The sequence below is a fragment of the Nonomuraea sp. NPDC050022 genome (assembly GCF_044460705.1).
Classification (GTDB): Bacteria; Actinomycetota; Actinomycetes; order Streptosporangiales; family Streptosporangiaceae; genus Nonomuraea.
In genome coordinates this window covers 114,771-170,275 of record NZ_JBITKE010000021.1, presented here as the reverse complement: position 1 = coordinate 170,275, position 55,505 = coordinate 114,771, and the positions used below count along the sequence as shown (strand labels likewise).

The window sequence follows — 55,505 nt, the reverse complement described above, 5'->3', positions numbered from 1 at the left end:
GCGAGGCCAGCAGCACGGCGTCGAAGCGGCGCTCGAGCGCGCCCAGCTCGAGGATCGACCCGCCTGCGGGCACACCCCGCTGAATGATCTCCGGTTCGCCCGCGGCGTCGATCGCGGCATAGAACTCCACCGGTGAGCCGTCGGAGGTGAACACCCCCGGTCCAGTGCCCGTGTTCATATGCGCACTGTAGATCGGAAAGGCGGCCCGCTGGGGTAATTCCCATTTCCGCTTCATCCTGTGGAATTCCTGTGAACTCCGTGACGCCGGATGCAATTGACGAAAAACATCGGTTGGTTCATGCTGGGCGGTGTTGGCGGCCAACGGCCCCGGGATTCCGCGGCCGACCTGCTATTCAGTGACGAAGCTGCCACGTCCTGTGCTGTTCTCTTTACCATGCGCTTTGTCCGGAGGTGTAATGGAAATCGAGGGCACCATAAAGAAGATTCTGGCGACCGAATTGTTCGTCGAGACGCCGGCCGAGGAAATCAGCGACCACGAGAGCCTGCGCGACATCTACGGGCTCGATTCTCTGGGATTCACCGAACTCCGCGTGCAATGTGAGGACATCTTCGATGTCCGCGTCTCCGACGAGGACTTCGTACCCGAGAACTTCCGTACCATCGCCGCCCTCGCCGCGCTCATCCGGCGGCTGCAGGGCGGCGGGACGTGAGCCACGCGGGCCTGACCGCCGCGTCGCCGTCCCACAGCCTGCACCTGGATCACTACGGTGGCGGCCAGCTTCCGTTCGTCTCGGTCGGTGGCCGGGGCGTGCGGCTGCGGCTGGCCGAGCGCGGCGGCACCGGGGAACCGTTCGAGGTCATCGACGCCTCCGGCGGGTACGCCAGCGCCTGCCTCGGGGCCGGGCACCCGGCCGTGCTGCGCGCGTTGACGCGCGGGGCCATGGATCTCGGGTACGCGACGGACGAGATCGAGGTCGCCGAACGCACCCGCCTCCTCACCGCGACGCTCGGCCCCGGCGGGCTGTGGTGCGACCACTTCCCACCGGGCGAATACCACGCATCCGGCCGCAACTCCGGCTCCGAGGGCATGGAACTGGCCCTGCGGCTGGTCCTGGAGTCGAGATACGACCACCGGCGGACGCGGCCCGACCCGGAGCGGGGCGGCCGCGATCTCGTGCTCGCCTTCCAGGGCGCGTGGCACGGATGGACGGGCGCGCTCACGCCGCTGCTCAACCGGCGCCACTTCCGCGTCGGGCTCCCGGGGATGGCCGCCGACGGCCCGTACGGGCTGACGGTGGAGCACCTTCCGTTCGGTGTCCCGGAGCCGTTGCGCGAGTTCTTCGCCCGCCACGGAGAGCGGCTGCTGGCCGTCGTCGTCGAGCCGGTCCAGGGTGACGCGGGCCTGCTGGTTCCCCCGCCCGGCTACCTGCGGACCCTGGCCGCGCTCGCCGTCGAGCACGGGGCGTTGCTGGTGGCCGACGAGGTGCTCACCTTCGCCAAGACCGGCCGGTTCTTCGCCATGGCGGACGAGGACGGCCCGATCCCCACCGATATCACCGTCATCGGCAAGAGCCTCGGCATGGGCGTGCTGTCCACCTCGATGGTGATCGCCAGGCGGTCGCTGTCCGTACGGCCGTCCGGCGCCGTGGCCACCTCAGACCTGCGCCCGCTGACCTGCGCGGTGATCCACGACGGCCTGCGGCTGATCGAGGAGGACAAGCTGCTCGAACGCTCGGCCGAGCTCGGCGCGCGGCTGACCGCGCTCCTCGGCCGGGAGGTGCTCGACCGCTTCCCCGAGACCTATCGCGGGCTGCGGGGTACGGGGCTGCTGCAAGGGCTGGAGCTCACGGAGGACGCCGCGGACCGGCTGCGCGAGCTGCGGGCGCACATCATCAGGGCGGGCTGCTACATCGAGTTCATGGCCGGGGCGGGGCGCCGCTCCCACGGCCTGCCGTACGTCTTCCCCACCATGCGCGTGGCGCCGCCCCTGGTCACCAGCCCAGCCGAGGTGGAGGAGCTGGTCGCCGCGATTCGGCGGGGAACGGCGACGTTCCTCGGTACGGCGGCTCAGTGAGCGGGCCGACGAGTCGGCCGCTTCGCCGTCGGGTCGAGCACGTGGACACCGACGCCGCGGGGGTGGTCCACTTCACCCGCTACGCCTCGCTCATCGAGACCGCGCTGCTGGAGGACCTGGAGGCGATGGGCGTCGGCACCCGCCTGATGAGCGAGCACCAGCTGCAGCCGGCCGTGACCGAACTACGCATGCGCTACGGAGCCGCCGCCCGTTTCCCCGACCGGATCGAGGTACGCGCCGACGTCGACCATGTGGGCGGGGCCTCCTGGCGGGTCTCCGGCACGGTACGCCGCCTGCCCGATCTCCATGACCATGTCGTCGTCGGCCTGGTCCAGCAGGTGGACCTCCAGGTCGAAGCGGGTGGCGGGCTGCGAGACGTCCCGGCCCCAGAGCCGGGAGCCGAGGTCGCCCCAGCGCGTCTCGGTGCCGTAGGCCGGAGTGACCAGCATCTGGAAGATCACCTGGACCAGCGGGATGTACGAGGGGTCGCGCCGCAGGGATAGCCGGTCGACCAGGACGTCGAAGGGCAGCAGGTCGTTGTCGTAGGCGTCGAACAGCGCCTCGCGGGCCGCGGCGAGTACCGCGAGGAAGCTCGGATCCCCGGACAGATCCATCCGTACCGGCAGCGTGCCCACGAAGAAGCCCACCGTCCCGGCGAACTCCGGCCGCGAACGCCCGGCCACGACCACGCCGATCACCAGGTCGCGAGCGCGGGCGTAGCGGGCGAGCAGGACGGCGAAGGCGGCGTAGGCGACGGTGTACGGCGTGACCCGGTGCGCCGCGGCGAAAGATCGCAGCGTGGCGGTCACGTCCACCGGCACGGGCGTGACGAGCAGGCCGCCGCGGAAGTCCTGGATCCTCGGCCGCGGCCGGTCGGCGGGCAGTGTGACGAGTTCGGGCGCGCCCGCCAGCCGCCGCCGCCAGTACGCGAGCACCCGCTCGGCCGCGGGGGAACCGGCCAGTTCCTGCTGCCGGCGGGCGTACTCGAGGTAGCCGGCCGGCGGCGGGCCGAGGGGCCGGTTCGCGTACAGCAGCCCGAGCTCCTCGTCGATGATCGGCACCGACCAGCCGTCGATCACGATGTGATGGACGCACAGCAGGAGCACGTGGAGATCGGGCGTGACGCGCAGGAGATGGGCCCGGATCAGGTCGTCCCGCGCGAGGTCGAACGGCCGCGCCGTCCACAGCCGGGCGAACTCCGTTGCCGCCGCGTCCCAACCAGGCTCTCCCGCGAGATCAGTGGCCGTCGGCTCCGAGCCGAGATCGGTGCTGGGCAGCTCGACGTCGAAGGGGGTGCCGCTCACCACCGCGCGGGCCACCCCGCCGTCGGCGGGGAACCTCATGCGTAACGCGACGTGCCGGTCGGCCAGCGCGCCGAGGGCCCGGCGCAACGCCGCCACGTTCAGTGGCCCGCGCAGCTCGTAGCCCCGGAAGACGTTGTACTGCGGCGAATCGGGCGCGAGCTGCTGGAGAAACCACAGCCGTTGCTGTGCGGGCGACGGCATCGGCTCGTGTTCTTCCGGCATCGTCTCCTCACCTGTGAGAGAGGCGAAGTGGCTGGTGTACCGGAGATCTCTGCAAGGAGGCTCTATCAGCGCTCCGGGCTTGTCAAGCGGCCGGTCGGCGCAGCCCCTCCAGGCAGATCTGGATGATCGGCTCGGCCAGCTCCGCCGCCGGCAGCCGGGGATCCACCAGGCACTGCAGCAGGCAGCCCTCGATGGTCCCCACGATGACGGTCGCGTGGCGCTCGTCCAGGCCCTCACGCAGCACGCCTTCCTTCGCGGCCTGGCGCAGGAGCTCGGTGATCACGGCCCGCGCGTCGCCGTAGACGGCCGCCATGTCCACCAGCGAGCCCTCCGAGTCACGGGAGGCCGCCCACAGGTCGACCATGATCCGGGCGGGCTCGCGCCGCGCGGTCAGCACGCCGAGCACCTCGCGTACCATCTCGGCCAGCCGCTCCAGCGCGGGCCCGCGCCCGTTGATCGCCCGGTCGAAGATGGCGGCCGACATGGTCCGGTAGCCTTCGAAGGCGGCTTCCAGCAGCGCGTCCCTGCTGTCGTAGTAGAGATAGACGCTGCCCTTGGCGATGCCCGCCTCGGCGGCGATGTCGTCGATGCGGGTGGCGGCGAAGCCCTTGCGGGCGAACACCCGCACCGCCGCGGTGAGGATCTCTTTGCGTCGCGCGGCCTTGTCGACCGTCCTGGGGGACATATGATCATTATGACTGACCGGTCAGTCAATATCCAAATCGAGATGCGGTCTGTCCGTTTCCCTGGCTAGGGTGCTGACAGTGAGAGATGTACGGCTGCTGCCCAAAGCCCACCTGCACGTTCACCTGGAGAGCACGGTACGCCCCGAGACCTCGCGCGAGTTCGGCGGGCCGTCCGGGCGGGGCGGGCCGTTCGCCACGTTCCGGGAGTTCGCCGACCATCGGGCGCTGGTGCGCGGGCGGCTGCTCACAGCCGAGCACTTCCGGCGGGTGGCGCTGGAGTTCTGCGAGGACGAGGCGGCCCAGGGCACCCGCTACGCGGAGGTGTCCTTCACCGCGGCCTCGCACGGCGAGCGGCTAGGCGCGCCGGAGATGCCGCTGGAGGCGGTGCTGGACGGGCTGGCCGAGGGGTCGCGCCGCTACGGGATCGAGTGCCGGGTGCTGCTCGACCACTCCCGGCGGCGCTCCGTCGAACGGCTCTGGGAGACATTGCGGCTGGCCACCCGTTACGAGGCGGTCGTCGGCATCGGGCTGGCGGGCGACGAGAGCCACCCGGTGGCGCCGTTCGCGGAGGTGCTCGACGCGGCCCGCGACGCCGGAGTGCGCCTGGTGCACCACGCGGGGGAGTTCGGCGGGCCGGACAGCATCCGCGAGGCGCTCGCCATCGGGCACGCCGAGCGGATCGGGCACGGCGTACGCGTCCTGGAGGACGAGGCGGTGGTCGCCGAGGTGCGGGAGCGGGGGGTGCCGCTGGAGGTCTGTCCCACGTCGAACGTCCTGCTCGGCGTCGTGCCCAGCCTGGCCGAGCACCCGCTGCGGCGGCTGAGCGCGGCGGGGCTGGCGGTCACGCTCAACACCGACGGCGAAACCGACCTGGCCGGCGAGTACGCGCTGGCGCGGGAGGTCTTCGGGTACGACGACGCGGAGCTGGCCGGGTTCGCCCGGGCCTCGATCGACGCCTCGTTCGCCGAGGAGGAGCTCAAGGCGGGGTTGCGGGCGGGGGTGGACGCCTGGCTGGCGGACTCGGGCTCGGCTTCGGCGTCGGCCTCGGGCTCTGGATCGGCCTCGGACTCGGGTCGATGACCCGCCGCGCTCGCTGACGCTGAGGAGGGGCGCGCTGACCGTCGGGGGCGCGGTCAGCGCTCGGCGTCCCCGATCAGTCCGAGTGGCTGTCCTTGGTCACCGCGCCGTCGGTCGCGTCCACCGTCATGTCCTGCTTGGACCCGTTCGGCGGAACCACGTCCACCTCCCAGACGATCTTGTCCCGGTGGCTGTCCAGGTTGATCTCGGTGATGCGGCCCCCCGGCACGGCCGCCAGGACCTTGGCCGCCGCCTGCGCGTAGTCGAGCTTGGCGGCCTTGACGCGGTCGAGGTATCGGGCCTTGTCGCCGGCGTTCTCGTCGTCCTCCGCCCGTGGGCCGCTGACGACCTTGGTGGTGCCGGATTCGACGTCCATCTGGTGTTCGACGCCCTTGTCGTCGACGACCTGTACCTCCCAGAGGCCGCCGTTCTCCTCGGTCTCCATCGAGACGAGCGTCGAGCCGGGCACGGCCTTCATCGCGGCCTGCCCCACCTCCTCCAGCTTCTTCATTGAGCGCTTCTGCGAATCGGCTTGTGCGCCGTACTTGGGCGTCTCGGTGGCGGCGATGTACGGCGTGGGAGGAGCGCCGAACGGCTCGGTCATTTGACGGGCGTCGCCCCCGCAGGCGGTCGCCGTAAGCAGCGCCGCGCCGGCCAGAGCGCCCCCGATGATCGTTTTAGTCATATGGCGACACTTATCATTTCCGCAGGTCGAACGGTGTGAACGACATGACCGACGCCGCGCCGCGGACTTGGCTGTTTGGTCCGCAGTATCCGATAGTGGACGCCATGGCTCCTTCCTTGATCGTCGCCGTCGTGGGCGACTTCGACCCGACATTCCCTACGCACGCGGCCACGAACGACGCGCTACGTCACGCCGCGGCCGAGCTGGGGATCGAGATCGAGATCCAGTGGCAGGCGACCGAGCCGCTGGAACGGGATCTGTCGGCCGTACGCGCCGCCGACGCCTTGCTGTGCGCGCCCGGCAGCCCGTACCGCAGCCTGACCGGGGCCGTGGCCGCCCTGCGTCACGGCCGCGAGCGGGGCGTCTCGACGCTGGGCACCTGCGGCGGCTTCCAGCACATGGTGATCGAGTACGCCCGCCACGTGCTCGGGTTCGAGGACGCCCAGCACGGCGAGTACGACCCGTACGCCTCGGAGCTGTTCGTCTCCGCGCTGACCTGCTCGCTCGCCGGCAAGACCATGCCCGTCAGCCTCGTGGCGGGCTCACAAGCGGCCGAGTTGTACGGCCTCACGGAGGTCGAGGAGCAGTACTACTGCAACTTCGGCCTGGAGCCCGGCCATCGGCGAACCCTGCACGACGGAGGGTTCCGGGTGACGGGCGTCGATGGGGAGCAGGAGGCGCGGGTGCTGGAGCTCCCGGGACATCCCTTCTACGTGGCGACCCTGTTCGTGCCCCAGGCCCGATCGACGCCGGAGCAGCCGCATCCGCTGCTCAGCGGGCTGCTGCGGGCGGCTCTTCGGAACAGGGGCTGAGGCAGGACCTACCCGACCGTGTGATGTGCGAGCGCGTGCGGTCCGACCAGCATGGAGGAGATCGCGGGCCCGTACCCGGAGGGAAGGAACCGTCAGATGACCGAGGAGCGACCCGAGCTGCCGCGCGAGGAATGGCGCCAGTTCTTCGACAACCTGTCAAGGCAGTACGAGGGCTCGGACGTGACCGTCGAGGTGCTGAGCCGGACGTTCGGCGATCTCATGCAGGCCGAGAAGCTCCCGCTCGCCTATCTCGAGTACGACGACAAGGACGACATCTTCACCGTGGCGATAGGCGGGCGGGACGGGCGGTATCCGGTGGTGCTCGCTCACCTCATCCAGCGGCCGCAGACGATATTCGCCGATACCGTATTCGCCGATACCGGCGCGCCCGACATGCCCCGGGCCTTCGACATCGTGGACGCGGAAGGCACGCAGACGATCATCATGCTCCACGATCCCGCGGTGTGGAGCGGCGCGCCGACCCTGTGACCTCAGACCCGTCGCCCCGCCGACCCTGTGACCTCAGACCCGGCGCGCCCGGCGGGTCCACCCTGACCGCCCTGGTCAGCGGCCTGATGCCGACGTCCGGCGGGTCGCTTCGGCGGCGACGCGCCGCATGATTGCGGCGATGGCGGCGGGGTGCGTGAGGTGCGGGTGGTGGCCGGCGCCGGGGATGGTCGTGACGGTGGCCGGTCCTGGGTCGGCGATCAGCGGATCCAGCTGCCCGGCAGCGAGGCGGACCGGGACCGAGACCGTCTCGCTGAGCAGGGCTTGGAGAGCGGCGCGTTCGGCGGGCTGGTTCGCGTCCCTGAGCAGGCGGGCCGTACGGCGGGCGACGCCGGGCCGGTGCAACTGGGCGGCGGCGCTCGCCACGGCCCGGCGGGCTTCGTCCGAGGAAGTGCCGTCGCCGAGGAGCGAGGTCGCGAGACGGTCGGCGGGGATTCTCTTGAGGAGCTGCGTGGCGAGCGCCGGTGTGCGGAGCGGTCTCGGGGCCGCCTCCTGGAGGAAATAGGGGGAGACGAGGACCAGGGCGCTGAGGCGATCGGGATGGGCGGCGGCGTAGCGGAGCGCCGGGGCGGCCGCCGCGGAGTGGGCGACGATCACGGGCCGGGTTCGTACGGGCGCCAGCAGATCGGTGAGCCAGGCCGGCGGGGTGGCCGAGGTGGGGGCCGAGCGGCCGAGTCCCGGCAGGTCGGCGACGAGGGCGGCTGCTCCGTCGAGTTCACCGAGCACGCCCTGCCAGGACTCGCCGTCGAGGGGGAGTCCGTGCAGGAGTACGAAGCCGGGCGAGGTCCTGTCCCCGGCGACATAGGTACGGGATCCGCCGACGTCATGGAAGCCGCCGGGAAGCACGGCCGGAGCCGTCCCGAACCGGTCCGCCACCAGCCGATCGGCCCAGCGGCGCAGCGCGGTCTCGACGGGCGGCTGCCGGAGCCCGGCGGCCGCGGCGACCCGCTCGGCTGAGGCGGTGTCGTAACGGTCCTCGGTGAGGAAGGCCAGGGTCTCGGGGTTGGCTCCGGTCAGCGCGGCCGGGAGGCGGCGGATCAGGGACACGGGCACGAGTGTTCTCGGCGCGCGTACGCCCAGGTGGGCCGCGAGCAGGCGCACCAGTTCGGGCAGGCTCGGGGTGTTCTCGTCGAGCACCCAGTGCAGGCCGCCGGGCTTCGGGTCGTGCTCGGGGATCGCGGCCATGAACGACGTGAAATGATCCACGGTCTCCACGGGTACGAACGTACGGGCGGTTCCCGGCAGCGCCGGAAGGCGGCCGTTCCACAGGTCGCGGACGACTTCGGCCAGGCCGATGTACTGCCCGGCCTCGCCCGTGGTCGAGTGGCCGATCACGGTGCTCGGGTTCACCACGGTCAGCGGGACCCCCAACTGCTCCGCGACGACCCGTACGGCGGCGTCCGCCTCGGTCTTGGAGCCCTCATAGGCCCCTTGGCCTCGGTACAGCTCCGTCAGCTCGGCCTCCGAGAGGGGATACCGCTCTCGCGGGCCCAGCCCGACCCGGTAGCCCGACACGTGGATCAGCCTGCGCAGGCCGGGCCGCGTCGCCGCCCAGCGCAGCACGTTGAGGGCGCCCTCGACGTTGACCGTCCTGGCCTCCTCGCGCCCCAGCCCGAACCGGTAGATGGCGGCGGCGTTGACGACATCCCGTACTCCGGCCAGCCGCTCGTCGTCCGCCGCACTCAGCCCCAGACCCGGACCGCCCGTGAGATCACCGGCCACGACCGTGAACCGCTCAGCGTCCGCGCCATGACCCTGCAGCCAGGCCCGCAGCTCGCCCCCGCCACCCGCGCCCGTGCGGTCCCGAGCCGCTGGAGCGTCCGCGTTCGTGCGACCCTGAGCCGCTGGGGCGTCCGCACCCGTACGGCCCTGAGTCGGGTTGCGGATGACGGCCGCGACCGTGCGGCCCTGTTCCAGCAGCCGCAGCACCATCCACCTGCCGATGAAGCCGGTCGCCCCGAACACCACGACGTCCGGCGCGCTCCGCGAAGTCTCGTCCATCTGATTCGCCTCTCTAGACCGATCTACATATTCCGGGGACAACAAAAACGCCCGACCCCCAGCGAAAAGGATCAGGCGGTGCCGAGCAGCTTGGCGATGCGTCGGCTGGTCTGCTCGATGGGAGTCCGGCTACGACCGGCACGGGCCAGCACGAGCGCGCCCTCGATCAGGGCGAGCACCGTCGCCGCGAGCTCATCCGCCTCGGCCGCGTCATGACCGTCGGCCCGGAGGGCATCGGCCAGCGCCCGCTGCCAGCCCGCGTAGATGTCCCCGCAGATCGGCTGCAGGACGTCGTTGGTCGCGGCGACCTCCAGGGCCACGGTCGCCACCGGGCATCCCTTGGCGTAGTCGGCGGCCACCATCCTGTCGGCCAGCGCCGCCATCAGCGCCCTGACAAGATCGCGGGAAGTGGGCGCCGTCGAGGCCAGCTCGACCACGATGCCGTCGACCTCGCGCCCGGCGGCGACGAGGGCCTCGCTGACCAGCTGGTCCTTGCCGCCGGGGAAGTGGTGATAGAGCGACCCCCGAGGTGCTCCCGCCACCGCGAGCACCTCGTTGAGCCCGGTGCCGTGGTAGCCCTTCGCCTCCACCAGCGTCCGAGCCGCCTCGATCAGCCGCGCCCGCGTCTCATCACCCTTGACCGCCACGCCCCCGAGAATAGACCGATCTGCATAATTCGCAAATCATCCCATGCCGACAATGGTCTTCACGATGTCGCGCGGCGGGTCGGCCAGCCCACGTGCCACGGCCTGGGACAGCGGTACGGTCTGCGTGGGCAGCCGATCGACCCGGATCTGCCCGCCGTGCAGCAGGGCGACCGCGGCCAGTAGATCGGTGTCCCACCGGTGGGAGGCCGACCCCACGATCCGCTTCTCGCCCAGCACCACGTCCAGGGTGGGAAAGGCGGCCGGCTCCGGCGACACGCCGAGCAGGACCACGCTCCCGCCGCGCCGGCACAGCGACAGCGCGCTCTCCACCGCGGCCGCCGGCCCCGCGCTCTCCACCACCGCGTCGGCGCCGCGCCCATCGGTCAGCTCGCGTACGGCTTCGAGGGCGGCGTCCGGCGCCACGCCGACCAGTCCGAACGACCGGGCCAGCGCGCGGCGGCCCGGATCCGGGTCGACCGCGACGACCGTCGCCGCGCCCCGGCACCTGGCCACCTCGGCGACCAGCAGGCCGACGGCCCCGGCGCCGACGATCGCGACCACGGCCCCGGACACGTCGCCGGCCTTGTCCAGTGCGCGGACGGCGACCGCCGCCGGCTCGGCGAAGACGGCGACGGCGGCGGGCAGGCCATCGGGCAGCGGGACACAGCGCGCGGCCGGTGCCACCAGGTATTCGGCCAGGCCGCCGTCGTCCTGCAACCCGAGCGCCGCGCCACGCTCGCACAGCGGGTAGTCGCCGCGGGCGCACCACCAGCAGTGGCCGCAGCCCAGCACGACGTCCGGCACGACCGCGGTGCCGGGGGCGAGGCGCACGCCGGGGCCGGCCTCCGCCACCACGCCGACGACCTCGTGCCCCAGGGTGAGCGGCGCGGTCCGGCCGGTCAGCGGGTGCGGTTCGACCGGCACCACGACCGGCCCGAACCGGTACTCCTCGATGTCGCTGCCGCACAGGCCGCACAGCGTGACCGCGATCAGGACCTGGCCGGGACCCGGCGCGGGTACCTCGGTCTCGACCAGCCGCACGTCGCCGCGCCCGTACCAGCGCAGCGCCGCCATCCGGCCCCTGCTCACGGCCGGATCCCCGACCACGCTCACGGCCGGGTCCCGGACAGGCGGGTGGTGACGTCGGCGCGTTCGGTGAGGCCGGGGACGAGCTCCACCCCCAGCCCCGGTCGTCCCTCCAGGCTCACCCAGCCATCCTCCACCAGCGGCAGGCCGGTCGCCAGCTCCTGGTACCAGGTGTGCTGGAAGGCCCGCACGCTCTCCTGGATCAGCGTGTTGGGCTGGCTCAGGGCGAGGTGGACGCACGCCGCGAAGGAGATCGGGCCGGTGCAGTCGTGCGGCGCGAAGGGGATGTCGTACGAGTCGGCCAGCGCGGCGATCTTGCGAGCCTCCGTGAGCCCGCCCGACCAGCCCATGTCGATGATCGCGACCCGGATCGCCGACCGCTCCAGCAGCGCGCGGAAGGACCGCTGCCCGGTCAGCGTCTCGCCGGTGGCCAGCGGCGCGGACGTCGACGCCTGCAGCGTCGCGTAGGAGCCGTGGCTGTCGGACCGCAACGGATCCTCCACCCACAACGGGGCGAACCGCTCCAGCTCGCGCACCAGCCCGACGGCCGCGTACAGGCTCCACAGCCCGTGCAACTCGACCATGACCTCCATCTCGGGCACGGCGTTCTTGATCTCGTCGAGCACCCGCAGGCCGGCGCGCAGGTCCGCCCGGTCCAGCCGCATGCCGCCGGTACGCTCGGCCGCCTGGTCGAAGGGCCACACCTTCATGGCGCGGAAACCCTCCTCCCACAGGGACTTGGCCAGCTCAGCCGGCCGCTCCAGGAAGCCCCGCAGATCGTCGTACGCCGACGCCGCCGCCAGCCCCCAGTTGGACACGGCTTGGCGTGGCTCGTTCTTGATGTAAGAGGAGCCGGCGCAGGTGTTGTAGACCGGGAGGCGGTCGTGGAAAGGCCCGCCGAGCAGGGTGGACACCGGCTGCCCCGTGGTCTTGCCCAGCAGGTCCCACACGGCGAGGTCGACCGCGCCGTTGCCGCGCGTCTCCACGCCGCTGCCCTGGAAGCCGACATGGCCGGTGAGCAGCCGGCGCAGCCGCTCCGGGCCGGGCACCGGCGCGCCGACGAGGAGCGGTGCGACGGTCTCGTGCAGGTAGGCCTCGACCGACTCGGCCCCGAAGAACGACTCGCCGAGGCCGGCGTGCCCGTCGTCGGTGTGCAGCCGCACCAGCAGCACGTTGGGCTGAATCGAACAGCGGATGGTCTCCAGTCCGCTCACGACGGCTCGGGTACTCATGATTCCAGGACCGTATCTGGTAAGACCAGTAATTCGCAAGAAACACATCACCCTTGACAGTGGCGCCACTGCCAGCAAAGCTCTAGCAATCTGGTAAGACCACAGTCCGGACGGATGTTGAGAACTATGACGTTGACCGGCAGACCTCTGGCGATCACCATGTGGGACTTCTCCTGGCTCGAACGGCGCTGGGACGGCGCCGGGTATGAAGACTGGGACCGCGCGCTGGACGAGCTCGTCGAGCGCGGCTACGACGCGGTGCGCATCGACGCCTTCCCTCACCTGGTGGCGGCCGATCCGGGGCGGACCTGGCGCCTGCTGCCCGTCTGGCACTTCGAGCAGTGGGGCGCGAGCGAGCCGGTGTCCGTACGAGTGCTGCCCGAGCTGCTGGAGTTCATCCAGGCGTGCGCGAGCAGGGGCCTGCGGGTGGCGCTGTCCTCCTGGTTCCGCCGGGACGAGCTCGACACCCGATCCCGGATCCGGACCGCCGCCGACCTGGCCGCCGTCTGGGACGTCACGCTGACGGCCATCGAGGAAGCCGGTCTCGCGGACGCGATCTACTTCGTCGACCTGGTGAACGAGTGGCCGCTGGCGATGTGGGCGCCGTTCCTGTACGGCAACGACGCGGACGCCGCCGCGCTGTCCCGAGCGGACGAGCGAGTACGAAGCTGGACGCGCGAGGCGATCGGCACCCTGCGCGCCAAGCATCCGCGCCACCGCTACACGCTGTCCTTCGCCACCGAGACCACCGGCGCCGACGGTGAGGACCTCACCGAGCTGGACCTGCTCGAACCACACGTGTGGATGACGCCGCAGGCCACCGGCTTCTACGACGAGATCGGCTACGACCTGGAGCACTCTCAGTTCGACCCGCGCGCCTACGAGCCGCTGTCCGGCCCGGCCGAACGCCTGTACCGGGCCGAGCCGGAGCGGTGGGCCGGCGGCCTCACCGATCACATCCAGCGCGTCGCCGAGTGGTCGCGGTCGGCCGGCAAGCCGCTGGTGACGACCGAGTGCTGGGCCATCGTCAATTACAAGGACGGGCCGGGCCGGGACTGGGGCTGGATCAAGGAGCTGTGCGAGGTCGGGGTACGCGCCGCGCTGGCCACCGGCCGCTGGGAAGCACTGTCGACCAGCAACTTCTGCGGGCCGCAGTTCGCCGGTATGTGGCGTGACGTGGCCTGGCACCGCGGCATGACCGACGCCATACACGCGGGGGCAACCGAATTCACCGCCGTTCCCTGAGCGGCCTTCTCCCTGAGCGGCCTTCTCCCTGAGCGGCCTTCTCCCTGAGTGGCCTTCTCCCTGAGCGGCCCCTTCCCTGAGCGGCCTCACCCCCCAACGGCTCGTGTCCTGAGAGGAACGAACACATGAGTGCCATCCCCCGTCGAGACCTCCTGCGCGGCGCCGCCCTGCTCACGCTCGGTGGCGCGGCCAGCCAGCTCACCCTGACCGGGTGCGGGTCGTCCGAGCCGCAGGCCGGCTCCAGCAAGACCGGGCCACAGGGCCAGGTCGTCGTCTGGATGCACGAGGAGCCCGCCAACACCAAGTACTTCAACGCCAAGATCGCCGAGTACCAGAAGCAGTTCCCGAAGGTGTCGATCAAGCCGCTGTACGTCCCGATCGCCAACCTCGACACCAAGCTCTCCACGGCGTTCACCACGGGCGCGCCGCCCGACCTGATCAAGGTCGGCGCCTGGACTCTCGCCGAGCGGGCCTCGAAGCAGCAGCTCGCGCCGTTGCCGTCGGCGGAGTTCGGCGCCGCGTCCATCGACGCGCTCAAGGGCAGGTTCGAGACCAACGCCTTCGCCGCGCTGACCTACGAGCAGCAGGTCTACGGCACGCCGATCGACTTCAACTCGGTCCACCTGTGGTACCGGCGCGACCGCTTCGAGAAGGCCGGGCTCGACCCCGACAAGCCCCCCACCACCTGGGAGGAGGTCGCCGAGTTCAGTAAGAAGCTCACCAACGCCGACGCCTCCCAGGTCGGGCTCCAGTGGCAGCTCGCCGACAACATCTGGGCGATGCTGAACTTCATCCCGCTGATCCGCGGACTGGGCGGGCAGATCATCGACGAGAGTTCCCGGCGCGGCATGCTGAGCACGCCGGAGGGCATCAAGGCGCTCGAATACTACGGCAGCCTCGGCAACCCGAAGCTGAGCGACCCGGTCGGCGCGTTCGGTCTGTTCGCCAAGGGCACCTCGGCCATGCTGATGTCCGGCCGGTTCACCTCGAGCCTCATCCCGGCCATCAACCCCAACGCCAAGCTCGGCCAGACCTTCGACAGCGCCCTCGTGCCCAGCTGGGAGGGGAAGGAGAAGGTGGCCGCCGGCTACTCGTGGGGATGGTTTGTCGCCAAAAAGGCGAAAAATCCGTACACAGCGTGGCATTTCATTAACTGGTTGCTCAACGGGGACAACGTCAACCAGCAGCTGGCCGCCACCGGCCTGGTCACGCCGACGGCCGGCTGGCAGAAGCTGCCCGCCGCGAGTGACAAGGCCAGCCAGCAGCTGGAGCAGCAGATCCCGTACACCGACTTCGGCCCGGTGCTCCCGCAGTGGACCGAGACGATCAAGGCGCTGCTCGACGCGCTCGAATCGGTGATCCACAAGCAGGCGCCCGCCCAGCAGGCCGCGACCGCCTTCGACACCGCGGTGGGACGGATTCTCAAGTGATCGGCAGTAAGGCCCGCACCATGAGCGCGGTCGAGGCCCGCGCCGGCGCGGGCCTCGCCGCCCCGGCGATCGTGTACTTCGTGCTGTTCTGGGCGCTGCCCGCGCTCGCCGCCCTGTACCTGAGCTTCACCTCGTACGACCTCTCCGGCACCCCGCAGTGGGTCGGGCTCGACAACTACCGCGAGATGGTGACGAGCGACGAGTTCTGGAGCAGCGTGTGGGTGACGCTGCTGTACACGGTCTTCGCGGTCGGCCCGACGATCGTGATCGCGCTGGTCGTGGCCGTGCCGCTGGCCAAACCCGGCAGGTTCCGAGCCTGGCTGCGCGGGCTGGTCTTCATCCCGGCGGTGATGCCGCTGGTCGGCGCCACCGTACTGTGGCAGGTGATCTACTCGACCGGCGGCCTGGCCGACGCGCTCGCCGGCGCGGCCGGGGTCGGCCCCCGTCCCTGGCTCACCGACTCCGACTACGCCATCTGGGCGCTGCTCGTGATGGTCATCTGGAAGTACGTGGGCCTGTACGTGATCATCTTCGTGGCCGGGCTGCAGGCCCTGCCGGTCAACGTCTTCGAGGCAGCGGCCATCGACGGCGCCCGCACGCTGCGTACCTTCTTCCTGGTCACCGTGCCGCTGCTGCGCCGGACCTTCACCTTCGTGATCGTCGTGGCGGTCACCGGGGCCATGCAGTCCTTCGTGCCCGCCTACCTGCTCACCAAGGGCGGCCCGGTCAACGCCACCCAGGTGCTGCCCCTGTACCTCTACAACAACGCGTTCTCCTTCTCCCGCTTCGGCTACGCCTCCGCGATCGCGATCGTCCTGCTGGTCGTGCTGCTGGTGTTCGCGTTCACCCAGTTCACGTTGGTCAGGAGTGACGAGGAATGAGCGGACGAATGAGAATCGGCCGGTCGCTCACCGTGGTGGCCCTGATCGGCTTCGTGGCGCTGATGCTGCTCCCGCTCTACTCCATGATCGTGCTCGCGTCAGCGCCGGACGACACCGACCTGTCCGGGCTGCGGTTCACCGGTTTCGCGCTGTTCGACAACATCGGCGAGATCATGTCCGACGGCCGGTTCCCGCGCTACCTGATGAACAGCGTCCTGATCGCGTCGGCCGTCTCCGTGCTCGACGTGGCGATCTCGGCCGCCGCCGGGTACGCGCTGGCCCGGCTGCGCTTCCCCGGCCGGGCCGCCCTGCTCAACCTGGTGGTCGTCGCGCTGTCCCTGACCCCGGCGGTCGTCATGATCCCGGTGTTCGTCATGCTCAGCGAGATCGGCTGGCTCAACAGCTACCAGGGGCTGATCGCGCCGTTCGCCGCCAGCGCGCTGGGCGTCTTCCTGGTGCGGCAGTTCGCGCTGGGCATCCCCGTGCAGATGCTGCACGCCGCGCGGGTGGACGGCGCCAGTGAGCTGCGCATCTTCCTCCGCATCGCGGTACCGCTGCTGCGGCCGGCGCTGCTCACCGTGCTGCTGCTGCAGTTCCTCGCCCAGTGGGACAACCTGATCTGGCCCTTGATCGCGGCCAGCGAGCAGGACCTGTGGACGCTGCCGCTGGCGTTGTCGTCCTTCGAGGGGGAACACGGGATCGTCTACCACCTCCAGACCGCGGCGGCACTCATCTCGATCCTGCCCCCGCTCGTCCTGTTCTCCTTCCTGCAGCGTTACTACGTCTCAGGTCTCACCCTCGGAGGGGTCAAACGATGACCGACGGCATCCGCGTCGAGCGGGTCACCAAGCGCTACGGCAACCAGGTGCTGTTCGCCGACATCGACCTGCACGTACGGGACGGGGAGTTCCTGGTGATCGTCGGCCCGTCCGGCTGCGGGAAGTCCACGCTCATGCGCATCGTCGCCGGCATCGAGCCGGTCAGCGCCGGCCGGGTCACGGTGGGCGGGCGGGATGTCACCCACGCCCACCCCGGCGACCGCGGGATCGGCATGGTCTTCCAGGACTACGCCCTCTACCCGCATCTGAGCGTCGAAGGCAACCTGGCGTTCGGGCTGCGCGCCCACCACGTGCCGAAGGAGGTCATCCGCCAGCGGGTGGCCGACACCGGCCAGGCCCTCGGGCTCACCGACCAGCTCAAGAAGAAGCCCGGACAGCTCTCCGGCGGCCAGCGGCAGCGGGTCGCGCTCGGCCGCGCCATGATCAGGGAACCGGCCGCCTACCTGATGGACGAGCCGCTGTCCAACCTGGACGCCGCGTTGCGGGTGCAGATGCGGGCCGAGCTGATCGAGTTCCACCGCCGCACCCGGGGCACTGTCCTGTACGTGACGCACGACCAGGTCGAGGCCATGACCATGGGAGATCGGGTCGCGGTACTCAACGAGGGCGAGTTCGCGCAGATCGGCACCCCGGCCGAGATCTACGAGAAGCCGGCCAGCGTGTTCGTCGCCACGTTCCTCGGCAGCCCCCGGATGAACCTGCTCGACGCCACCGTACGGGCGGCCGACACGCACGTGGAGCTGACCAGCGGTGAGCTGAGCTGGCGGCTGCCGCGCGAGGCGTTGCCCGCGGACCTGCCCGAGTCGGTGCAGATCGGTTTCCGGCCGGAGTCGGTCCGGTTGCCCGTCGACACCGGTACTCCCGCCTATGAGCTGGCGGCGACCGTGTCGTACCGGGAGAACCTCGGCAACGAGAGCATCTTCCACCTGCGCGACAGCACCGGACGGACCATCATCGCCCGGCTGCCGCCCCGCAGCGGGCCGCGCGACGGCGAACACGCGACCTTCCAGGTGCCGCTCGCCGATCTTCATCTCTTCGGCCCTGATGGGCGGGCGTGCTGGCACGGCACCGAACTCGCCGACGACGGCCAGCCGCTACCGTGGTCGGCATGACCGCTGGGCGGGGGAAAAAACCGTCGACGACGAACCTCGGCACACTCATCGCCGTACTCGAGAACCGGATCCTGACCGGACAATGGGCACCCGGTGCCCGGCTGCCGTCCGAACGCGATCTGGCGACCGAGTTCACCGTCAGCCGCCCCGTCATCCGGGAGACGCTGAAGGCCCTGCAGGAGCGCGGGCTGGTGGAGGTCTCGCCGCAGCGCGGCAGCTTCGTCCGCCAGTACACGGCCGAGAACCTGATGCGGCCGATGAACCTCGCGGCCCGCGCGGCGGGCGTCACAGCCCGGCAGCTCATGCGGGCCCGCGTCATGCTGGAGACCGAGGCCGCCGGCCTGGCCGCGACCAACGCCACCAAGCAGGACCGGACCGACCTGCTGCGCATCCACCAGCTGTTCGCCCAGCCGGGCAACGTACACGCCAGGGCACGCGTCGACCTCACCTTCCACGAGACCATCGCGCGGGCCTCCGGCAACCCGGTGATCCACATGATGTTCACCGCGATCCAGGACCTCACCTACGGCCTGATGCTGCGCAGCCTCAGCGACCGCGAGGTACGCGCCGCCGGCGAGCCGCTGCACACCGTGATCCTGGAGCACATCCTCGACCGCGATCCGGACGGGGCGCGCGAGGCAATGCGACGGCACCTCGACATCGCCGGGGACCTCTATGGGCCGGACATGGACACCAGCCTGGCCGAGGTCATCGAACACCAACTCGCGACACCCTCGGCCGAGCTTCTGGCCGACGACAACGTGCCGGCGGACTCCACACCTGCCTAGCGCGTCACCGTGGCATCCCACGGGCCAAGACGTGGAGGATCAAGACGTGGAGGATGCGGTCAGGCGTGGCCGCCCACGGTGATCGGGCCGAGCGTCAGCTGCGGTTCGCCCTCCAGGATCTGTCCGGTGAGCGCCACCTGCTCGTCGAGTTCGCGCAGCTGGGCGGGGGTGAGTTCACGCAGCGACTCCACCGTGACGGCCAACCGGCGGCCGGAGCGCCGCTGGTGCCACACCCCCGCCACCTGCCCGTCCACGAGCAGCACCGGGAAGTTGCCCGCCTGGCCGCCGTTCAGCGCCCGCCCGGCGGCCGGGCCCGGGTACAACACCTCGCGCGGCCTCCCGGCCACGACATAGGCATCGAAGTACGGCAGCAGCCGTACACCCCTCGGCGGCTCGTCCGGCACCGCGGTGTCACCGGCCGCCACCCAGGCCGGGACGCCCTCGAACAGCACCTGCTCCGGCTCGGCCGCCGCGAAGCCCCCGGCCGCCCACTTCACCGGCGCCCCGATCCACTTGGCGAACTGCTCGGGCGTGGCGGGACCGTACGCCCTCAGATAAGCGTTGACCAGCTCAACCAGACAGTCGTCGACCGGCTTGGCCGGGTGGCGATCCGCGGGCGGGGCGCTATAGGTGACCTTGCGCCCCCTCGCCGGGCCGAACACGAACGCCCCCCGGTGCGCCGCCGTCGCCATGGCCTGCCGCCAGCGCGGCCACATGGTCTGGAAGGCCGGCATGACGAGGTCTCCGGCCCACGGCCCCGTGGTGGCCACGACCGCGTCGCTCAACTCGTCGATCGTCAGGGCCGCTCCGGTCCCCAGCACATCGCGGATCGCCTCCACGACCTGATCGGTCTGCGCGGACGTCATGCGTACGTCCTGGGCGAAAACCGAGTGCGCGACCGGCAGCATCGACAGGGCTCCCACCCACATCGGCAGGTCGCGGGCGGGCAGCAGGTGTACGGTGCCGCGCGGGCCGTGCGTCTTGACCAGGGTGCGCTCGCCCCACAGCGCCTCGCGCACCCCGGTGCGGGTGACGCCGTCGAGACGGAGGCCGATCGACAACTCGGCCGCCGACATCACCTGGGCATGGGCGCCGCACATGGCGGCGACCACGTCTGCCGGAGTGGCGTCCTTCGCGGGGGCGGCCAGGTCGTGCCGCGCCAAACGCCTGGCGCTGACCTGGGACCACGACATCTTCATCATGAAACTGACCCTAGGGAGCAATGCGGCAAAATTCGTTCCGCGTTTCGGGCGGTGTCGCAGGGGGGAGCCGAACCAATTGCACACCGCTTCACCCTCACCACCAAGATGACGCTGCGTGCCCGGCGAACAAGATCGCCCAGCCCGGAGCTGGCTACAATTCGCCGGATCGTCGGGAGTACGACATGAGCTGCTCGGCCGTGATGCGTTCGAGTTGCTTGTGCCGAGTCTCCGGGCCGAAGGCGATGAGGGCGATCATGGCCAGGGCCATCGGGATGACGCCGACAGCGGCGGTCACTCGTACGGAAGGGATCGCGACGGCGGTGACCACCAGGGCCAGGATCAGCACGCCACCGGCCTTGGTCGCTCCAGCGGACAGACCGCTGGTGCGGGCGCGGATCACGGTCGGATAGATCTCCGCGGTGTAGGCGGCGAGCACGGCGTTAAGGATGCTGATTCCCCATACCGGCACAACGAGCAGGACGTACAGCAGAGTGCGGTTGGCGGCCACCTGATCGCCCAGCAACGCGAAGGTGGCGAGGGAGCCGCCCATCACCGCGGTCACGAGGATGATGGTCTTCTTGCTGCTCCAGAATCCGTACAGCAGCGCGATCGGCAGGCTGAACGGGAACCCGATGATCGCGGCGTTACGGAGGATCTCGCTCGCGTTCACCTCGGAGAAGCCGAGCCGCTGGAGGTTGGACGGCATTCACTGCTGGAACCGTACTGGGTGGTGCCGATGCTCAGGGCCAGCAGGACGACGACGACGGTCAGGCCGAGGAACGGCTTGCTGAACGCCAGCCGGGAGCCGCGTCCCAGGTTCTGTTCGACGGCGAGCTCGGACGGCGTCTCGACGATGGTGGCGCCGTATTTGCGCATGACGGTCTGGGCCTCCTCATCGCGGCCCTGCTTGATCAGGAAGCGCGGCGACTCCGGGATCCAGCGGTTCAGCAGCAGGATGAGACCGGTGGGAAGGCCGATCAGCCACAGCAGGCGCCAGCCGAGCTGGTCCGGCGCGGCCCAGGTGGAGGCCAGCCAGCTCACGATGAACTATTCGGGTGGGTGGACGAGGAGTCTCCGGAGCAAGGCGTGCGTTGAAGGGTGCGGGGCTCGAGGGGCTCCTGGGGGGCGGTCCTCTGATGGGGCGCAGGTGTTCGGGCGGGTCTGCTGGGTGGGCGTTTGCGAGGAGTCGTCGCCAGAAGGGGTGGGCGAGGAGTTTCCAGGTCAACCCGGACGATCCCCAACCCCTGGCATCGCGGACGAATTGAGGTAGTGCTGAGGCAGTCTTGAGGATTGCTGAATGTTTTAGTGCGAATTGTCGTTTTATGTGCTCTTCAACGAGGCTCGTGGGCACCTGGCGTGCGGGGTCGGGCGTACGTCGCGTCATGGTGGTGTACGGCACGCGGCCCGAGGCGATCAAGTTGGCTCCCCTGGTCATTGGCCTGACCGAGGCGGCGCTCTTCGAGCCGGTGGTGGTCGTGACAGGGCAGCATCGGGAAATGCTCGACCAGGTCCATGAGACGTTCGGCATCGAACCGGACGTCGATCTCGGGATCATGCGGCCGGGACAGACCCTCGCCGAGCTGACGAGCCGGGCGGTCTGCGGGCTGGATGGTCTCGTGGCCGCGTACCGTCCCGACGCGGTGGTCGTGCAGGGGGACACGACGACCACGCTGGCCGGAGCGCTAGCGGCCTTCTACCACCGGGTGCCGGTCGTGCATCTGGAGGCCGGGTTGCGCAGCGGCGACCTGTACTCGCCGTTCCCGGAGGAGGCGAACCGCAGCCTGACGAGCCGGATCGCCACCCTCCACCTGGCGCCGACCTCGGGCAGCGCGGACAACCTCCTTCGTGAGGGCGTGTCCGCCGAGTCGATCGTCGTCACCGGAAACACGGTGATCGACGCGCTCCTGCAGAGCACCTGTACGGGTCACGGGTACAGGGAACCGAGGCTGGCCGCGCTGGAGCAGGACGGCCGGCGCGTCATCGTGGTCACCGCGCATCGCCGGGAGTCCTGGGGGGACCGGATGGAGGGCATCGCCCGGGCCCTGTCCCGGCTGGCGGCGGCCGGTGAAAGGGACGTGCACCTCGTCTTCCCCATGCATCCGAACCCGGAGGTGAGGCGCGCCCTGCTCCCGCGTCTCGACCGGCATCCGAACATCACGGTCACCGAGCCGCTCCACTACGGCGACTTCGCCCGCCTGCTGCGCCGCTCGTACCTCGTGCTCACCGACAGCGGCGGGATCCAGGAGGAGGCGCCGAGCCTGAACAAGCCGGTGCTCGTGATGCGCGACACCACGGAACGGCCCGAGGCGCTCCGCACCGGGGCGGCACGGCTGGTGGGGACCGAGGAGGACGGCATCGTGGCCGGTGTCAGCGGCCTGCTCCACTCGCCCGAGGACTACCGGCGCATGGCGCGGGCGCGCAATCCCTACGGCGACGGGCGGGCCACTGAGCGGGTGCTGGCGGCGCTGGCCCACCTGTTCGGCCTCGGTCCGCGCCCCGTCCCGTTCGGAGCGCTGCCCGAACAGGACGTGCCCCAACAGGGCTACCGGGTCGTGGTCGAGGTCGAGGCGGCGAGCCATGGCGTGAGGCCGGTGATCGTGCGATGAGCGACGGCGAGCGCGCGGGCGGGCTCCGGCGGCACGCCGGGCTCAGGTGGCTGGCGGCTCTGCTGCTGAGCGCTCTCGTCGTGTCGGGCGCCAGCCTGGGGATCTTCTCCAGGAAGGAGCCGGTGACCTTGCCCGCGCCCCGTACGTGGCCGGCGTGCAGCACGAACGGCCCGGACGCGCCGGACGGACGGTCCGCGAACCCGGCGGCAGCACGCGCGGGCATGGACCAGAACGGCACGCACCATAACGGCAGGGACCAGAAGAGCACGCCTCAAAACGGCACGGACAAAGGCGGCACGAACGCGAACGCGACGCTGATCGCCGTCGACGACGCCGACGGGCCGGCCGCGTTCCAGGTGTACGCGGCCCGCGCCGCCAACCTGGTCTCGCACTTCGGGCCGGTACGGGTGATCCGGACGAGCGCCTACCGGGCCGGCATGCTGGCCGGCCACCGGGCCCTGGTGTACGTGGGCATGTCGAGCGCCCAGCGGCTTCCGGCGGCCCTGCGCGGCGACGTGCTCGCCGGCCGGCGCCCCGTTCTCTGGCTGGGCGGCAACATCGGCACGCTCACCACGGCGGACGACTTCGCGCGGCGCTACGGCTGGCGATGGGGCGGCGAGGGCCTGGCGCCCCGCCGGCCTCCGCGCCAGGGACCCGACGCCCAGCCGCCGATCCCGCAGTCCGGGCAGGTCGTCCAGCGCGGCGCGGGCCTGGAGCGCGTCACTGGCGTCCAGTACAAGGGGGTGCTGCTGAGCCGCGATCCCGCCCAGGGACCGATCAGCACGTTCGCCGCTCTCGACCCCAGCAGAGCCCGGGTGCTGGCCACGGCGGTCACGACGGATCGCCGGACGGGTCCCTGGGCCGTCAGGTCCGGGAACCTCACCTACGTCGCCGAGGTCGCGTTGAACATCGACGAGGACGACGACCGCTTCCTGGCCGTGTCCGACCTGCTGTTCGACCTGCTCGCTCCCGGAACGCCTGCCCGCCACCGCGCCCTGGTCCGCCTGGAGGACCTCGGACCGCAGGCCGATCCCGAGGCCATCCGCGCGGCGGGGGAGACGCTGTCCCGGCTCGGCGTCCCGTTCAGCTTCGGCGTCATCCCGGTCTACCGCGGCCCGCTGGAGGACGGTCAGGAGCGGGCGACCATCCGCCTGCGGGACCGGCCGGAGCTGGTGCGGGCCCTGGTCTACCTTCTGGAGCACGGCGGCACGATGGTCCTGCACGGCTACACCCACCAGTCGGACGGCCCGCCCAATCCCACGAATGGGGAGAGCGGGCAGGACTTCGAGTTCTTCCGCACCCACTTCGACGCTCAGCGGCGGCTCATCTACGACGGAGCGATCCACGGCGACTCGGCCACCTGGATGGAACACCGTCTCGACCAGGCGGTGGCCGAGGTCCGCGCGGCCGGCCTGCCCGAGCCGCACGTCTTCGAGGTGCCGCACTACGCCGCCTCGCCGGACGACTACCGCGTCATCGCGCGCAGGTTCGCCGCCCGCTATGACCGCGGGGCCTACTTCACCCCCGGCTGGGAGGGCCACGCGCCGGTGTCGCCGTACATGGACGAGCAGTTCGCCCCGTACGTGATCCGCGACGTCTATGGCAGCGTCGTCGTCCCGGAGACCCTCGGCATGGTGGAGCGGGACCCGGTCATGGAGGACGAGGGGACCCCAGAGGCGATCGTGGAACACGCCCAGGCGCAGCTCGTGGTACGCGACAACGTCGCGGGGTTCTTCTACCACCCCTTCCTCGGCGCCGACCGACTGGAGGACATCGTCGGCCGGCTCAAGTCGATGGGATACCGCTTCGTGGCGCCCTGTCAGCTATGAGAGTGGCCCCCTTCAGCTAAGAGGGGCCCCCTGTCAGCTAGGAGAGAGGAAAGGCAAGCACCATGACTGAGCTCCTCGCGCGGGCCGTGGACGTCGGGGCGACGGCGTTCGGCGTGGCCCGCCTCGCCCTGGCGGTCGCCGGACTGCTGTTCGCGCTGTACGTCGTCGTCCTCGGCACGCTCGTGCTGGCCGCCCACAGGAGGCGCCGATGATCACCGTGCTGGTCCTGTGCGCGCTGTCGGCCGTGCTGCTGGGGTTCACCTACACGCTGGGGATGTACCTGGAATCGGCGGGCATCGCCGAGCACCCCGCCGGCGACGACGGCGACTTCTCCGTCGTCTTCCTGGTGCCCTGCCTGAACGAGGAGCGGGTCATCGCCGCCACCCTGAGCGCCCTGCACGGCGGCCAGGTCCTGGTCGTGGACGACGGCTCCGACGACGGGACGGCCGAAGTCGTCCGGCGGGTCGCCGGCCCGCTGGTCCGCCTGCTCAGGCGCGAGCCGCCGGACGCCCGCCAGGGCAAGGGCCGGGCGCTCAACCACGCCCTTCGCCACTTTCCGGAGGAACTGCTGGACGACGCCGACCGTGTCCTCGTCTGCCTGATGGACGCCGACGGCAGGCTCGACCCGCGGGCCCTGGACACGGCGCTGCCGTACTTCGCCGACCCCCGGGTCGGCGCCGTCCAGATGGGGGTGCGGATCGGCAACCGGACGCAGAGCCTCCTGACGCGGATGCAGGACATGGAGTTCGTCGTCTACACCTGGATGTTCCAGCGCACCCGCACCCGCATCGGCTCTGCGGGGCTCGGCGGCAACGGCCAGATCATGCGACTGAGCGCCCTCCTGGACCTGGGTGACGACCCGTGGTCGCCCAGCCTGACCGAAGACCTGGACCTGGGCGTGCGGATGGTGCTGTCCGGCTGGCGTACCGCCTGCGTCCCGGACGCGACCGTGAGCCAGCAGGGGCTCGTCAGCGTGCGCGCCCTGGCGCGGCAGCGCTCACGCTGGTTCCAGGGGCACCTTCAGGCGCTGCGGCTCGTGCCGTCGGTGGTCGGGCAGGCGTCCGGCCGGATGGCGACCGACCTGCTGAACGTGCTGCTCAGCCCGTTGCTGATCTTCGTGGGCGCCTTCATGACGATCTCGCTGGTCGCGTCCCTGGTGGGGGTGGCGTTCTCGCCGGTGGCGCGCGAGCAGCTCATCCAGCCGGTGCCGATCGCGTCGTGGTACGCGCTGACGTTCGGCGCGGCCTTCCTGCTGGGGCCGCTCTACGCGCGCATCAGCGGTGACATGGGGCGGTTGCGCGGGCTCTGCTACGGTCACCTGTTCATCGTCTACAACCTGGTCTGGCTCGTGGCGGCCTGCCGGGGGCTGTGGCGGGCGGCGCGCGGCCGGCGGGTCTGGATGAAGACCGAACGGCTGGCCGATCCGTCACCGGGACCCGCGTGAGAGCGCCCGCAGGCCCGGCGCTGGCCGCCGTCGCGCTGCTCGCCCTCCCGGTGGCGCCCGCCGCGCCCGCCCCGTGCGTCCCGTGGCCGGAGGGGACCGTCCGGGCGGGGCTGTTCCTGGCCTACGACGGGTACGGCAGGGCGTGCACGTACCAGGCCGGCGACCGGTGGGTGTGGCGGCTGTCACCGCGGCCCGCGCGAGCCCCGGCCGAGACGCACGCCGCGCTGGCCCTGACCACCGGCCGCTACACGGACGTCCGGATCCGCGTACGGGCCAGGACCCTGCACCAGCTACGGCGCCCCACGCCCAACGCCTGGGAGGTCGCCTGGGTCGTGTGGCACTACACGGACGACGACCACTTCTACTACCTCGTGCCCAAACCCAACGGCTGGGAGCTCGGCAAGGTCACCCCCGGCTACCCGGGCAACCAGCGTTACCTCGCCACGGGCGCCCGGTCCTACGCGCTCGGCGTGTGGCACACGATCGAGATCCACCAGGTGGGCGCCACGATCACGGCCAAGGTGGACGGCCGTCACCTGGTCCGCTTCCACGACCGTGAACGGCCCTATCGGGGCGGCCACGCCGGCCTCTACAACGAGGACGCCACGACCTGCTTCACCGACCTGCGCGTCGCATCTGCGGCACGGCGGTTTCGCGGCGGCTCGCTGCGGTAAGTGAGGCCTTGAACGGGGGAGGGATCGCCGGGTCACGGTCGTGCGACCGCGCCGCCACCGCGCTCGCCGGCGATCGGTGGCTGACTCGAGGTGATGGCGTGGTGGAACGGCCGGGGGCACTGGTCATCGAGGACACCGCAGAGATGCGCAGGCTGTTGTGCGAGGTCCTGCGGATGGCCGGTTTCGAGGTGTCGGAGGCGGCCACCGGGGCCGAGGGGCTGGACCTGGTCGCGCAGAGGCGGCCCGACCTGGTGACGCTCGACCTCATGCTGCCGGACATGGACGGCATCGAGGTGTGCCGGCGGCTGCGGGGGATGACGAGCGCGTACGTGATCATGGTGTCGGGCCGTACGGAGGAGGCCGACCGGCTCATCGGCCTGGAGGTGGGCGCCGACGACTACATGACCAAGCCGTTCTCGCCGCGGGAGCTGGCGGCGCGCGTCGCGGCGATGTTCCGGCGGCCCCGCCGCGAGCCGGAGAGCGCCTTCCCCGAACGGGCGGGGGTCCACGAGTTCGGCGACCTGGTCGTGGACGAGGAGAGCCGCGAGGTGCACCTGGCGGGCCGGCCCGTGCCGCTGACCCGCATCGAGTTCGACCTGCTGGCGCTGTTCGCCTCCAACCCGAGGCGGGTATGGCCTCGCGAGACGTTGACCCGGGCGATCTGGCACACCGACTGGCCGGGCAACGCCCACGTGATAGACGTCCACATCGCCAACCTGCGGCGCAAACTCGGTGACGACGCCCGGTCCGGCCACTGGGTGCGCACGGTGCACGGTGTGGGCTACAGGTTCGGAGACGGAGGGGACATGCGCGATGGTCCCGATTCACGTTCTGCTGTGCGGGAGCGGTGACGACACGGCGCCGCGCGACGCGCTCCGGCTGCTGCGCGAGGCCGGTCCGGACGCTCGCTGCCAGTGAGCGGGCGTTGGGCGCCGACCACCCCTTTGACGAGGTTGTGCGGGACAACCTGTCGACGGTCGGTGACCGTCCTGAGGTGTGACCGCTTCTACGCTAGTGATCTTTGATCGGATCCTGTGCCCTTCGGCGTACGACCGGGCACGCAACTCTCATCGAAGCGGTGTCGCCTGGTCGAAGGCCGCCGTGCGCGCGATCCTGCTCAACCCCCGCTACACGGGGATGCAGGTGTGGAACCGCCAGCACAAGGACGAGGTCCTCATCGACATCAACGATGTTGCGCTCGGCCACACCACCAAGCTCCGATGGAACGATCAGGAGAGCTGGATCTGGTCGGAGAACGCAACGCATGAGGCGCTCGTAAGCGATGAGGTCTATGCACAGGCTCAGGCCCTGCTGGTGGCATCTAGAACCGCCGCAGAAGGGCGCAAGCCTCGCCGGACACCACGTCCCTACATCTTCAGAGGCCTGCTCTTCTGCGGCATCCGTTCCGCTTTACGAGCAGGCTCAGGGCCGGTGGGCGCGGACGATGAGGTCGGCGGCTTCGGCGGCGATGGCGTGCCGTCGTGCGGGGGGCAGGGGCAGCATCCCGTACGCCGTCTCGACCCGCGCGTCGGTGATCACCAGGTGCAGGAACTGGCGAGCCGCCCTGGCCGGGTCCGGCACCCGCAGCCTGCCGTCACCGTCGCAGGCGCGCAGGTAGTCCACGACCTCGCTGTCCAGCGACGAGGAACTCGCCCGCCAGGTGCGCTGGAGCTCCGGATGGTGACCCACCTCCGCGATGGTCAGCCGGTGCAGCGCCGCCACCCGTGGCGACAGCGCGATGTCGAGCGTCCGCTCCCCGAGCACGGTCAGGTCAGCGCCTGGATCACCGGTGAAGGCGACGGCGGCCTGCGCCGACGCGTCGCGGCCCGTGGGGTTGTCGCTCGCGGACGCGCCACGGCGGGTGGGGCTGCCTCCCGTAGCACTGCCCGGTGCGCCTCCCACCACTGCCCTGGCTTCCTGGACGGCGGCGAGGAAGAGCTGTTGCTTGTCGCCGAAGTGGCCGTAGACGGTCTGTTTGCCCACCCCCGCCGCCGCGGCGATCGCGTCGACGCTCGCGCGGGCGTAGCCCAGGTCGGTGAAGACCTGGATGGCGGCGCCGAGGATGGCCCGGCGCTTGGCCGGTGAGCGTCGCGGGCCGTGGTCGGCCATGGCTTGTCCCCACTTTCTCCGAATGGGTATTAGTCTACGAGACTAGACGGTCTAGTCTAGTTTGGAGGGCGTATGGACGCCGATGTTGTGGTGGTCGGAGCCGGACCTGTGGGTTTGCTGCTCGCCGCCGAGTTACGGCTGGCCGGGGTCACGCCGCTGGTGCTGGACCGGCTCGCCCGGCCGACGAGCGAGCCGAAGGCGCGCGGGATCGGGCCGCTGGCCGCGGAGGCGCTGCGTCGCCGCGGGCTGGGGGACGACCTGGCGAAGTTCCAGGAGCAGGGTCTTGCCGACAAGGCACGCGACCACGGAAGTGAGAAGGGGCACTTCGCCCAGATCCACAAGATCGACCCCGACCTCCAGGAGGAACCCGGGCGGACCGGCGCGCTGATCTGGCAGCCGGACCTGGAACGGATCCTGGCCGAGCACCTGGCCTCGCTCGGCGTCGCGGTCCGGCGCGAACACGAGGTGACGGCCCTGGCCCAGGACGATTCCGGCGTCACCTTGACCGTACGGACGCCGGAGGGGGAGCGGCGGGTCCGCGCGGCGTACGTGGCGGGCTGCGACGGCGGCCGATCGACGGTACGGAAGCTGGCCGGGTTCGACTTCCCCGGCACCGCCCCCACGAGTGTCGTACGGCGCCTGATCGGCGACATTTCGGGCATGGAGCGGCTGCCCGCGCCGGGCTGGCAGCCGACAGGGATGTTCATGAGCGCGCCCGGCATGGTGGCGACGGTCGAGCACGACGGCTTCCCCGAGGACCGCGAGGCGCCGCTGACCGGGGAGGAGATGCGCGACAGCCTGCTCAGGGTGACGGGCGTGGAGGTCGAGGTGACAGCGGTCCGCGACACGCTGCGCTTCACCGACGTCGCCCGTCAGGCGGCCACCTACCTGCTCGGCCGCGTCCTGCTCGCGGGCGACGCCGCCCACGTCCACTCTCCCAACGGCGGCCAAGGGCTGAACCTGGGGCTGATGGACGCGGTCAACCTGGGCTGGAAGCTGGCCGCCACGGTCGCCGGGCACGCGCCGGACGGCCTGCTCGACACCTACACCGCCGAACGCCACCCCGTAGGCGCCGCCGTCCTGCACAACACCCGCGCCCAGTCGGCGCTGCTGAGACCCGGCGCGCACGCGGCGGCCATGCGCGACATCGTGTCGGACCTGCTCGACCTGCCGGAGGTCAACCGCTACTTCGGGCGGCTGCTGAACGGGCTCGGCACCCGCTACGACCTCCCGTATCCGGCAACCCACCCCCTGGCCGGCCGCCCCTGCCCCGACCTGCGGCTCACGCTGCCTTCCTGCGACACCCGGACCCTCGCCGAGCTTGCCACGTCGGGTCGGCCGCTGCTCGTCCACGCGCCGTCGCAGCCCGAGATCGCGCAGGCGGCGGCACCCTGGCGAGGCGTACTGGATATCGTCGAGGCGACCGTCGAGGACCGTGACGGCCTGTCGGCCGCCTTCGTCCGCCTCGACGGCACGGTCGCCTGGGCATCCGGCCCCGGCCCGGCCGACATCACCACCCTGACGGCGGCCTTCCACGCTTGGCTGCCGCCCGCCTGACGCTTCAAGAGGCGTGACGTCCTCCGCTCGGCGGTCGGCATGGTCGACCGCCGAGCAACCAGAATTTCTTGACAACAACTTTTTTCGGTGTCATCGTCTCACCATGTACGAAGTGGCGGTGATCGAAGACCCCGCGGCGGCCGAGGCGTCGCTCGACCCGATGCGGTCGAAGCTGCTGGCCGAGCTGGTCGAGCCCGGCTCGGCCACGTCGCTGGCGGCCAGGGTCGGCCTGGCCAGGCAGAAGGTCAACTACCATCTGCGCACGCTGGAGCGGCACGGGCTGGTCGAGCTGGTGGAGGAGCGCAAGAAGGGCAACGTCACCGAGCGGGTGATGCAGGCCACGGCCGCCTCCTTCGTGATCTCCCCGGTCGCGCTGGCCGCGGTGCAGCCCGATCCCGAGAAGGCGCCCGATCGGCTGTCGGCCCGCTGGCTGCTCGCCGTCGCCGCTCAACTCGTCCGCGACGTCGGGACGCTGATCACCGGCGCCACCGAGGCCCGCAAGCGGGTGGCGACGTTCGCGATCGACGGCGAGGTACGGTTCGCCTCGGCGGCCGACCGCGCGGCCTTCGCCGAGGAACTGGCCGACGCCGTGACCGCGCTGGTGAGCAAATACCACGACGAGACGGCCGAGAGCGGTCGCGACCACCGGTTGGTCGTCGCCGTGCACCCGTCGCTGAAGGAGCGGTGAAGTGGGACATTCCTTCGAGCTTCCCCAGCAGGCCGAGGTCGGGGCGACCCCCGAGGAGGTGTGGGCGGCCATCGCGACCGGCCCCGGCATCGACTCGTGGTTCATGGGCCGTAACGAGGTGGCCGACGGCGTGGTGCGCACCGCCTTCGGCCAGTACATCCCCGAATCCACCGTGACCGCCGAAGAGCCGCCCGCCCGGTTCGCGCACACCAGCGCGACGGCGGAGGACGGCCGGGTCGTCGCCTACGAGTTCCTCGTCGAAGGGCGCGAGCAGGGCAGCACCACGCTGCGCATGGTGACCAGCGGCTTCCTGCCGGGCGATGACTGGGAGGCCGAGTTCGAGGCCATGTCCAGGGGGCTGGAGATGTTCTTCGCCACTCTGGTCGCCTACCTGACGCACTTCCGCGGCCGGACCGCCACGCCCGTCACCGAATTCGGGCCGCCCGTCGCCGACTGGCCGCGCGCCTGGGAGATCCTGTACGACGCGCTCGGCACCCCGGGCCATGCCAAGCCGGGCGACACCGTACGGTTCGCGCCCCCCGGGCTCGCCCCGATCGAAGGCGTCGTCTACTACGCCAACGCCCAGACGCTCGGTGTACGGACCCCGGACGCGCTCTACCGGTTCCTGCAGGGGTTCGGCGGCTCGATGGTCGCCGCGCACCACCTTTTCGCCGGCCCCGGCGACCAGGGTCCGGCCTGGCACGCCTGGCTCGATCATCTTTTCGCCGAGTGAAAGCCTGAACAAGGTCACGGCCCACGTATGGGACCTGCCGCCGGGCGCCGCATTGACCCTGCGCCCGGCGAGCGGAGTTCAGTCCATCTACTGCGCTCGCGTGGCGCTCAGTCCAGTGCGGCCACGTGCTCGCCCAGCGCGGCCGCCAGGCTCCGCTCGCAGGTGGCGGCGTCGTCGGCGGCCCAGCACGCGTAGCCGTCGGGCCGCAGCAGCAGGGCCGCCGCGCCCAGGTCGTCCGCGCACTTGGCCCGTACGAGATCGACCCGCGCGGGCAGCCGGAACTCGGCGGGGACGATCCCGGCCAGGTCGAGCAGGACCGCGTGCCCGGCGCCGAACAGCCCGGACAGCCGGGTCGACGTCGAGCCGACGAGCAGGTCGGCGTCCGGCACCCGCTGCCCGGCCAGCGGATGCTCGCCGCCGAGGTCGTAGGCCAGCGACAGGCCGGACATCAGGCCGGCCATGTGGCGGTTGGCGTCCGGCAGCCGCAGCAGGTCGCTGAAGATCTCGCGCAGCGCGGCCACGTCCGGGCTGGGCCGAGGCGCGCTCAGTACGCGCTGCGCGGACGTGTGGTGCAGCACCTGGGCGGCCACCGGATGCCGTTCGGCCTGGTAGCGGTCCAGGAGGCCCTCGGGTGCCCGGCCCTGGAGGGTCGCGGCCAGCCGCCAGCCGAGGTTGATCGCGTCCTGCACGCCGAGGTTCAGGCCCTGCCCGCCGAACGGCGGGTGGATGTGCGCGGCGTCGCCCGCGAACAGCACGCGGCCCGCCCGGTAGTCCGCCAGCTGCCGTGTCGCGTCGGTGAAGCGCGAGGAGTTGTCCACCGCGCGCAGCACGGTCTCCTCGCCATAGACGGCCCGTAGCGCGGTGGCGACCTCCTCCTCCGTGACCGGCGCGTCGCGGTCGAAGCCCGCCTGCTCCTCGCTGCCGAACGTCAGCCGGTAACGCTCGCCGCCGATGGGAACCAGCATGGACCAGTAGCCGCCACCCTCCCGGACCAGGCCGCTCATGTGGCCGAGCGCCCGGGGGACCGACGCCGAGGTGGCGGACAGCCGGACGTCGGCCAGCACCGCCACGAACGTCCCGTCCCGGCCGGGGAACGGCAGGCCCAGCAGCTTGCGTATGGTGCTCCGCCCGCCGTCGCACGCCACCAGGTAGTCGGCCCGGAACCGGCGCTCACCCACGCTCACCGTCACCCCGTCGGCGTCCTGCTCGACCGCGGTGACCCCGGCGTCGCGCAGGACGCGCGCGCCTTGGGCGGTCGCGGCCTCCTCCAGAACCTCCTCGATCTCCCACTGCGGAACCGCGATCGGGTACGGATGCCGGGTCCGCCACGGCTCGCAGTCCAGCGGCACCGGCAGAGCCGCGAAATGGCCGCCGACCGGTTCGCGTACCAGAGCCCGGCTCAGCAGCGGCTCCACCAGCCCGCGCAGCTCCAGCAGCTCCAGCGTGCGGGGCTGGACGGCGCCGCCCTTCATCTGCTCGATGCGCTGGGGCAGCTTCTCCAGCACCAGTGTGTCGACCCCGGCCAGCGCCAGCTCATACGCCAGCATCAGGCCGGTCGGTCCGGCACCCGCGATGACCACCTCGAAGTCCTTCATGACCCGCCCTCTTCCCATGGTTCGATCGTCTGAGTGCGAATATATACCCAGTGCAGAAAAAGTCCAAGTGCAGATTTCTGGTAAGGTGACGAGCGTGACGAACGAGCCCGGACTGCGCGAGCGTAAGAAGCAGCGGACACACGCCGCGATCTCCGAGGCGGCGATCGAGCTGTTCCTGCGGTACGGGTATGACCAGGTGTCGGTGGCCCAGGTGGCGGAGGCGGCCGAGGTGTCCAGGCGCACGCTGTTCGCGTACTTCCCGGCCAAGGAAGATCTCCTGGTGCAGCGGTTCGCCGACCACGAGACCGAAAGCGCCCGGGTGGTCGAGTCCCGCGCGGCGGACGTCACGCCGCTGGAGGCGCTGCGGGTGCACTACCTCGACGCGCTGGCCAGGCGTGATCCGGCCAGCGGGCTCAACGACATACCCGCGATCGTGGCGCTCTACCGGATGGTCTTCGAGACCTCGTCGCTGGCGGCCCGGATGCACCGCTTCCAGGCGGCGGCCGAGCAGGCACTCGCCGGCGCGCTACGGGAGACGGCCGGCGTCGATGAGCTCGGCGCCCGCGTGGCGGCCGTCCAGATCCAGGCGGTCCACTGGACGCTGACGATTGACAACGCCATGCGGCTGGCGGGCGGCGAGAGCGCGGACGAGCGCTACCCGGGCGCGGTGAGCGACGCCGAGCGGGCATACGCCCTGCTGGCCAACGGGCTGGGCCACCTGGGCGCGCCGGACTCTCGGTGAATGGGGTGGCCGCTGTTCGGTGAACTGGGTGGCGGTGTGGGGGTGGCTGCCGTTCGATGAACGGCAGCCACCGTTGTTCGACTACGCCGTGAGGGCGTTCTCCAGGAGTGGCCGGTGGCGTAGCATCCACGCCGCCGCCCGCGCCTGCCAGGCCAGGGCCCACAGCGGGCCCGGGTCCGTACTCTCGGGCGTGATCCGCGACCTGACCGCCACGGACGCGCAGTCACGGATGGCGAACTCGATCATCCGCGTGACGAAGCCGTCGCGTTCGGCGGCGGACAGCCCGTAGCCGTCGAGGAAGCGGCGCAGCTGACCCGCGCGCGTCTCCGCGTCGGGCAGACCCTGCCGTTCGGCGACGTCGTCGTCGTGCAACTGGGCGTTCCACCACGCGGCACCCGCCACGTCGTCCAGCCGGTCGATCGGGCCGGCGGTGGTCCAGTCGATGTACGCGACCGGCAGGCCGTCGCGGGCCACGGTGTTCCACGGCCCCGTGTCCCGATGGCTGATGATCGCATCCGGCCCGGAACCCTCGAACGGCCACGGGTGCCACACCGCGTCCGGCGGCGGCCGGAACCCGGCCGTCGCGTCGTGCAGCTCGCGCAGCAGGCGGCCCGCCTGCCACACGCCCTCATCGGACCAGGCGTGCGGGTGGACGAAGTCGCCGTCGATGTAGGTCACGGCGTCTCGTCCCTCCTCGTCGTAACCGTCGCCGACCAGGCGTTGGCTCCCGGTGAAGCCCGCGTTCTCCAGATGCAGCAGCAGCGCGTGGACGCTGTCCGTCCACGGCCCGGACGGGCGCAGCACGACGTCGCCGTGCCGGACCACCTGCGTGGGATTGCCCTCGGCGCCCAGCAGGGGCTCGAAGGATGGTTGGGAAGACACTCTTGCTCCTCGTGATCGTGATGGAAGATCACTCCAACGCGAGGAGCCCGGTACGCGTCAGGCGACCTCTCGCGTCGAAGTGTGAGCCGAGTCTTCGCCGAGGACCTTGGTGGCCATGTGCCACACCTCCTACTGGATCGCGGGATACCGTCCCGGCCGACGCTGCCACAGCCCGGGAAGGCTGAGCAACGTATTTGTCCGCCGGTGGGGAGAAGCCCGGCGGGCGAGGCTTTTCGGGCCGTTACCGCTTTCGGGCCGTTGTCGCTTCCGGCTGGCATCAGGTTTTGGACCGGCATCGGGTTTTAGGCTGGTATTGGGTTTTGGGCCGGTATCGTCGTCAGGCGTCGGGCCGATGATCTAGGGGGATCCGTGACCGAGCCGAGCCTGCTGTGCGTGCACGCGCATCCTGACGACGAGGCGTTGTGGACCGGCGGAACGCTCGCCCGGTTCGCCGACGCGGGCGCCAGGACGGGCGTCGTCACCTGCACGTGGACCGAGGGCACGCGCCGGGTCGCCGAGCTGGCGCGCTCGCTGGAGATCCTCGGCGCGGGCGAGCCGCGCCTGCTCGGGTACGCCGACGGCAACGCCGGGCTGTCGGCGCCGGGCGCCGCCCGCTTCGTCGACGCCCCGCTGGACGAGGCGGTCGGGCGGCTGGTCGGGCACATCCGAGACTTCCGGCCCGATGTGGTGATCACCTATGACGGATACGGCGGTTACGGCCATCCGGATCATGTCCACACGCACCGGGTGACCCTGGCGGCCGTCGAAGCCGCCGGGTACGACCAGCTCTATCCCGCCGCCGGCCCGCCGTGGCGGCCGGGTGCGCTCTATCTGGTGACCCTGCCCCGGTCGATCGTACGGTCCGCCTGGCAGGACCTCTTCGGAGCCGCGCCCGGCGGCGACCAGACGCTCCCCGGCATACCCGACGACGAGGTCACCGCCACCGTGGACGTCCAGCCGTGGGTGGAGCGCAAGTGGGCGGCGGTGCGGGCGCACGAGTCGGAGATCGAGCGCGGCGCCTCGATGGGGCTGCTGACCGCACTGCCCGAGGCGACACGCGACCGGCTGCTCGCCACCGAGTGGTACACCGGCGGCGACCCGAAGCTGAGCCTGCTGGTCTGACGCCCGCCCGGCGGATCAGACCCCGCCCGGGGTCAGCCTGCCGGTCTGACGCCCGCCCGGTCGATGGCCGCCTCGATCCCGTCGAGGACCACGGCGAGTCCGGCGGCGAAGGCCGGTCGTGCCTTGTCTTCCAGGTATGTCGTGGCCTGCCCGGACTGCGGGGTTTCACGGGACGGCGGGGGAGGCGGGTCGTCGGTCTCGATCCAGGAGACCATCGGGAATCGTTCGGCGAAACCGGGGGCGACCTCTTCGAGCAGGGCCGATCGGGCGTACCACCACTCCTCGTCGGACACCCCGGTCGCCGCCGGCGCCTGCCGTGACTCCGCGACCGTCCTGGCCGCGCCCCGGACGAAGTCGGTCAGCAGCGAGACGACGCCCCGGAGCGGTCCGGCGCGCAGCCCGGTGGCGCGCAGGACGCCCACCATCGTCTCCATCATCACGAACTCGTTGGGCCCCAGCACCGGCCGCGCCTGCGACACCTGCAGCACCCACGGATGGCGTACGTAGAACGCCCGGACGTCCTCGGCCCAAGACGTCACGGCCGCCCGCCAGCCCGGTTCGAGGTCGTAGCCGGTGGGCAGTTCGGCCAGGGCGCGGTCGTGCATCAGGTCGATCAGCTCGCTCTTGCTGGGCACGTACGTGTAGAGGGCCATCGCCGTACGGCCGAGGCGTTCGCCCACCGCGCGCATGGACAGGGCCGCCATGCCCTGCTCGTCGGCGACCGCGATCGCGGCGTCCACGATCATGTCCACGCTCAGCCCCGGCTTGGGGCCGGGACCGGTGCGCGGTCCTGGTCCCGTCGCCCGCCACAGCAGGGCCATCGAGCGGCGCGCGTCTCCCTGGCCGGCGAAGACCACCACCTGACAACCCCCTGCGGACGCGATAATCCCTAACGCCATAATCTCCTTACGCCATAAGGATATCAGTGGTGATCACCGAAGCGCGGGACGGTGCCCGATGGCCGCCGGGGCAGGCTGATCAGGCGCAGGCCGGCCGACACCATGGTCCAGCCGAGCGCCGTCACGCCGGCCGCCCACCTGGGCGGGAGCTCGCGCCGGCAGTCTCGGAGCAGGCGCCACCTGGTGGCCTCGGCTCGCAACTCGGCGGCTCTGTGGCGTTCGGTGTAGAGGTGCATGTCGGCGTGCATGTGCCGACCTCCTGGAAGTCTCGGGGGCCATGACGCTCAGGCCCGGAACGGGAATCCGAAGAACTGCAGGGCGACGTGCTCGCGCCCCTCGGTGTCGCCCGCCGCCTCGGCGGCTTTGCCGCGCGCCCACCACTTCTCGACGACCGCGTCCATCTCCTGGCCGAGCAGTCGCAACTCCTCGGCGGTGAGCGAGGTCAGGTATTCGCTGGCGAACGCGGCGCCGCGCCACTCGGCGGGCCAGGTGGGCTGCTCGTCGAGGTAGCGCTGGTACATCTCGCCCTGGATCCGGGAGGCCACACGGGACAGGGCGGTGCGCGCGGCGACGATCTCCGGGCCCTCCTCCGGAGACGGGGCCCTGGCGCTGACGTGGTGCGAGGCGACCTGCCACCAGCGCTCCCTACCGTCGCCGGTCTGTGGCGCGGCCTCCTCGATGAGGCCGTGCGCGGCGAGTTTGCGCAGGTGGTAGCTGACCAGGGAGACGGCCTCGTCGACCTGGTCGGCCAACTGGGAGGCGGTCGCCGTGTCCGCCACGATCAGCGCCCGGTAGAGCTTCAACCGCAGTGGGTGCGTGAACGCCTTGAGCTCGTCGAGATCGCTGAGGCGGCGGGTCTCATGCGTGGCCATGGCTCCACCATAGAAGCAAAAGAAAAATTGCGCAAATAAAATTGCGCATATCCAAGCCATCGCCCAGAGGGCCGTCGGCGGTTCGGGGGCCCACCGCACCGTGATTGGTTCGGGGGCCGACCATCGCGGGCCGAATAGGATCGAGCGCATGAACGGCGCGCCTGAAGAGCAGGCATCTGACCAGTCACGGGACGCGATCGACGTGATTCTGGAGCAGTGGCGCCGTGAGCGGCCCGACCTGGATCTGTCGGCCATGGCGGTGTTCGGCCGGATCGCGATGGTGGCGCGGGTCGCGGAGGCGGCGGTCGAGCAGGTGTTCGCGCGTCACGGGCTGCGCCAAGGGGAGTTCGACGTGCTGTCCGCACTGCGCAGGGGCGGGCCCCCGTACACCCTGATCCCGTCGGAGCTGTCGGCGACGCTGATGATGTCGCGGGCCGGCATGACCAACCGCCTCGACCGGCTGGAGGCGGCGGGAATGGTCGAGCGGAGTCTCGACCCGGCCGACCGGCGCAGCTTCCGCATCGCGCTCACCGAGGAGGGGCGGCGGGTCAGGGAGGAGTCCGCCGCCGCCCTGGCACCGCCGGAGCCGGATCCCTCGCCCGCCGTGGACGACACGCTCACACTCCTGCTGCTCTGCTGTCATCCCGCGCTCACCACGGTCTCCCAGGTGGCGCTGACACTGCGCGCCGTCGGCGGGCTGAGCACCGCCGAGATCGCCCGCGCGCTGCTGGTGCCCGAACCGACCGTGGCGCAGCGCATCAGCCGCGCCAAGCAGCGCATCAAGAGCGGCGGCGCCGAGTTCACGCTGCCCCCGGAGGCCGAGCAGGCCGAGCGGCTGGCCGCGGTGCTGCATGTGCTGTACCTGATCTTCAACGAGGGCTACACCGCCAGCTCCGGCGGTACGTTGCACCGCGTGGAGCTGTCCAGCGAGGCCATCCGCCTGACCCGGCAGCTCCACGACCGCCTGCCCGGCGACGGCGAGGTGGCCGCGCTCCTCGCCCTGATGCTGCTCACCGACGCCCGCCGTCCGGCCCGCACCCGGCCCGACGGCGGGCTGGTGCCGCTGGCCGAGCAGGACCGCGACAAATGGGACGCCGAGGCTATCGCCGAAGGCGTCCAGCTGATCACCGAGACGCTGGCCGCCGCGCCGCTCGGCCCCTACCAGGTGCAGGCGGCGATCGCGGCCGTGCACGACGAGGCGCCGCGGGCCGAGGACACCGACTGGCGGCAGATCCTCGCCCTGTACGACCTGCTCGACGGCATCGCGCCGGGGCCCATGGTCACGCTCAACCGGATCGTCGCCGTCGCCATGGTCCATGGGCCGCAGGCTGGGCTGGACGGGCTGGCGAAGGCGGAGACCGATCCGGCGCTCGCCGGGCACCACCGGGTGCTGGCCGTACGCGCGCATCTGCTGGACCTCGCGGGCGACCGGGAGGCGGCGCGCACCCAGTACGAGCTGGCCGCCCGCCGCACCCTCAGCCTCCCCGAGCAGCGCTACCTGGAGTCGCGCGCCGCCCAGCTCTGACCGACCTCGCCTCAGCCGTCGAGGTGGCGCAGGATGGCCAGCACCCGTCTGCTGTAGGCGGGGGTCACCGGCAGGTCGAGCTTGTCGAAGATGGCGTTGACGTGCTTCTCCACTGTGCTCAGGGAGACGTGCAGGTTCGTGGCGATCGCGGCGTTGGTGAAGCCCTCGGCGAGTTGCCGCAGCACCTGCGACTCGCGTTCGCTGAGCGTACGCAGCGGGTCCACGCGGGTGGTGCGGGCGAGGAGCTGCCTGACCACTTCGGGGTCGATGACGGTGCCGCCCGCGCGGATCCGCTCCAGGGAGCCCAGGAAGTCCGCCACCTCCGACACCCGGTCCTTCAGCAGGTAGCCCATGCCCTCGGTGGCCTCGGAGAGCAGTTTGGCCGCGTACGTCTTCTCCACGTACTGCGACAGGACCAGCACACCCACCGAAGGCCAGCGCGCGCGGATCTCCAGCGCCGCGCGCAGGCCCTCGTCGGAGTGGGTGGGCGGCATCCGCACGTCCACCACCGCGACCTCCGGCCGGTGCTCGGCCACCGCCTCGATCAGGGACTCCGCGTCGCCGATCGCGGCCACGACCTCGTGCCCGGCCTCCTCCAGCAGCCTGATCAGGCCCTCACGCAGCAATACGGCGTCGTCGGCGAGGATCAGCCGCACGATGCTCCCTTCGGGAGGGTCGCGCAGACCCTGGTGCCGCCGCCGGGCGGACTGTCGACCTCGAACCGGCCGTCGAGCGCCATCACCCGCCTGGCCAGCCCCGACAGCCCGCCGCCCGCCGGGTCGGCGCCGCCCCGGCCGTCGTCGGAGATCACCACGCGTACCGCCCGCTCGTCCTCGCTCAGCACGACCAGGATGTCCCGCGCTCGCGCGTGCTTGACCGCGTTGGTGATCGCCTCCCTGGCCACGAAGTACAGGGCGGTCTCCACCTCCGAAACGGGCCGCCCGGCCAGGCCGTAGTCGACGGTCACCGGCACGCACGAACGTTCGGCGACACCCGCCAGCGCCGTGCGCAGGCCCAGCTCGTCGAGCGCGGTCGGGTAGATCCGCCACGCCACGCTGCGCAGCTCGTCGAGCAGTTGCCGGGACTCGGCGTACGCCTGGTCCACCAGCTCGGCCGCCCCGGCGGGGCTGTGCCGGGCCCGCCCGAGCAGCATGGCCAGCGCCACGCCGCGCTGCTGCACGCCGTCGTGCAGGTCCCGCTCGATCCGGCGCCGCTCGTCGTCGACCACCCGTACGATGCCGGACCGGCTGACGGTCAGCTCGGCGATGCGCCGCCGCATCAGCTCCTGCGGCCCGGGACCGAGGAAGCGTACGGCCAGCCGCCGCTCGGTCGCCACCAGCAGGCGGCACCAGAACGCGCCCAGGGCCAGCATCAGCACCCCGCAGGCCAGGCCGACCGCCCAGCTGTGCATCGACAGCTTGATGCCCGGCAGGTCCAGCGCCACCGGCGCGTAGTCGCCGGAGAACAGCACCCACATGCTGCCACCCAGGAACAGCAGGGCCAGGAACAGCAGCGCCAGAGCGAGATAGCCCCCGAACACGCCGACCAGGGCACGCAGCGCGAGATAGCCGTGACCGGACGCGGCCCCGTCGGTCTCCTGCCCGAACCAGGCGGCCAGCCGGGCCCGTTCGAGCGCCACCATTCCCGGGGCCCACCTGCTCCGGTACGGCCAGGCGAAGGTCCACAGGGCGAGGGCGGCGGCTCCGGTGACCAGCCCGGCCAGCACTCCGGTGAGCTGCCTGAAAACAATGCCTGCCACGGTCGCGCATTCTAGGCGCTGTACCGCTCGCCCGTGGGGGCGCCGGTCGTGTGCAGACTTGTCTGTGGAGCGCCGCTCACATGTCGACTTGTCTGTGGAGCGCCGCTCACGTGTCGACTTGTCCGTGAGGTGCGGGTCATGTGTCGACGGGCAGGCGGCGGGCGGCCACGCCCGCCCAGCCGAGGCCCAGCGCGGTGATCAGGAGCACTCCCGCGGTCCCCGCGCCCGCCGCCACCAGCCCGGCCGCGCCCGGGATGAGGATCTGCCCGGTACGGTTGCCCGCGAGCCGGAGCGACATCGCCCGCCCCCGCAGACCGGGGGGCGTGGACTCGGCGAGCCACGACATGGTCATCGGCTGTCCCACCCCGAGCCCGAACCCCAGGACGAGCAGCACGCAGACCAGCAGCCACAGCGGCATCGGCAGCGGCGTGAGGGCCATGGCCAGGGCCGCCGCGACGGTGCCGGCGACCAGGAGGCGCCGTCTGCCGAAGGCGTGCGAGAGGCGGCCGAGGAAGAAGCGCGACCCCATGGAGGCCACGCCGCGGATCGCCAGCAGGACGCCCACCACGCCTGAGGCGAGCCCTTGCTCGGTGCCCAGCGCCGGCAGGTAGACGAGCGTGATGTCGACCGCGGCCAGCACCACGCAGCTGGTCACGAGCGCGTGCGCGAGACCCGGCAGCCGCAGTAGCGAGCGCACCCCCGTGGCTTGGCCGCCGGCCCGCGCGGTGGCCCGCGGACTGCCGGTCAGGAGCGCCGACAGCACGACGAGCGCGGCGGCGAGCCCGCAGGTCCACAGGTAGATCCGGCCGGTGTCCGGGATGGCGTGGGCGCCGCCGAACGCGATGATCAGGATCGGGCCCACAGCCTGCCCGAGCGAGGCGGCGAAGGTGTAGTGCCCGAAGGCGGTGTCGTGACGCCCGCGCTCGGTCACGTTGGCCACCAGCGCCTGCTGGGCGATGACACAGCCGAGATGCCCCGTGCCGAGCAGGACGCCGCCGGCGATCAGCCCGGGGATCGTGTGGCCGAAGGCGAGGAAGGCGGCGCAGGCGGTCGTGAGCAGGATCGCGCCCGCCACGGCCATGCGCCGCTCGCCGTACCGGTCGGCCGCCTGACCGGCGGGGATGGCCAGGAGGAGCGGCGCGACGGCGAAGCTGGCGCCCAGCACGCCCAGCCACGCCGCGGAGACGTGCAGCTCGATCGCCCCGTACGACATGGTCGGCCGCAGCACGAACGTCACCACCTGCGTTCCCACGGAGTGGGCCAGCAGCAGGGCCATCTGATGACGCCGATGCCAGGTGATCACGCACTCCAGCCGGTCGCGCGCCTTCTCCACGGCCACCTGTACGTCACGGCCTCAACCTATCGCAACAACCCCAGAAGGCGGGAAAGGGCGAAATATCGGCTAAAACGCCATCGGTGGGAACAGGCCTCCCGGTGGCCCTACCTATCGGAGACCGCCGGCCGGGCCGTGGTCCACCGCTACGTCAAGGGGCGGTTCATGAGGGAGGTCAGCTGGTGAATGTCGTGGCGGGCCCGCAGGGCCGCGATCGCCTCCTGATCGGGTGGCTGGGTGGCGGCTATCAGATCGGCGAGTTCACGGAGGTAGTGCTCGTGGCCGGACGGGGAGACGAGGAAGAGCATTCGCGCAGGCTTGGGGCCGGGGTTGAAGAAGGCGTGCGGGCAGCCGGCGGGTACGAACATGACGCTCCCAGGACCGCCTCTGAACACCGGCGTGCCGGTGTCCGACTCCCATGTCCGCCAGTCGCCGTCGGCCTTCTCGCGTGGATGGAAGGCGAGCAGGTCGAGCTCCCCGTCGAGGATGTAGAAGACCTCCTCGGCCTCACGATGCAGATGCGCCCCGACGTCGAATCCCGGTGCGACGTCCGCCTCGAACATGGACCAGCTGGCCGACCGCTCCGCACCCAACTTGACCGTCATGCCGGCGGTCTGGATCCGGCGTCCGGCGCCGGGCCCGAGCAGCAGTCCATCGGTCAGGTCCGGGTCGTTCATGGCTTCCACTCGGTTGCCTCCAGCCAGTTCTCCAGCGTCATCAGGCCCGGGTGGGCGGCCCGCAGCGCTGGGAAGTCGGGTTCGTCGTCGTCGCGGTCGCCGAGCCAGGCGAACATCCTGGCCACCTGCTCGTCGAAGGCCCGCACCTGCTCGATGGGCACCTGATGGAAGCGGCTGGGCAGGCCGCCGGCCCGGCCGAAGGCCTCGGCGATCGCCTGAGCGGACAGGCAGTCCCCGGCGATCTCGAGTTTCCGGTCGATGAACTCGTCGGGCTGGTCGAACGCGATCGCGGCGAAAGCCCCGATGTCCTGCGTCGCGATCAGCCGTACCCGCGTCTCCGGTCGTACGGCGAGGTTGACCGCCAGCTCGTCGCCGTCCACGACCGGGCGGGTGAGGGAGGTGAAGTTCTCCATGAACATGACAGGCCGCAGCACGGTGGCCGGTAGCCCGAGCGAGTCGACGCGTTCCTCGATGCGGGCCTTGCTGTCGTAGTAAGGGATGCCGCTCACCAGGCCGGCGCCGCTGATCGAGCTGTAGACGAGATGCCCGACGCCGGACTTCTTGGCGATCTCCGCCACCGCCTTGCCGCGCCGTTCCTCGGCGATCACTCCTTCAGGGGTCACCTTGGGCCCGGTGAGCATGGTCAGCACCAGGAAGACGCCGTACGCGCTGTCCATCGCCGCCCGAAGCGACGCCGCGTCGTCCAGGTCGCCGGTGACGAGGGTGGCTCCCGCCGCCTGCAGCGTTTCAGCGCCCGGCGAGCCGGGATTCCGTACCAGGGCGCGCACCTCCCAGCCACGATCGAGCAGCTGGCGCGCGGCCGCGCCGCCCTGCTGGCCGGTGGCCCCGATCACCAGCACCGGTCCCTTCTGCTGTGCCATATGCCCTCCTTCGCCCGACGGTGACAATGATCAGGCTAACGACGAAGAGGCGGCCGATCCTGGTACAGATACTGCTAACCTGCCGGTCGGTTCACCGTCCACGGGAGCTGTGTGGAAAGCGGCCACGACAACGGACAGGCGGCGCGGCGCGCCGAGCTGGGTGCCTTTCTGCGCGCCAGGCGAGCCCGGCTGCGGCCGGGAGACGTGGGGCTGCCGGAAGACGGCATACCGGGGCGACGCCGGACCGCCGGCCTCAGGCGCGAAGAGGTCGCCGAGCTGTCCGGCGTCGGTGTCACCTGGTACACCTGGCTGGAGCAGGGCCGGAACATCTCCACGTCGGCTCAGGTGATCGACGCGCTGGCCCGCGCGCTCCTGCTCGGCCCGGACCACCACCGGCACCTTCGGTACCTCGCCGGTCTCGCCGCCCCGGACCGGGAAACCCCCTCCGATGACGTACGTCCGCGACTGCGACGCTTTGTCGACGCCGTGGCTCCGAACATTGCCTCCATTTATGACGGCCATTTCGACTACCTGGCGTGGAACCGGGCGTACGCGCTAGTTCGCCATGATCCAGACAGGTTTCCCGCCGATCGGCGAAACCTGGTGTGGATGATGTTCACCGACGAGGAGAACCGGGCCCGCATGACCCGATGGGAGCCGGCGGCGCGGGCCGTCCTCAGCCAATTCCGGGCCATGGTGGGGCAGCGTCCGGACGACCCACGGTTGGCCGACATCGTGGCCGGGTTGACCGCGGCGAGTTCGGAGTTCCGGGAATGGTGGAACGAATACCCGATCCGCTCCTTCAGACCCGCGACGATCGAACTCGATCACCCCGAGGCCGGGCGGATCGAACTGGAGATGTTCCAGGTCCGCTTGGTCGAGCGCCCCGACCTGGTGATGGTCGTACAGGTGCCCGCGAATCACGCGGCGCTCCAGCGGATCACCTCCATGCTCGAAGCCCCATGATCTCCGTGACGGGTGGCGAGGATCGGGATCAGCCCTTGTAGTTGAAGATCTGGCGAAGCGTGTGTTGCACGGTGACGAGGTCCTTCTGATCTTCCATGACCTGGTCGATCGACTTGTACGCTTCCGGATGCTCGTCCACCAGCGCCCCGGCGCGGTCGGCGTTCCAGACGCGGCTGCCCATCGCCTCGGCGAGCGAGGCGGCGGTGAGCTTCTTACGCGCCTCGGTGCGGGACATGCGCCGTCCCGCACCATGGGAGCAGGAGTTGTAGGAAGCGGCGCTGCCCAGGCCGGTCACGATGTAGGAGCGGGTACCCATGGAGCCGGGGATGATTCCCTCGTCCCCGCTGGCCGCCTTGATCGCACCCTTCCGGGTGATCCACATGTCGCGGCCGTGGTGGCGTTCCATCTGGGTGAAGTTGTGATGGGCGTTGATCGTGCGCAGCGCGGCACCGTGGCCGACGACCTGGAACAGGGAGGCGACCAGCACTTCGGCCATGCGGGCGCGTGAGGCCATGGCGTAGCGCTGGGCCCACAGCATGTCCTCGATGTAGGCGGTGAACTGCGGTGTGCCCTGCACGAGGTAGGCCAGATCCGGGTCGGCCAGCTCGATGAACCACTGCTTCATCAGCTTCTTCGCCTGCGTGATGTGCATGGTGGCGAGCTGGTTGCCGATGCCGCGCGAGCCGGAGTGCAGCACCGTCCACACATGGTCGCGCTCGTCCAGGCAGACCTCGACGAAGTGGTTGCCGGAGCCGAGCGTCCCGAACTGCGCGATGACCGTGTGCTCCTGCTTGCCCGTCAGTGAGGTGCCGGGCGTGCCGATCGCGTTGAGTGAGGCATCGGTGGACGGGTCGTCATGGCCCTGACCGACGCCGGCCGGGATGCGCTGCTCGATGAGCGGCATGAGCGCGGCCAGGGTGTCGGGCAGATCCGCGGCGGTCAGGTCGGTCTCGGTGGCGACCATGCCGCAGCCGATGTCCACGCCCACGGCCGAGGGGATGATGGCGCCCTGGGTCGGGATGACGGAGCCGACGGTGGCGCCCATCCCGACGTGGGCGTCCGGCATCAGCGCGACGTGGCTGGGGACGAAGGGCAGGCGGGCGGCGCGGGCGGCTTGTTCGATGGCGTCCGGCTCGATGTCGCTCGCCCAAGAGATGAGTCCGGGTGCTACCCGCTGCGGCATGAGGGGCTGCCTTTCTGGTTGATGATCTCGTAGCAGCGTATTCGACGAGAGTGCGGTGATCGCTACTGGTTTGTTGGGCGGCGAGCGACCCGGAGAGGACGGAGCTCCGCCAACCGCGCTCGGGGCGGTCGGCTGTGGCACCTTGGGCGGTGGTGGGCGAAGGTTCCCGCCATCGGAGGAGTGATCACTATGCGGCATCTCGGCATCCTCGCCCACAGCACCGAAGGGGCGGCCCTGTGCTTCCTGACCTACTGCCAGGAGGGGTTCCGCCGGGTGGGCCGGCATGAGCACCCCGACGTGACCCTCGATTACATCGCCTTCGGCTACAGCATGCCCGCGTGGGACGCGGGCGACCACGACTCGATCAGGGCCACGCTGGCCGTCAGCGTCGGGCGTCTCGCCCGCGCCGGGGCCGACTTCTTCGCCTGCCCGGACAACACCGCCCACCTGGCGCTCGAACGGCCCGGTGAGGACCTCGCCCTGCCCGGCCTGCACATCGCCGAGGTGGTCGCCGACCAGGCCGTTGGCGACGGTCGTAGGAAGGTCGGCGTGCTCGGTACGTCGTACACAATGGATGGCCGGCTCTACCCGGAGGCGCTCGGCGCGCGTGGGATCGCGGCCGAGGTGCCGGAGCCGGACGACCGGCGGATCATCAACGAGATCATTTTCGAGGAGCTGGTGAACGGCGTGTTCACCGAGGAGTCGCGGCGGGAGTACGTCCGTGTCATCTCGCGGCTCGCGGAGCGGGGGTGTGACGCCGTCGCGCTCGTCTGCACCGAGATCCCGCTCCTGGTGACACCCGAGGCGTCGCCGCTGCCCACGCTCGACTCCACCCGCCTCATGGCCGTCGCCGCGTACGAGGTCGCGGCCGGTCACCGGCCGCTGCCCACCTGGCGTGGCGGAGGCTTGGCCGCTGCCCGGAGCTGACCGGTCACGGCCACTTTGTCTGGGGGTTCCATTGGACGATCTTCTTGAGCTGGGCGGTGGGGGGCAGTCCTATGGCGCCGGTCAGGTCGGCGTTATCGAAATCGGCGCCCGTCAAAGTGGCGTCCGTCAGATTGGCGCCCCTCAGGTCCGCGGTGAGAAAGACGGTGTCGGTCAGGTTGGCCCTCTCCAGGGATGCCTTGGTCAGGTCGGCGAGGTTGAAGTTGGCGCGGGAGAGGTTGGAGTTCGTCAGCCAGGCGGCGGACAGGTCGGCGAAGGGCATATCACTGTCGGACAGATCTGCTCGGAACAGCGCGGCTCCGGCGAGGAACACGCCGTACATCTTGGCTCGCCGCAGGTAGGCGTCGCTCAGGTCGGCGTCGCCGAGCCGGGCGTGTGACAGGTCGATCCAGTACTGCTTCGGGTTGGCCGGACGGACCCGGCCCAGCACCGTGAGCATGGCCCGAACATCTCTGGCCTGCCCGTAGTTCTTCTTGGTCGACGTGCGGCCGTTTCCCACAACATAGCTCGCGAGAACGTCGACGGTCGTCTGCCGGTAGTCGGGGACATCCCTGCCGATGTTCTCGAGAGCGTAGGCGGCGCCGATCCGGACCTCCATGCTCGCGCTGCCGAGTTGTTCGACGGCCTTGGTGAATCGGTCGGTGACCTGGCCCTTCTGCGCGACTTCGAGGCCCTTCCTGGCGATCAGCAACTCCTCACGGGAGGCCTCGACCGATTTCGCGGTCTGCGCCAGACCCTGCGCCGTCAGCAGCAGTCCGCCCAGCACGGCGATGGTCGCCGGGATCTGCAGCAGGGTGGTGACGAACTGGCGCCGGCTGTCTTGGGCCGCGCGGTGCAGCGCAGCGCGTTCTACGGGTTGGAGGGTGGCGAATTCCGCCCGCGATAATGGAGCGGTCGCCCGTTCTTCGGGACGCCAACGGAACCACGTCATGAGCGGATCGTGCGCTCAGGTCCGCCCGTTGGCGAGAGTAGGCCCCTACTCAAGTTGAGCGGTGACGAGGCTCGCGGGCGAATGTTGTGGCATCCCTCCATGCGTATCCCGGGACGTTGTGGTGTGAGATCGGATCCGCACCTACGAGAAGTTCCACGCGACTACGAGAAGTTCCACGCGACTGCGAGAAGTCGCGGCTGCGAGAAGTTCCGCGCACCTATGAGAAGTGGAGGCGGCGACATGCCGAGGCTCACCGGGGGAAAGGGTTTCCCCACCGGCGACATCGCCCGGATCAGCGTCTTCGCGGCGCTGATCGCCGCGCTTGGCCTGCCGGGCACCCTGAACCTGTTCGGCAACGCGGTCCCGATCACGCTGCAGACGTTCGGCGTCATGCTGGCGGGCACGATCCTGGGCTCGTGGCGGGCCGCCCTGGCCGTCGCCGTACTGCTCGTGCTGGTGGCCGTGGGCCTGCCGTTGCTGGCCGGCGGGCGTGGCGGGCTCGGCGTGTTCGCGGGGCCGTCGGCCGGTTACCTGATCGGCTGGCTGCCCGGCGCGGCCGTGACCGGCTGGATCGTCGAACGCGGCGGCCATCGGCCGGGCATCGTCCGGCTGGTGGTGGCCTGTGTGGTCGGCGGCATCGGGGTGATCTACCTGATCGGTCTGCCCGTGCAGGCGGCTGTCACCGGCGTCCCGCTGGGCCGGACGGCGCTGCTCAGCGCCACGTTGTTCCTGCCCGGCGACCTGATCAAGGCGGTGCTGGCGGCGATTGTGACGAAAGGTACTCAACGGGCATACCCTGACGCGGTCCCGGCCGTGCATCGCGAACGGCTCCGCGCCAGCAAGGAGGGCTGAACCGGTCATGCCGGTCGCCGCACAGGTATTGCGCCACGCATCCGCCCACCCGCACCGCCTCGCGGTGTGCGGCCCGGCGGGCGAACTGAGCTACGCCGAGCTCGCCCGGCGCATCCGTGACACCGCGGCGCACCTGACCGCGTCGGGCGGAACCGCGTCGGGCCTGGCCGGGCTGGGGCTGGCTCACGGGGCGCTGGTCGCGATCAGCCTGGCCGACCCGGTGGACCAGCTCATCGCCGCACTGGCGACGGACCTGGCGGGGGGTACGCCGCTCTTGTGCGACCCCACTTGGGACGAACGCGTACGGGCCGCGATCCCCGCGGACCGCCACCTCGACAGCCTCCCGCCCGCTGGGGCGAACGACGTTCTGTCACCCGCCGAGGCAGGCAGATGGCCATCCGCCGAGGCGGGCAGGCGCTCATCCGCTGAGGCGGGCACGCTGGTTCCGCACGCGGCGCGCACGCGGCCATCTGCTGAGGCGGGTGCGGGGCCATCCGTTGAGACGGGCACGCTGGTTCCTCACGCGGCGGCTTGGCCGCAGCCGGAGGACGGCGATCGGGCCTGGGCGTGTTTCAGCTCCGGGAGCACCGGCCGTCCTCGGGCCGTGGTCCGTACGCGCGCGTCCTGGACCGCGTCGTTCCCGTGGGTGAGCGAGCTGGCCGGGATCGGGCCCGGCGACGTCGTCCTGGTGCCCGGACCCTTGGGCTCGTCCCTGTACGGCTTCGCGGCCGTGCACGCGCTGGCCGTCGGCGCCACGGCTCTGGTGCCGGGCCGCTGGTCGCCCGGGTCCCTGGGCGAGCAGCTCGGCCGGGCGACCGTGGCCCACCTGGTGCCGCATTGCCTGCCGGCCGTACTGGACGCGCTGGAAGAGGGTGCCCCGCTGCGGACCGTCGTGATCGGTGGGGCGGCGCTGCCGGTCGGGCTGCGGGAGCGGGCGGCGGACGCCGGCGTGCGGGTGGTGTCCTACTACGGCGCGACCGAGCTGTCCTTCGTGGCCGCCGACGCCGACGGCGCGGGGCTGCGCCCTTTTCCGGGCGTCGAACTCCAGGTCAGGACCCTGCCTGGCCAGACGCTCGGCGAGGTGTGGGCGCGGTCGCCCTGGCTGGCCGAAGGCTATCTGGCGGGCGCGGCGGGCCCGCTGCGGGTGGACGGCGACGGGTGGATGAGCGTCGGCGACGTGGCGGAGCCGTACCTGCCGGGTGAGGTCCTGCGGCTGCGCGGCCGGGGCGACGGCGCGATCCAGACCGGCGGCGCCACGGTCGTGCCGGAGGACGTCGAAGAGGTGCTCAGGAGCGTGCGGGGGGTGGGCGACGTCGTGGTGGTCGGCTCGCCACACCCGGACCTGGGCGCGGTGGTCACGGCGATCGTCGAGGTGGGCGCCGGGACCCCGCCCTCGCGGGCCTCGCTCGAGGCCGTGGCCCGTGGCGGCCTGGCCGCGGCGCAACGGCCCCGCCGCTGGTACGCGGTGGACAGCCTGCCCCGCACCTCGGCGGGCAAGCCGGCCCGCGGCCTCCTGTCCGCCCGCCTGGCCGGCGGCGACCCTGACCTGTGGCGGCTCACCTGATGCGATCGGACATCGCGCCGGTCATCGTGGCCGCGCGCCGTACGGCGATCGGGACCGCCGGGCACGCCTTCAAGGAGGTGACCGCCGACATGCTGGCCTCGCCCGTCATCGAGGCGCTGGCCGGTGACATCGCCGGCCTCGGCGTGCCGATCGAGGACGTGGTGCTCGGCAACTGCATGGGTCCGGGCGGGAACCTGGCCCGCGTGTCAGCGCTGGGCGCGGGGCTGGGCGAGGCCGTTCCCGGTGCCACGGTGGATCGGCAGTGCGGCAGCGGGCTGGCCGCGATCCTGATGGCGGGTCAGGCCGTGGCCAGCGAGGAGATGGAACTGGTCCTCGCCGGTGGGGTCGAGAGCGCATCCACCGCCCCGCTGCGGGCGCACCGGGGGAGCCCCGCCGTGCCGTACGAGCGGGCGCCCTTCACCCCGGCCGGCCACCCGGACCCGGACATGGGCGCCGCGGCCGAGGCGCTGGCCGCGGCGCGCGGCGTGGATCGGGCCCGCCAGGACGACTACGCGCGCGCGAGCAACGCCAAGGCGGTGGCCGCGCGGGAGGCGGGACGGTTCGCGGCGGAGATCGTCGAGGTCAAGGGGCGGACGGAGGATCAGCGGCCCCGGGTGTTGCGGCCGGAGTCGATGTCGCGGTTGCCCGCGGCGTTCGTCCCCGGAGGGACGGTGACGGCCGGGAACTCCTCGCCGGTCAGCGACGGGGCGGCGGTGGCCGCCCTCACCACGGAACGCCTGCGCGCCAGGGCCGGGCTGCCGGGGCTCCGGCTGCGGGGCGGGGCCGTCGTCGGCTGTGATCCCGCCCTGCCCGGCTGGGGCCCGGTGCCCGCCGTACGACGGCTGCTCGGCCGTACCGGAGTGAGCATGGAACAGATCGCGGCGGTGGAGATCGTGGAGGCGTTCGCGGCCCAGACGCTGGCCGTCACCGACGCGCTCGGGCTCGACCCGCTCGGCGCCGACCGGGACCGGGTCTGCGCCGACGGCGGCGCGCTGGCGCTCGGCCATCCGTGGGGGGCCACCGGAGCCGTCGTCGTCACCCGGCTGTTCACACGGCTCGTACGGTCGGGCGCGCCGCCGGGGACGCTGGGGCTGGCGACGGCGGCGGTCGGGGGCGGTCTCGGCGTCGCCGCCCTGTTCGAGGTGATGTGAGCCCAATGAGCGAGCGGGTCAAGTGCGTGCGTGGTGTGAGCCGATGAGCAAGCCGGTTGAAGGTGAGATGCGTAGGTGGTGCGGGTGATCGAGCTGGACGACGTGCGGGTCCGGCTCGGGCAGCGTGAGGTGCTGTGCGGCGTCACGGCCCGCCTGCCCGAGCGGCGGGTCGGCGTGATCGGGGCCAACGGGTCGGGCAAGAGCACGCTGGCCCGGCTGCTGAACGGCCTGGTCCTGCCGACTTCCGGCACCGTCACCGTCCTCGGCGACGACACCTGCCGCCACGCGGCCAGGATCAGGCGGCGCGTCGGGTTCCTGTTCACCGACCCGGACGCGCAGATCGTGATGCCGACCGTGGCCGAGGACGTCGCGTTCTCCCTGCGCCGGCACAAGCTGCCGCGCGAGGAGGTCCAGCGCCGGGTCATGGACGTGCTGGACAGGTACGGCCTGGCGGGCCACGCCGACCACCCCGCCCACCAGCTGTCCGGCGGCCAGAAACAGCTGCTCGCCCTCTGCTCGGTCCTGGTGCTCGAACCCGAGATCCTCGTCATGGACGAACCCACGACCCTGCTGGACCTGCGCCACTCCCGGCTGGTCGCCGACGTGCTGCGCGAACTGCCGCAGCAGGTGGTCGTGATCAGCCACGACCTGGCGCTGCTGGCGGACTTCGACCGCCTGCTGGTGATGGACGAGGGACGGATCGTGGCCGACGCCGCGCCGCCGGCGGCCATCGATCACTACCGGAAGCTCATGTCGTGAACGGTCTCACCGGCGCCTACGTCCCAGGCGGCTCGCCGCTGCACCGCCTGCCCGCGGGAGCCAAGCTCGCGGGCCTGGCGGCCTGCTGCACGGTGCTCGTCCTGCTGCGCGCGCCGGTGTCGATGGCGGTCGCCGCGCTGGTGGTGGGGGTGCTGTTCGCCGTCTCGGGGGTGGGCGCGGCGGCGGCCTGGGCGCAGGTGCGGCCGGTCCGCTGGTTCGCGGTGGCGCTGTTCGCCGTGCAGGTGGTGTTCGCGGACCTGCCGTCGGCGATCACCTCGGTGTCCCGGGTCGTGCTGGCCGTCGCCCTGGCCGGGCTGGTCACGCTGACGACGCGGACGGAGGCCATGATGGCGTTCCTGGAACGCTGCCTGTCGCCGGCGCGCTGGGTGGGGCTGGATCCGTTCCGGCTGTCGTTGCTGCTGTCCCTCACGATCCGCAGCGTGCCGGTCATGGCCGACCTGGCGACCCGCGTACGGGAGGCGCAGCGCGCCAGGGGAGTGCAGTGGAGCGTGCGGGCCTTCGCCGTGCCGCTGGTGGTGAGCGCGCTGCGGCACGCGGACGCGCTGGGCGAGGCCCTCAGCGCCCGCGGCCTGGACGACTGATGGGGCTCACACGGGCCCGCAGGTCCATAGGTGAGAAGATCAGCAACAAGCTGTTCTTGGCGAAGGCCGAACGATTGGAAGCGAAAATCCCCCGGCTGGCCAGTGAACGTGAAAGCCACTCAGCGTGAACGGCCCAGCGCGTATATGGCAGAACGTTCTGACTATGTCACCAGGGGTCGTTATAGTATCGCTTCCCCATCGGTTAAGATCTGACGTATCGATGACCTCTCCGCGATAGTCAACCCACGCAAGGATCAGAAGGCTGAGCCAGTGCGAGGTCAGCAGCCATGCCTCTCTCAGAAGTCCCGCTTGAGCATACAAGGCGTGTGGGTCTTTGGGATGTGTTAGAGCATGGCGAAGTTCTGTCACCGCTTTTGCGGAATCCATATTTATAGTGGCAGCATATGCCTTCAGCGTTGGTAGGTGGGCTGGGGGTGTCGTAGGAATCTGGAAATCTGTCAGCATCCTTCGAATTCGCCATTCAGCGCCCTTGCTATCGATCTTCTGTGGATTCTTTCCCTGCTCATGTACTAGCCTGATCCAGGCTAAGTGCTCTATTGCTGCGAAGGCTAGCAGGAGCCGTTGCTCCAATAGAGCAGAACCATTCGCTCCAAGGTGGGCCTGAATGAGAAACGCCAGAGTAGGGCGACGGGCGGCATTAAGGAAGGCTTTGATGAGAGGGGCGGCCATGAGTTCGATCGACTGTCCTCTATGTCCACTCCACAGCTCTTGATGTCCATGGGTGAGCTGATCCACTTTAGGGGTAGCCCATTCTTGCCATGCTCTTTCCCCGTTTGCTCGGATGTCTTCGAATTGGGGAGCGGTAAAGCGTCCGGCGAGGAATGAAAGCGCGAGATGTATTGCTTCCATCGCCGCTTCAGCATCGACCGCCATGAACTGCGCCCCGTCGACCTTAGATATGCGTAGAGCGTGTGTGCGGGAATATCCTCCATTGTCACGAATGCGCCTGAGGGTGGAGCCTGCTCCTGGATGGGCATCGAGAATGATTTCCCAGCCCTCAACGACCCATCTGTTCCGGCCGAGCCAATCCCACTCAACGCCCTCTATTGCCCCTTTGAGGGGAGATCCATTGGCCTCGATGAAGTTTACGAGGGATCCCGAAACCAATTTAACGGGAGCGGCTGCGTCTCCGGTTAGGGTTCTTTCCGCAAGCCATGCCGTCGCCTTGTCCCAAGATGACTTGCGATGATAAGCTTCGACCAAGTTATTCGGTCCAGCTAGGTTGTCAAGATGGACATGAAATGGCTTATGCTTGTTTAGGTGTAGCCAATTAACTGGAGTGTCTACGGTCGATGACAGAAGGAGGCGGACTTCATGGCGAGGTAGCCATTGTAGATCAACGGTTACTTCGCAGGGAACATCCATTTCTATAATGCGCCCTCTCCCTTGGTAGAGGATTGTTTCGGCCGTCTCCCAATCGGGTTCTAGTAGGCTTGGGAGTGGCTCCATTGTATCCATGCTGCAAGTATCGCCAATATGCGAATAGGCTGCTACGTGGGATGACGAGTAGTGATGCAATCGAGACGATCGCGTTTTGAGGGCTACCCTATATGCATCCTCGCCTATGGGCATATAACGAAGGCGCGAGGCGGGACTTCCCGTGAAAGACCGACATGCAAGTAGCGCAGGACCTGCGTGGCCTGAGCGCTTCTGGCGCCATCAGAGCATCAGAAGAACCGCCAGGGCCCCGGCAAAGTGGCACCGATGGCCGTGATGTCCAGTTCAGGCGCATGAGGGCGGTGCAGCCGGGGCGAAGCGGCGGGGCGGGCGATCAGCTAAACGAACAGGCACGACCTTCGAGATCATGAGGTTCTCGACGCCAAATGATCAGAGAAGACCGTGCCTGCCCCCATATCATTGCCGATCACCCCTGCCCTGGACCACTTGACGACCGTGACCTGCGGCTCGGCGCCTGTAGCCGCCCCCGAGTACGCCAGCCTGCTCGATCATCTGCGGCAGGTTCCCGATCCGCGGCGGCGACGCGGCGTCCGCCACGCGCTGGCCTCGCTCCTGACGATCACGGCAGCTGCCGTACTGGCCGGGGCGCGGTCCTTCACCGCTGTCGCCGAATGGATCGCCGATGCCCCTGTCCAGGTCCAGGCCGCATTGGAAGTCCGGCACGACCCCATCGCCGGCGTTGCCCAACCGCCGCACGAGGCGACGCTTCGCCGCGTGCTGGCACGTGTCGACGCCGACGCCCTGGACGCCGTCTTCACCGCCTGGCTGGCCGCACGCAGTCGTGCCCACCTCAAAGCAAATCCCAAACCCCAGATGAGCGACCCCGACGCCGGGCGGTCGCGGTGGATGGCAAAGCGCTGCGCGGCGCCCGCCTGGACGAGCACCGGACAGTGCACCTGCTGTCGGCGTTCGACCACGCCTCCGGTCTGGTCCTGGCACAGACCGACGTGGACGGCAAAACGAACGAGATCACCCGCTTCCAGCCTCTGCTGGCAGACCTTGACCTGGACGGATACGTTCTCCCAACTCAAGCGGCTGTTATGGAAACAGGTCCCCGTCGCCGACCGCCAACGCGACCGCGGGCACGGCCGCGAGGAGCGCCGCACGCTGAAGGTGCTCACCGTCAAAGCCGGGCTGCTCTTCCCGCACGCGCTCCAGGCCATGCAGATCAAACGCCAGGTCAGGGACCTGAAGAAGGGCAAATGGCGGACCGTGACCCTCTACGCCGTCACCAGCCTCCCACCAGGACGCATCACCCACGCCCAGCTCGCCGCCCTGATCCGCGGACACTGGAGCATCGAAAACCGGCTCCACCACGTCCGCGACGTCACCTACCGCGAAGACGTCTCCAAAGT

Annotated in this window: 56 protein-coding genes and 2 pseudogenes (2 of these 58 cut by a window edge); 33 read left to right on the top strand and 25 right to left on the bottom strand. The window is 70.6% G+C overall.

What is annotated here, in order from left to right:
* Positions 1–178: the 5' end (the start) of a class I SAM-dependent methyltransferase gene (locus tag ACIBO2_RS55660; protein WP_358540990.1), read on the bottom strand. 365 nt of this gene lie to the left of the window's left edge; 178 of the gene's 543 nt are visible here — the first part of the coding sequence; its start codon is at positions 176–178; its stop codon lies off the left edge, out of view.
* A gap of 238 nt (positions 179–416) precedes the next feature.
* Between ACIBO2_RS55660 and ACIBO2_RS55655 the strand changes: the two genes are divergently transcribed.
* From ACIBO2_RS55655 to ACIBO2_RS55645, 3 genes and pseudogenes are all read left to right on the top strand, one after another.
* On the top strand, positions 417–671 hold the full coding sequence (locus tag ACIBO2_RS55655) for an acyl carrier protein (protein WP_358443030.1): 255 nt from the start codon (positions 417–419) through the stop codon (positions 669–671).
* The gene (locus ACIBO2_RS55650) at positions 668–2,035 is read left to right on the top strand and encodes an aminotransferase class III-fold pyridoxal phosphate-dependent enzyme (protein WP_397305089.1); all 1,368 of its coding nucleotides are present in this window, start codon (positions 668–670) and stop codon (positions 2,033–2,035) included. The genes ACIBO2_RS55655 and ACIBO2_RS55650 overlap by 4 nt, the downstream gene beginning before the upstream one ends.
* Positions 2,032–2,298 (top strand): annotated as a pseudogene (locus ACIBO2_RS55645) (acyl-CoA thioesterase); the annotation flags it as partial. The gene ACIBO2_RS55650 and the pseudogene ACIBO2_RS55645, both read left to right, overlap by 4 nt.
* Here the strand turns inward: ACIBO2_RS55645 and ACIBO2_RS55640 are convergent.
* The gene (locus ACIBO2_RS55640) at positions 2,218–3,540 is read right to left on the bottom strand and encodes a condensation domain-containing protein (protein ID WP_397305096.1); all 1,323 of its coding nucleotides are present in this window, start codon (positions 3,538–3,540) and stop codon (positions 2,218–2,220) included. The pseudogene ACIBO2_RS55645 and the gene ACIBO2_RS55640 sit on opposite strands and share 81 nt — an antisense overlap.
* A gap of 103 nt (positions 3,541–3,643) precedes the next feature.
* Positions 3,644–4,246 (bottom strand): TetR/AcrR family transcriptional regulator, encoded by a 603-nt coding sequence (locus ACIBO2_RS55635; protein WP_358540998.1) that lies wholly within the window; start codon positions 4,244–4,246, stop codon positions 3,644–3,646.
* 79 nt (positions 4,247–4,325) lie between these two features.
* Here ACIBO2_RS55635 and add point away from each other — a divergent pair, with 79 nt between their 5' ends.
* Positions 4,326–5,327, top strand: coding sequence for an adenosine deaminase (add, locus tag ACIBO2_RS55630; protein WP_358541001.1), 1,002 nt, complete (start codon positions 4,326–4,328; stop codon positions 5,325–5,327).
* 73 nt (positions 5,328–5,400) lie between these two features.
* Here the strand turns inward: add and ACIBO2_RS55625 are convergent, their stop codons facing one another.
* On the bottom strand, positions 5,401–6,009 hold the full coding sequence (locus ACIBO2_RS55625; protein ID WP_358541004.1) for a PepSY domain-containing protein: 609 nt from the start codon (positions 6,007–6,009) through the stop codon (positions 5,401–5,403).
* Positions 6,010–6,113: 104 nt separating this feature from the next.
* On the opposite strand from ACIBO2_RS55625, the gene ACIBO2_RS55620 reads away from it, so the two are divergent.
* Together ACIBO2_RS55620 and ACIBO2_RS55615 are read left to right on the top strand one after the other, a co-directional pair.
* Positions 6,114–6,821: a hypothetical protein gene (locus ACIBO2_RS55620; protein WP_358541007.1), complete on the top strand. Its 708-nt coding sequence runs from the start codon at positions 6,114–6,116 to the stop codon at positions 6,819–6,821.
* Positions 6,822–6,917: 96 nt separating this feature from the next.
* Positions 6,918–7,310 (top strand): DUF5335 family protein, encoded by a 393-nt coding sequence (locus ACIBO2_RS55615; protein WP_397305088.1) that lies wholly within the window; start codon positions 6,918–6,920, stop codon positions 7,308–7,310.
* A 75-nt stretch (positions 7,311–7,385) separates the two neighbouring features.
* On the opposite strand, the gene ACIBO2_RS55610 is transcribed toward ACIBO2_RS55615, so the two are convergent.
* The 4 genes from ACIBO2_RS55610 to ACIBO2_RS55595 all read right to left on the bottom strand — a co-directional run bounded on the left by ACIBO2_RS55610 (position 7,386) and on the right by ACIBO2_RS55595 (position 12,294).
* Positions 7,386–9,329: an alpha/beta fold hydrolase gene (locus tag ACIBO2_RS55610; protein WP_397305087.1), complete on the bottom strand. Its 1,944-nt coding sequence runs from the start codon at positions 9,327–9,329 to the stop codon at positions 7,386–7,388.
* Positions 9,330–9,400: 71 nt separating this feature from the next.
* Positions 9,401–9,976, bottom strand: coding sequence for a TetR/AcrR family transcriptional regulator (locus ACIBO2_RS55605; protein ID WP_358541015.1), 576 nt, complete (start codon positions 9,974–9,976; stop codon positions 9,401–9,403).
* A gap of 36 nt (positions 9,977–10,012) precedes the next feature.
* Positions 10,013–11,089 (bottom strand): zinc-binding dehydrogenase, encoded by a 1,077-nt coding sequence (locus ACIBO2_RS55600; RefSeq protein ID WP_397305085.1) that lies wholly within the window; start codon positions 11,087–11,089, stop codon positions 10,013–10,015.
* A complete protein-coding gene (locus ACIBO2_RS55595) occupies positions 11,086–12,294 on the bottom strand; it encodes a mandelate racemase/muconate lactonizing enzyme family protein (protein WP_358541021.1) in 1,209 nt (402 codons plus the stop codon). Before ACIBO2_RS55595 ends, ACIBO2_RS55600 begins: the two co-directional genes overlap by 4 nt.
* 132 nt (positions 12,295–12,426) lie before the next feature.
* On the opposite strand from ACIBO2_RS55595, the gene ACIBO2_RS55590 reads away from it, so the two are divergent.
* The 6 genes from ACIBO2_RS55590 (at position 12,427) to ACIBO2_RS55565 (ending at position 18,589) form a co-directional block, all read left to right on the top strand.
* Positions 12,427–13,539 (top strand): cellulase-like family protein, encoded by a 1,113-nt coding sequence (locus ACIBO2_RS55590; protein ID WP_397305084.1) that lies wholly within the window; start codon positions 12,427–12,429, stop codon positions 13,537–13,539.
* Between the two features lie 125 nt (positions 13,540–13,664).
* Positions 13,665–14,969, top strand: a complete 1,305-nt coding sequence (locus ACIBO2_RS55585; protein ID WP_358541026.1) for an extracellular solute-binding protein — start codon at positions 13,665–13,667, stop codon at positions 14,967–14,969.
* Positions 14,966–15,850, top strand: a complete 885-nt coding sequence (locus tag ACIBO2_RS55580) for a carbohydrate ABC transporter permease (RefSeq protein WP_397305083.1) — start codon at positions 14,966–14,968, stop codon at positions 15,848–15,850. The genes ACIBO2_RS55585 and ACIBO2_RS55580 overlap by 4 nt, the downstream gene beginning before the upstream one ends.
* 8 nt (positions 15,851–15,858) lie before the next feature.
* Positions 15,859–16,668, top strand: a complete 810-nt coding sequence (locus ACIBO2_RS55575) for a carbohydrate ABC transporter permease (RefSeq protein WP_358541031.1) — start codon at positions 15,859–15,861, stop codon at positions 16,666–16,668.
* The gene (locus tag ACIBO2_RS55570) at positions 16,665–17,801 is read left to right on the top strand and encodes an ABC transporter ATP-binding protein (protein WP_358541034.1); all 1,137 of its coding nucleotides are present in this window, start codon (positions 16,665–16,667) and stop codon (positions 17,799–17,801) included. The genes ACIBO2_RS55575 and ACIBO2_RS55570 overlap by 4 nt, the downstream gene beginning before the upstream one ends.
* Entirely contained in the window at positions 17,798–18,589 is a 792-nt protein-coding gene (locus tag ACIBO2_RS55565) for a FadR/GntR family transcriptional regulator (protein WP_358541037.1), read from the top strand. Before ACIBO2_RS55570 ends, ACIBO2_RS55565 begins: the two co-directional genes overlap by 4 nt.
* Positions 18,590–18,648: 59 nt before the next feature.
* Here ACIBO2_RS55565 and ACIBO2_RS55560 read toward each other — a convergent pair whose 3' ends face one another.
* From ACIBO2_RS55560 to ACIBO2_RS55550, 3 genes are all read right to left on the bottom strand, one after another.
* Positions 18,649–19,791: a winged helix DNA-binding domain-containing protein gene (locus ACIBO2_RS55560; protein WP_397305082.1), complete on the bottom strand. Its 1,143-nt coding sequence runs from the start codon at positions 19,789–19,791 to the stop codon at positions 18,649–18,651.
* Between the two features lie 151 nt (positions 19,792–19,942).
* Positions 19,943–20,497 carry a hypothetical protein gene (locus ACIBO2_RS55555; RefSeq protein ID WP_358541041.1) on the bottom strand — a complete coding sequence of 185 codons (555 nt, stop codon included), beginning with the start codon at positions 20,495–20,497 and terminating at the stop codon, positions 19,943–19,945.
* Complete coding sequence (locus ACIBO2_RS55550; protein ID WP_358541044.1) at positions 20,458–20,832, bottom strand: MFS transporter; 375 nt, start codon at positions 20,830–20,832, stop codon at positions 20,458–20,460. The genes ACIBO2_RS55555 and ACIBO2_RS55550 overlap by 40 nt, the downstream gene beginning before the upstream one ends.
* Positions 20,833–21,134: 302 nt before the next feature.
* Here ACIBO2_RS55550 and wecB point away from each other — a divergent pair, with 302 nt between their 5' ends.
* From wecB to ACIBO2_RS55515, 7 genes and pseudogenes are all read left to right on the top strand, one after another.
* Complete coding sequence (wecB, locus tag ACIBO2_RS55545) at positions 21,135–22,397, top strand: non-hydrolyzing UDP-N-acetylglucosamine 2-epimerase (RefSeq protein ID WP_358541047.1); 1,263 nt, start codon at positions 21,135–21,137, stop codon at positions 22,395–22,397.
* On the top strand, positions 22,394–24,226 hold the full coding sequence (locus tag ACIBO2_RS55540; protein ID WP_397305081.1) for a DUF2334 domain-containing protein: 1,833 nt from the start codon (positions 22,394–22,396) through the stop codon (positions 24,224–24,226). Before wecB ends, ACIBO2_RS55540 begins: the two co-directional genes overlap by 4 nt.
* A 62-nt stretch (positions 24,227–24,288) precedes the next feature.
* A complete protein-coding gene (locus ACIBO2_RS55535; protein ID WP_225302465.1) occupies positions 24,289–24,438 on the top strand; it encodes a hypothetical protein in 150 nt (49 codons plus the stop codon).
* A complete protein-coding gene (locus ACIBO2_RS55530) occupies positions 24,435–25,670 on the top strand; it encodes a glycosyltransferase family 2 protein (RefSeq protein ID WP_358541053.1) in 1,236 nt (411 codons plus the stop codon). Before ACIBO2_RS55535 ends, ACIBO2_RS55530 begins: the two co-directional genes overlap by 4 nt.
* Positions 25,667–26,344 carry a hypothetical protein gene (locus tag ACIBO2_RS55525; RefSeq protein ID WP_358541056.1) on the top strand — a complete coding sequence of 226 codons (678 nt, stop codon included), beginning with the start codon at positions 25,667–25,669 and terminating at the stop codon, positions 26,342–26,344. Before ACIBO2_RS55530 ends, ACIBO2_RS55525 begins: the two co-directional genes overlap by 4 nt.
* Before the next feature lie 98 nt (positions 26,345–26,442).
* The gene (locus ACIBO2_RS55520; protein ID WP_357961094.1) at positions 26,443–27,195 is read left to right on the top strand and encodes a response regulator transcription factor; all 753 of its coding nucleotides are present in this window, start codon (positions 26,443–26,445) and stop codon (positions 27,193–27,195) included.
* 145 nt (positions 27,196–27,340) lie between these two features.
* Positions 27,341–27,646: pseudogene (locus tag ACIBO2_RS55515) on the top strand (recombinase family protein); the annotation flags it as partial.
* Positions 27,647–27,766: 120 nt separating this feature from the next.
* Here ACIBO2_RS55515 and ACIBO2_RS55510 read toward each other — a convergent pair.
* Positions 27,767–28,453 carry a TetR/AcrR family transcriptional regulator gene (locus tag ACIBO2_RS55510; protein ID WP_358541059.1) on the bottom strand — a complete coding sequence of 229 codons (687 nt, stop codon included), beginning with the start codon at positions 28,451–28,453 and terminating at the stop codon, positions 27,767–27,769.
* Positions 28,454–28,525: 72 nt separating this feature from the next.
* Between ACIBO2_RS55510 and ACIBO2_RS55505 the strand changes: the two genes are divergently transcribed.
* From ACIBO2_RS55505 to ACIBO2_RS55495, 3 genes are all read left to right on the top strand, one after another.
* Positions 28,526–30,010, top strand: coding sequence for an FAD-dependent monooxygenase (locus ACIBO2_RS55505; protein ID WP_397305080.1), 1,485 nt, complete (start codon positions 28,526–28,528; stop codon positions 30,008–30,010).
* A gap of 103 nt (positions 30,011–30,113) precedes the next feature.
* Positions 30,114–30,698 (top strand): helix-turn-helix domain-containing protein, encoded by a 585-nt coding sequence (locus ACIBO2_RS55500; RefSeq protein ID WP_358541065.1) that lies wholly within the window; start codon positions 30,114–30,116, stop codon positions 30,696–30,698.
* A 1-nt stretch (position 30,699) separates the two neighbouring features.
* Complete coding sequence (locus ACIBO2_RS55495; RefSeq protein ID WP_397305079.1) at positions 30,700–31,431, top strand: SRPBCC domain-containing protein; 732 nt, start codon at positions 30,700–30,702, stop codon at positions 31,429–31,431.
* A gap of 107 nt (positions 31,432–31,538) precedes the next feature.
* On the opposite strand, the gene ACIBO2_RS55490 is transcribed toward ACIBO2_RS55495, so the two are convergent.
* Positions 31,539–33,044 (bottom strand): FAD-dependent monooxygenase, encoded by a 1,506-nt coding sequence (locus ACIBO2_RS55490; protein ID WP_358541070.1) that lies wholly within the window; start codon positions 33,042–33,044, stop codon positions 31,539–31,541.
* Positions 33,045–33,120: 76 nt separating this feature from the next.
* On the opposite strand from ACIBO2_RS55490, the gene ACIBO2_RS55485 reads away from it, so the two are divergent.
* A complete protein-coding gene (locus ACIBO2_RS55485; RefSeq protein ID WP_397305078.1) occupies positions 33,121–33,768 on the top strand; it encodes a TetR/AcrR family transcriptional regulator in 648 nt (215 codons plus the stop codon).
* A gap of 81 nt (positions 33,769–33,849) precedes the next feature.
* Here the strand turns inward: ACIBO2_RS55485 and ACIBO2_RS55480 are convergent, their stop codons facing one another.
* Entirely contained in the window at positions 33,850–34,650 is an 801-nt protein-coding gene (locus ACIBO2_RS55480; RefSeq protein WP_397305077.1) for an aminoglycoside phosphotransferase family protein, read from the bottom strand.
* Positions 34,651–35,019: 369 nt separating this feature from the next.
* On the opposite strand from ACIBO2_RS55480, the gene ACIBO2_RS55475 reads away from it, so the two are divergent.
* The gene (locus ACIBO2_RS55475; protein ID WP_358541079.1) at positions 35,020–35,772 is read left to right on the top strand and encodes a PIG-L family deacetylase; all 753 of its coding nucleotides are present in this window, start codon (positions 35,020–35,022) and stop codon (positions 35,770–35,772) included.
* 32 nt (positions 35,773–35,804) lie between these two features.
* Here the strand turns inward: ACIBO2_RS55475 and ACIBO2_RS55470 are convergent, their stop codons facing one another.
* From ACIBO2_RS55470 to ACIBO2_RS55460, 3 genes are all read right to left on the bottom strand, one after another.
* Entirely contained in the window at positions 35,805–36,632 is an 828-nt protein-coding gene (locus tag ACIBO2_RS55470) for a TetR/AcrR family transcriptional regulator (RefSeq protein WP_358541082.1), read from the bottom strand.
* 62 nt (positions 36,633–36,694) lie between these two features.
* Entirely contained in the window at positions 36,695–36,919 is a 225-nt protein-coding gene (locus ACIBO2_RS55465; protein ID WP_397305076.1) for a hypothetical protein, read from the bottom strand.
* A gap of 36 nt (positions 36,920–36,955) precedes the next feature.
* Entirely contained in the window at positions 36,956–37,543 is a 588-nt protein-coding gene (locus tag ACIBO2_RS55460; RefSeq protein ID WP_397305075.1) for a helix-turn-helix domain-containing protein, read from the bottom strand.
* A gap of 148 nt (positions 37,544–37,691) precedes the next feature.
* On the opposite strand from ACIBO2_RS55460, the gene ACIBO2_RS55455 reads away from it, so the two are divergent.
* Positions 37,692–39,068: a DUF6596 domain-containing protein gene (locus ACIBO2_RS55455; RefSeq protein ID WP_397305074.1), complete on the top strand. Its 1,377-nt coding sequence runs from the start codon at positions 37,692–37,694 to the stop codon at positions 39,066–39,068.
* Between the two features lie 11 nt (positions 39,069–39,079).
* Here the strand turns inward: ACIBO2_RS55455 and ACIBO2_RS55450 are convergent, their stop codons facing one another.
* The 5 genes from ACIBO2_RS55450 to ACIBO2_RS55430 form a co-directional block, all read right to left on the bottom strand.
* A complete protein-coding gene (locus ACIBO2_RS55450) occupies positions 39,080–39,724 on the bottom strand; it encodes a response regulator transcription factor (RefSeq protein ID WP_358541094.1) in 645 nt (214 codons plus the stop codon).
* Positions 39,715–40,827 carry a sensor histidine kinase gene (locus tag ACIBO2_RS55445; RefSeq protein WP_358541097.1) on the bottom strand — a complete coding sequence of 371 codons (1,113 nt, stop codon included), beginning with the start codon at positions 40,825–40,827 and terminating at the stop codon, positions 39,715–39,717. The genes ACIBO2_RS55450 and ACIBO2_RS55445 overlap by 10 nt, the downstream gene beginning before the upstream one ends.
* A gap of 136 nt (positions 40,828–40,963) precedes the next feature.
* Positions 40,964–42,160 carry an MFS transporter gene (locus ACIBO2_RS55440; protein ID WP_358541099.1) on the bottom strand — a complete coding sequence of 399 codons (1,197 nt, stop codon included), beginning with the start codon at positions 42,158–42,160 and terminating at the stop codon, positions 40,964–40,966.
* Positions 42,161–42,306: 146 nt separating this feature from the next.
* Positions 42,307–42,837 (bottom strand): cupin domain-containing protein, encoded by a 531-nt coding sequence (locus ACIBO2_RS55435; protein WP_358541102.1) that lies wholly within the window; start codon positions 42,835–42,837, stop codon positions 42,307–42,309.
* Entirely contained in the window at positions 42,834–43,718 is an 885-nt protein-coding gene (locus ACIBO2_RS55430) for an NmrA/HSCARG family protein (RefSeq protein WP_358541105.1), read from the bottom strand. The genes ACIBO2_RS55435 and ACIBO2_RS55430 overlap by 4 nt, the downstream gene beginning before the upstream one ends.
* A 111-nt stretch (positions 43,719–43,829) precedes the next feature.
* On the opposite strand from ACIBO2_RS55430, the gene ACIBO2_RS55425 reads away from it, so the two are divergent.
* Positions 43,830–44,684: a helix-turn-helix transcriptional regulator gene (locus tag ACIBO2_RS55425; protein ID WP_358541107.1), complete on the top strand. Its 855-nt coding sequence runs from the start codon at positions 43,830–43,832 to the stop codon at positions 44,682–44,684.
* Positions 44,685–44,712: 28 nt separating this feature from the next.
* On the opposite strand, the gene ACIBO2_RS55420 is transcribed toward ACIBO2_RS55425, so the two are convergent.
* Entirely contained in the window at positions 44,713–45,867 is a 1,155-nt protein-coding gene (locus tag ACIBO2_RS55420; RefSeq protein WP_358442849.1) for an RtcB family protein, read from the bottom strand.
* A 189-nt stretch (positions 45,868–46,056) separates the two neighbouring features.
* Between ACIBO2_RS55420 and ACIBO2_RS55415 the strand changes: the two genes are divergently transcribed.
* Positions 46,057–46,794: an aspartate/glutamate racemase family protein gene (locus ACIBO2_RS55415; RefSeq protein WP_397305073.1), complete on the top strand. Its 738-nt coding sequence runs from the start codon at positions 46,057–46,059 to the stop codon at positions 46,792–46,794.
* Between the two features lie 4 nt (positions 46,795–46,798).
* On the opposite strand, the gene ACIBO2_RS55410 is transcribed toward ACIBO2_RS55415, so the two are convergent.
* Complete coding sequence (locus ACIBO2_RS55410) at positions 46,799–47,743, bottom strand: pentapeptide repeat-containing protein (protein ID WP_358541112.1); 945 nt, start codon at positions 47,741–47,743, stop codon at positions 46,799–46,801.
* 240 nt (positions 47,744–47,983) lie between these two features.
* Here ACIBO2_RS55410 and ACIBO2_RS55405 point away from each other — a divergent pair, with 240 nt between their 5' ends.
* The 5 genes from ACIBO2_RS55405 to ACIBO2_RS55385 all read left to right on the top strand — a co-directional run bounded on the left by ACIBO2_RS55405 (position 47,984) and on the right by ACIBO2_RS55385 (position 52,671).
* Positions 47,984–48,595, top strand: coding sequence for a biotin transporter BioY (locus tag ACIBO2_RS55405; protein WP_358541115.1), 612 nt, complete (start codon positions 47,984–47,986; stop codon positions 48,593–48,595).
* A gap of 7 nt (positions 48,596–48,602) precedes the next feature.
* On the top strand, positions 48,603–50,159 hold the full coding sequence (locus ACIBO2_RS55400) for a class I adenylate-forming enzyme family protein (protein ID WP_358541118.1): 1,557 nt from the start codon (positions 48,603–48,605) through the stop codon (positions 50,157–50,159).
* Positions 50,159–51,310 carry a thiolase family protein gene (locus ACIBO2_RS55395; protein ID WP_397305072.1) on the top strand — a complete coding sequence of 384 codons (1,152 nt, stop codon included), beginning with the start codon at positions 50,159–50,161 and terminating at the stop codon, positions 51,308–51,310. The genes ACIBO2_RS55400 and ACIBO2_RS55395 overlap by 1 nt, the downstream gene beginning before the upstream one ends.
* 84 nt (positions 51,311–51,394) lie before the next feature.
* A complete protein-coding gene (locus ACIBO2_RS55390) occupies positions 51,395–52,069 on the top strand; it encodes an energy-coupling factor ABC transporter ATP-binding protein (RefSeq protein ID WP_397305071.1) in 675 nt (224 codons plus the stop codon).
* Positions 52,066–52,671 carry an energy-coupling factor transporter transmembrane component T family protein gene (locus ACIBO2_RS55385; RefSeq protein WP_397305070.1) on the top strand — a complete coding sequence of 202 codons (606 nt, stop codon included), beginning with the start codon at positions 52,066–52,068 and terminating at the stop codon, positions 52,669–52,671. The genes ACIBO2_RS55390 and ACIBO2_RS55385 overlap by 4 nt, the downstream gene beginning before the upstream one ends.
* A gap of 39 nt (positions 52,672–52,710) precedes the next feature.
* On the opposite strand, the gene ACIBO2_RS55380 is transcribed toward ACIBO2_RS55385, so the two are convergent.
* Positions 52,711–54,150, bottom strand: a complete 1,440-nt coding sequence (locus tag ACIBO2_RS55380; RefSeq protein ID WP_397305069.1) for a hypothetical protein — start codon at positions 54,148–54,150, stop codon at positions 52,711–52,713.
* Between the two features lie 435 nt (positions 54,151–54,585).
* Between ACIBO2_RS55380 and ACIBO2_RS55375 the strand changes: the two genes are divergently transcribed.
* Positions 54,586–55,505 carry the 5' portion of an ISAs1 family transposase gene (locus tag ACIBO2_RS55375; RefSeq protein WP_358541422.1) on the top strand. The gene runs 154 nt beyond the window's last position, so the window shows 920 of its 1,074 coding nt (coding positions 1–920); the start codon lies at positions 54,586–54,588; its stop codon lies beyond the right edge, outside the window.

Excerpts from the sequence above, each read along its gene's own strand:
- ACIBO2_RS55655 (WP_358443030.1), top strand. The coding sequence starts at position 417 with ATGGAAATCGAGGGCACCATAAAGAAGATTCTGGCGACCGAATTGTTC.
- ACIBO2_RS55640 (WP_397305096.1), bottom strand. The coding sequence starts at position 3,540 with ATGCCGTCGCCCGCACAGCAACGGCTGTGGTTTCTCCAGCAGCTCGCG.
- ACIBO2_RS55635 (WP_358540998.1), bottom strand. The coding sequence starts at position 4,246 with ATGTCCCCCAGGACGGTCGACAAGGCCGCGCGACGCAAAGAGATCCTC.
- ACIBO2_RS55625 (WP_358541004.1), bottom strand. The coding sequence starts at position 6,009 with ATGACTAAAACGATCATCGGGGGCGCTCTGGCCGGCGCGGCGCTGCTT.
- ACIBO2_RS55620 (WP_358541007.1), top strand. The coding sequence starts at position 6,114 with ATGGCTCCTTCCTTGATCGTCGCCGTCGTGGGCGACTTCGACCCGACA.
- ACIBO2_RS55615 (WP_397305088.1), top strand. The coding sequence starts at position 6,918 with ATGACCGAGGAGCGACCCGAGCTGCCGCGCGAGGAATGGCGCCAGTTC.
- ACIBO2_RS55610 (WP_397305087.1), bottom strand. The coding sequence starts at position 9,329 with ATGGACGAGACTTCGCGGAGCGCGCCGGACGTCGTGGTGTTCGGGGCG.
- ACIBO2_RS55595 (WP_358541021.1), bottom strand. The coding sequence starts at position 12,294 with ATGAGTACCCGAGCCGTCGTGAGCGGACTGGAGACCATCCGCTGTTCG.
- ACIBO2_RS55585 (WP_358541026.1), top strand. The coding sequence starts at position 13,665 with ATGAGTGCCATCCCCCGTCGAGACCTCCTGCGCGGCGCCGCCCTGCTC.
- ACIBO2_RS55575 (WP_358541031.1), top strand. The coding sequence starts at position 15,859 with ATGAGAATCGGCCGGTCGCTCACCGTGGTGGCCCTGATCGGCTTCGTG.
- ACIBO2_RS55570 (WP_358541034.1), top strand. The coding sequence starts at position 16,665 with ATGACCGACGGCATCCGCGTCGAGCGGGTCACCAAGCGCTACGGCAAC.
- ACIBO2_RS55565 (WP_358541037.1), top strand. The coding sequence starts at position 17,798 with ATGACCGCTGGGCGGGGGAAAAAACCGTCGACGACGAACCTCGGCACA.
- ACIBO2_RS55560 (WP_397305082.1), bottom strand. The coding sequence starts at position 19,791 with ATGATGAAGATGTCGTGGTCCCAGGTCAGCGCCAGGCGTTTGGCGCGG.
- ACIBO2_RS55555 (WP_358541041.1), bottom strand. The coding sequence starts at position 20,497 with ATGCCGTCCAACCTCCAGCGGCTCGGCTTCTCCGAGGTGAACGCGAGC.
- ACIBO2_RS55540 (WP_397305081.1), top strand. The coding sequence starts at position 22,394 with ATGAGCGACGGCGAGCGCGCGGGCGGGCTCCGGCGGCACGCCGGGCTC.
- ACIBO2_RS55535 (WP_225302465.1), top strand. The coding sequence starts at position 24,289 with ATGACTGAGCTCCTCGCGCGGGCCGTGGACGTCGGGGCGACGGCGTTC.
- ACIBO2_RS55530 (WP_358541053.1), top strand. The coding sequence starts at position 24,435 with ATGATCACCGTGCTGGTCCTGTGCGCGCTGTCGGCCGTGCTGCTGGGG.
- ACIBO2_RS55510 (WP_358541059.1), bottom strand. The coding sequence starts at position 28,453 with ATGGCCGACCACGGCCCGCGACGCTCACCGGCCAAGCGCCGGGCCATC.
- ACIBO2_RS55505 (WP_397305080.1), top strand. The coding sequence starts at position 28,526 with ATGGACGCCGATGTTGTGGTGGTCGGAGCCGGACCTGTGGGTTTGCTG.
- ACIBO2_RS55500 (WP_358541065.1), top strand. The coding sequence starts at position 30,114 with ATGTACGAAGTGGCGGTGATCGAAGACCCCGCGGCGGCCGAGGCGTCG.
- ACIBO2_RS55490 (WP_358541070.1), bottom strand. The coding sequence starts at position 33,044 with ATGGGAAGAGGGCGGGTCATGAAGGACTTCGAGGTGGTCATCGCGGGT.
- ACIBO2_RS55465 (WP_397305076.1), bottom strand. The coding sequence starts at position 36,919 with ATGCACGCCGACATGCACCTCTACACCGAACGCCACAGAGCCGCCGAG.
- ACIBO2_RS55460 (WP_397305075.1), bottom strand. The coding sequence starts at position 37,543 with ATGGCCACGCATGAGACCCGCCGCCTCAGCGATCTCGACGAGCTCAAG.
- ACIBO2_RS55455 (WP_397305074.1), top strand. The coding sequence starts at position 37,692 with ATGAACGGCGCGCCTGAAGAGCAGGCATCTGACCAGTCACGGGACGCG.
- ACIBO2_RS55435 (WP_358541102.1), bottom strand. The coding sequence starts at position 42,837 with ATGAACGACCCGGACCTGACCGATGGACTGCTGCTCGGGCCCGGCGCC.
- ACIBO2_RS55430 (WP_358541105.1), bottom strand. The coding sequence starts at position 43,718 with ATGGCACAGCAGAAGGGACCGGTGCTGGTGATCGGGGCCACCGGCCAG.
- ACIBO2_RS55420 (WP_358442849.1), bottom strand. The coding sequence starts at position 45,867 with ATGCCGCAGCGGGTAGCACCCGGACTCATCTCTTGGGCGAGCGACATC.
- ACIBO2_RS55415 (WP_397305073.1), top strand. The coding sequence starts at position 46,057 with ATGCGGCATCTCGGCATCCTCGCCCACAGCACCGAAGGGGCGGCCCTG.
- ACIBO2_RS55410 (WP_358541112.1), bottom strand. The coding sequence starts at position 47,743 with ATGACGTGGTTCCGTTGGCGTCCCGAAGAACGGGCGACCGCTCCATTA.
- ACIBO2_RS55405 (WP_358541115.1), top strand. The coding sequence starts at position 47,984 with ATGCCGAGGCTCACCGGGGGAAAGGGTTTCCCCACCGGCGACATCGCC.
- ACIBO2_RS55400 (WP_358541118.1), top strand. The coding sequence starts at position 48,603 with ATGCCGGTCGCCGCACAGGTATTGCGCCACGCATCCGCCCACCCGCAC.
- ACIBO2_RS55395 (WP_397305072.1), top strand. The coding sequence starts at position 50,159 with ATGCGATCGGACATCGCGCCGGTCATCGTGGCCGCGCGCCGTACGGCG.
- ACIBO2_RS55380 (WP_397305069.1), bottom strand. The coding sequence starts at position 54,150 with ATGGATACAATGGAGCCACTCCCAAGCCTACTAGAACCCGATTGGGAG.